Source organism: Adlercreutzia wanghongyangiae, assembly GCF_035989245.1.
Taxonomy (GTDB): domain Bacteria; phylum Actinomycetota; class Coriobacteriia; order Coriobacteriales; family Eggerthellaceae; genus Adlercreutzia; species Adlercreutzia wanghongyangiae.
This window is the reverse complement of record NZ_JAYMFF010000007.1, coordinates 1-55,803: the sequence shown is the minus strand read 5'-3', so window position 1 is coordinate 55,803 and position 55,803 is coordinate 1. Positions and strand designations below refer to the sequence as shown.

61 protein-coding genes and 1 riboswitch (1 of these 62 only partly in view) are annotated in these 55,803 nt (G+C 62.7%); of the genes, 49 read left to right on the top strand and 12 right to left on the bottom strand.

Going from position 1 to position 55,803, the window contains the following annotated elements; genetic code table 11:
* From secD to VIN30_RS04235, 34 genes are all read left to right on the top strand, one after another.
* Positions 1-357, top strand: partial view of a protein translocase subunit SecD gene (gene secD / locus VIN30_RS04400; protein ID WP_338209586.1) — the 3' portion only. It extends 2,331 nt beyond the left edge of the window; 357 of the gene's 2,688 nt are visible here — the last part of the coding sequence; its start codon lies beyond the left edge, outside the window; it ends in the stop codon at positions 355-357.
* On the top strand, positions 357-680 hold the full coding sequence (locus VIN30_RS04395; protein ID WP_326425969.1) for a DUF1292 domain-containing protein: 324 nt from the start codon (positions 357-359) through the stop codon (positions 678-680). The genes secD and VIN30_RS04395 overlap by 1 nt, the downstream gene beginning before the upstream one ends.
* A 24-nt stretch (positions 681-704) precedes the next feature.
* Complete coding sequence (locus tag VIN30_RS04390) at positions 705-929, top strand: response regulator transcription factor (protein ID WP_326425971.1); 225 nt, start codon at positions 705-707, stop codon at positions 927-929.
* 189 nt (positions 930-1,118) lie between these two features.
* Positions 1,119-1,952: a hypothetical protein gene (locus VIN30_RS04385; protein ID WP_338209582.1), complete on the top strand. Its 834-nt coding sequence runs from the start codon at positions 1,119-1,121 to the stop codon at positions 1,950-1,952.
* A gap of 4 nt (positions 1,953-1,956) precedes the next feature.
* Positions 1,957-3,015: a glutamyl-tRNA reductase gene (locus VIN30_RS04380; RefSeq protein WP_338209580.1), complete on the top strand. Its 1,059-nt coding sequence runs from the start codon at positions 1,957-1,959 to the stop codon at positions 3,013-3,015.
* 105 nt (positions 3,016-3,120) lie between these two features.
* A complete protein-coding gene (nirJ2, locus tag VIN30_RS04375; protein WP_338209577.1) occupies positions 3,121-4,134 on the top strand; it encodes a putative heme d1 biosynthesis radical SAM protein NirJ2 in 1,014 nt (337 codons plus the stop codon).
* Positions 4,135-4,302: 168 nt separating this feature from the next.
* Positions 4,303-5,319 carry an ABC transporter substrate-binding protein gene (locus tag VIN30_RS04370; protein WP_338209576.1) on the top strand — a complete coding sequence of 339 codons (1,017 nt, stop codon included), beginning with the start codon at positions 4,303-4,305 and terminating at the stop codon, positions 5,317-5,319.
* 19 nt (positions 5,320-5,338) lie between these two features.
* Positions 5,339-6,337: a FecCD family ABC transporter permease gene (locus VIN30_RS04365; protein ID WP_338209574.1), complete on the top strand. Its 999-nt coding sequence runs from the start codon at positions 5,339-5,341 to the stop codon at positions 6,335-6,337.
* Complete coding sequence (locus tag VIN30_RS04360; RefSeq protein WP_338209572.1) at positions 6,330-7,217, top strand: ABC transporter ATP-binding protein; 888 nt, start codon at positions 6,330-6,332, stop codon at positions 7,215-7,217. The genes VIN30_RS04365 and VIN30_RS04360 overlap by 8 nt, the downstream gene beginning before the upstream one ends.
* Positions 7,218-7,360: 143 nt before the next feature.
* Positions 7,361-7,510: riboswitch (FMN riboswitch) on the top strand.
* Between the two features lie 158 nt (positions 7,511-7,668).
* Positions 7,669-8,310: an ECF transporter S component gene (locus tag VIN30_RS04355; protein WP_326425986.1), complete on the top strand. Its 642-nt coding sequence runs from the start codon at positions 7,669-7,671 to the stop codon at positions 8,308-8,310.
* Positions 8,310-9,371, top strand: a complete 1,062-nt coding sequence (locus tag VIN30_RS04350) for an energy-coupling factor transporter ATPase (RefSeq protein WP_338209570.1) — start codon at positions 8,310-8,312, stop codon at positions 9,369-9,371. The genes VIN30_RS04355 and VIN30_RS04350 overlap by 1 nt, the downstream gene beginning before the upstream one ends.
* The gene (locus tag VIN30_RS04345) at positions 9,347-10,282 is read left to right on the top strand and encodes an energy-coupling factor transporter ATPase (RefSeq protein ID WP_326425989.1); all 936 of its coding nucleotides are present in this window, start codon (positions 9,347-9,349) and stop codon (positions 10,280-10,282) included. The genes VIN30_RS04350 and VIN30_RS04345 overlap by 25 nt, the downstream gene beginning before the upstream one ends.
* The gene (locus tag VIN30_RS04340; RefSeq protein ID WP_338209567.1) at positions 10,275-11,087 is read left to right on the top strand and encodes an energy-coupling factor transporter transmembrane component T family protein; all 813 of its coding nucleotides are present in this window, start codon (positions 10,275-10,277) and stop codon (positions 11,085-11,087) included. Before VIN30_RS04345 ends, VIN30_RS04340 begins: the two co-directional genes overlap by 8 nt.
* A gap of 238 nt (positions 11,088-11,325) precedes the next feature.
* A complete protein-coding gene (locus VIN30_RS04335; RefSeq protein ID WP_338209565.1) occupies positions 11,326-11,754 on the top strand; it encodes a pyridoxamine 5'-phosphate oxidase family protein in 429 nt (142 codons plus the stop codon).
* 189 nt (positions 11,755-11,943) lie between these two features.
* Complete coding sequence (locus VIN30_RS04330; RefSeq protein ID WP_338209562.1) at positions 11,944-13,374, top strand: alanine/glycine:cation symporter family protein; 1,431 nt, start codon at positions 11,944-11,946, stop codon at positions 13,372-13,374.
* Positions 13,375-13,623: 249 nt separating this feature from the next.
* Positions 13,624-15,054 (top strand): alanine/glycine:cation symporter family protein, encoded by a 1,431-nt coding sequence (locus tag VIN30_RS04325; RefSeq protein WP_338209559.1) that lies wholly within the window; start codon positions 13,624-13,626, stop codon positions 15,052-15,054.
* 361 nt (positions 15,055-15,415) lie between these two features.
* The gene (locus VIN30_RS04320; RefSeq protein WP_338209558.1) at positions 15,416-16,840 is read left to right on the top strand and encodes an NAD(P)/FAD-dependent oxidoreductase; all 1,425 of its coding nucleotides are present in this window, start codon (positions 15,416-15,418) and stop codon (positions 16,838-16,840) included.
* A gap of 195 nt (positions 16,841-17,035) precedes the next feature.
* Complete coding sequence (locus tag VIN30_RS04315) at positions 17,036-18,697, top strand: NAD(P)/FAD-dependent oxidoreductase (protein ID WP_338209556.1); 1,662 nt, start codon at positions 17,036-17,038, stop codon at positions 18,695-18,697.
* Positions 18,694-19,332: an L-threonylcarbamoyladenylate synthase gene (locus tag VIN30_RS04310; protein WP_338209553.1), complete on the top strand. Its 639-nt coding sequence runs from the start codon at positions 18,694-18,696 to the stop codon at positions 19,330-19,332. Before VIN30_RS04315 ends, VIN30_RS04310 begins: the two co-directional genes overlap by 4 nt.
* Positions 19,329-20,345, top strand: a complete 1,017-nt coding sequence (locus VIN30_RS04305) for an alpha/beta fold hydrolase (protein ID WP_338209552.1) — start codon at positions 19,329-19,331, stop codon at positions 20,343-20,345. The genes VIN30_RS04310 and VIN30_RS04305 overlap by 4 nt, the downstream gene beginning before the upstream one ends.
* Before the next feature lie 236 nt (positions 20,346-20,581).
* Positions 20,582-22,072, top strand: a complete 1,491-nt coding sequence (glpK, locus tag VIN30_RS04300) for a glycerol kinase GlpK (protein ID WP_338209551.1) — start codon at positions 20,582-20,584, stop codon at positions 22,070-22,072.
* 430 nt (positions 22,073-22,502) lie between these two features.
* Positions 22,503-22,937 (top strand): ribose 5-phosphate isomerase B, encoded by a 435-nt coding sequence (gene rpiB / locus VIN30_RS04295; RefSeq protein WP_338209549.1) that lies wholly within the window; start codon positions 22,503-22,505, stop codon positions 22,935-22,937.
* A 208-nt stretch (positions 22,938-23,145) separates the two neighbouring features.
* Positions 23,146-24,402 carry a serine hydroxymethyltransferase gene (glyA, locus tag VIN30_RS04290; protein ID WP_338209547.1) on the top strand — a complete coding sequence of 419 codons (1,257 nt, stop codon included), beginning with the start codon at positions 23,146-23,148 and terminating at the stop codon, positions 24,400-24,402.
* Positions 24,403-24,565: 163 nt separating this feature from the next.
* Positions 24,566-25,207 (top strand): uracil phosphoribosyltransferase, encoded by a 642-nt coding sequence (gene upp / locus VIN30_RS04285; RefSeq protein ID WP_338209545.1) that lies wholly within the window; start codon positions 24,566-24,568, stop codon positions 25,205-25,207.
* A gap of 2 nt (positions 25,208-25,209) precedes the next feature.
* Positions 25,210-25,683, top strand: a complete 474-nt coding sequence (locus tag VIN30_RS04280) for a deoxycytidylate deaminase (protein WP_326426008.1) — start codon at positions 25,210-25,212, stop codon at positions 25,681-25,683.
* A gap of 206 nt (positions 25,684-25,889) precedes the next feature.
* Positions 25,890-26,180 (top strand): hypothetical protein, encoded by a 291-nt coding sequence (locus tag VIN30_RS04275; RefSeq protein WP_338209543.1) that lies wholly within the window; start codon positions 25,890-25,892, stop codon positions 26,178-26,180.
* Between the two features lie 32 nt (positions 26,181-26,212).
* Positions 26,213-27,007, top strand: coding sequence for a F0F1 ATP synthase subunit A (gene atpB / locus VIN30_RS04270; RefSeq protein ID WP_338209541.1), 795 nt, complete (start codon positions 26,213-26,215; stop codon positions 27,005-27,007).
* Positions 27,008-27,152: 145 nt separating this feature from the next.
* Positions 27,153-27,371 carry an ATP synthase F0 subunit C gene (gene atpE, locus VIN30_RS04265; RefSeq protein ID WP_028027236.1) on the top strand — a complete coding sequence of 73 codons (219 nt, stop codon included), beginning with the start codon at positions 27,153-27,155 and terminating at the stop codon, positions 27,369-27,371.
* 92 nt (positions 27,372-27,463) lie between these two features.
* Positions 27,464-28,027 carry a F0F1 ATP synthase subunit B gene (atpF, locus tag VIN30_RS04260; RefSeq protein ID WP_326426068.1) on the top strand — a complete coding sequence of 188 codons (564 nt, stop codon included), beginning with the start codon at positions 27,464-27,466 and terminating at the stop codon, positions 28,025-28,027.
* Positions 28,017-28,595 carry an ATP synthase F1 subunit delta gene (gene atpH / locus VIN30_RS04255; protein WP_326426015.1) on the top strand — a complete coding sequence of 193 codons (579 nt, stop codon included), beginning with the start codon at positions 28,017-28,019 and terminating at the stop codon, positions 28,593-28,595. The genes atpF and atpH overlap by 11 nt, the downstream gene beginning before the upstream one ends.
* Positions 28,589-30,160, top strand: coding sequence for a F0F1 ATP synthase subunit alpha (atpA, locus tag VIN30_RS04250; protein ID WP_338209539.1), 1,572 nt, complete (start codon positions 28,589-28,591; stop codon positions 30,158-30,160). The genes atpH and atpA overlap by 7 nt, the downstream gene beginning before the upstream one ends.
* 12 nt (positions 30,161-30,172) lie before the next feature.
* The gene (gene atpG / locus VIN30_RS04245) at positions 30,173-31,102 is read left to right on the top strand and encodes an ATP synthase F1 subunit gamma (RefSeq protein ID WP_326426019.1); all 930 of its coding nucleotides are present in this window, start codon (positions 30,173-30,175) and stop codon (positions 31,100-31,102) included.
* Positions 31,103-32,548 carry a F0F1 ATP synthase subunit beta gene (gene atpD, locus VIN30_RS04240; protein ID WP_326426021.1) on the top strand — a complete coding sequence of 482 codons (1,446 nt, stop codon included), beginning with the start codon at positions 31,103-31,105 and terminating at the stop codon, positions 32,546-32,548.
* Positions 32,548-32,979, top strand: a complete 432-nt coding sequence (locus VIN30_RS04235; RefSeq protein WP_326426023.1) for a F0F1 ATP synthase subunit delta/epsilon — start codon at positions 32,548-32,550, stop codon at positions 32,977-32,979. The genes atpD and VIN30_RS04235 overlap by 1 nt, the downstream gene beginning before the upstream one ends.
* 105 nt (positions 32,980-33,084) lie before the next feature.
* Here the strand turns inward: VIN30_RS04235 and VIN30_RS04230 are convergent, their stop codons facing one another.
* Positions 33,085-33,414 (bottom strand): type II toxin-antitoxin system HicB family antitoxin, encoded by a 330-nt coding sequence (locus VIN30_RS04230; RefSeq protein ID WP_338209536.1) that lies wholly within the window; start codon positions 33,412-33,414, stop codon positions 33,085-33,087.
* Positions 33,411-33,668, bottom strand: a complete 258-nt coding sequence (locus tag VIN30_RS04225; protein WP_338209534.1) for a type II toxin-antitoxin system HicA family toxin — start codon at positions 33,666-33,668, stop codon at positions 33,411-33,413. Before VIN30_RS04225 ends, VIN30_RS04230 begins: the two co-directional genes overlap by 4 nt.
* Before the next feature lie 149 nt (positions 33,669-33,817).
* Here VIN30_RS04225 and VIN30_RS04220 point away from each other — a divergent pair, with 149 nt between their 5' ends.
* Together VIN30_RS04220 and VIN30_RS04215 are read left to right on the top strand one after the other, a co-directional pair.
* A complete protein-coding gene (locus VIN30_RS04220; protein ID WP_338209532.1) occupies positions 33,818-34,114 on the top strand; it encodes a RelB/DinJ family addiction module antitoxin in 297 nt (98 codons plus the stop codon).
* Position 34,115: 1 nt separating this feature from the next.
* Positions 34,116-34,577: a type II toxin-antitoxin system VapC family toxin gene (locus tag VIN30_RS04215; RefSeq protein WP_338209531.1), complete on the top strand. Its 462-nt coding sequence runs from the start codon at positions 34,116-34,118 to the stop codon at positions 34,575-34,577.
* Positions 34,578-34,694: 117 nt separating this feature from the next.
* Here the strand turns inward: VIN30_RS04215 and VIN30_RS04210 are convergent, their stop codons facing one another.
* From VIN30_RS04210 to VIN30_RS04180, 7 genes are all read right to left on the bottom strand, one after another.
* Positions 34,695-34,904, bottom strand: coding sequence for a DUF3791 domain-containing protein (locus VIN30_RS04210; protein ID WP_326426034.1), 210 nt, complete (start codon positions 34,902-34,904; stop codon positions 34,695-34,697).
* Positions 34,897-35,151 (bottom strand): hypothetical protein, encoded by a 255-nt coding sequence (locus tag VIN30_RS04205; protein WP_217952873.1) that lies wholly within the window; start codon positions 35,149-35,151, stop codon positions 34,897-34,899. Before VIN30_RS04205 ends, VIN30_RS04210 begins: the two co-directional genes overlap by 8 nt.
* A complete protein-coding gene (locus VIN30_RS04200) occupies positions 35,144-35,626 on the bottom strand; it encodes a DUF3990 domain-containing protein (protein WP_326426038.1) in 483 nt (160 codons plus the stop codon). Before VIN30_RS04200 ends, VIN30_RS04205 begins: the two co-directional genes overlap by 8 nt.
* 282 nt (positions 35,627-35,908) lie before the next feature.
* The gene (locus VIN30_RS04195; RefSeq protein WP_338209530.1) at positions 35,909-37,171 is read right to left on the bottom strand and encodes a hypothetical protein; all 1,263 of its coding nucleotides are present in this window, start codon (positions 37,169-37,171) and stop codon (positions 35,909-35,911) included.
* 90 nt (positions 37,172-37,261) lie between these two features.
* Entirely contained in the window at positions 37,262-37,753 is a 492-nt protein-coding gene (locus VIN30_RS04190; protein WP_338209529.1) for a PDDEXK-like family protein, read from the bottom strand.
* Positions 37,754-37,766: 13 nt separating this feature from the next.
* Positions 37,767-38,237, bottom strand: coding sequence for a hypothetical protein (locus VIN30_RS04185; RefSeq protein WP_338209527.1), 471 nt, complete (start codon positions 38,235-38,237; stop codon positions 37,767-37,769).
* A gap of 65 nt (positions 38,238-38,302) precedes the next feature.
* On the bottom strand, positions 38,303-39,322 hold the full coding sequence (locus tag VIN30_RS04180) for a hypothetical protein (protein WP_338209525.1): 1,020 nt from the start codon (positions 39,320-39,322) through the stop codon (positions 38,303-38,305).
* 466 nt (positions 39,323-39,788) lie between these two features.
* On the opposite strand from VIN30_RS04180, the gene VIN30_RS04175 reads away from it, so the two are divergent.
* A complete protein-coding gene (locus VIN30_RS04175; protein ID WP_338209523.1) occupies positions 39,789-39,995 on the top strand; it encodes a hypothetical protein in 207 nt (68 codons plus the stop codon).
* On the top strand, positions 39,992-40,747 hold the full coding sequence (locus VIN30_RS04170; protein WP_338209521.1) for a Fic family protein: 756 nt from the start codon (positions 39,992-39,994) through the stop codon (positions 40,745-40,747). The genes VIN30_RS04175 and VIN30_RS04170 overlap by 4 nt, the downstream gene beginning before the upstream one ends.
* A 104-nt stretch (positions 40,748-40,851) precedes the next feature.
* Here VIN30_RS04170 and VIN30_RS04165 read toward each other — a convergent pair whose 3' ends face one another.
* The 3 genes from VIN30_RS04165 to VIN30_RS04155 form a co-directional block, all read right to left on the bottom strand.
* Positions 40,852-41,112 carry a hypothetical protein gene (locus VIN30_RS04165; protein ID WP_338209519.1) on the bottom strand — a complete coding sequence of 87 codons (261 nt, stop codon included), beginning with the start codon at positions 41,110-41,112 and terminating at the stop codon, positions 40,852-40,854.
* 92 nt (positions 41,113-41,204) lie between these two features.
* On the bottom strand, positions 41,205-41,504 hold the full coding sequence (locus tag VIN30_RS04160) for a DUF2442 domain-containing protein (RefSeq protein WP_326426051.1): 300 nt from the start codon (positions 41,502-41,504) through the stop codon (positions 41,205-41,207).
* A gap of 8 nt (positions 41,505-41,512) precedes the next feature.
* On the bottom strand, positions 41,513-41,770 hold the full coding sequence (locus tag VIN30_RS04155) for a DUF4160 domain-containing protein (protein ID WP_326426053.1): 258 nt from the start codon (positions 41,768-41,770) through the stop codon (positions 41,513-41,515).
* Positions 41,771-42,140: 370 nt separating this feature from the next.
* Here VIN30_RS04155 and dnaE point away from each other — a divergent pair, with 370 nt between their 5' ends.
* The 11 genes from dnaE (at position 42,141) to VIN30_RS04100 (ending at position 55,759) form a co-directional block, all read left to right on the top strand.
* Positions 42,141-45,647 (top strand): DNA polymerase III subunit alpha, encoded by a 3,507-nt coding sequence (dnaE, locus tag VIN30_RS04150; RefSeq protein WP_338209515.1) that lies wholly within the window; start codon positions 42,141-42,143, stop codon positions 45,645-45,647.
* A 449-nt stretch (positions 45,648-46,096) separates the two neighbouring features.
* Complete coding sequence (locus VIN30_RS04145) at positions 46,097-46,681, top strand: zinc ribbon domain-containing protein (RefSeq protein ID WP_338209513.1); 585 nt, start codon at positions 46,097-46,099, stop codon at positions 46,679-46,681.
* A 43-nt stretch (positions 46,682-46,724) separates the two neighbouring features.
* Positions 46,725-47,957, top strand: a complete 1,233-nt coding sequence (locus VIN30_RS04140) for a zinc ribbon domain-containing protein (protein WP_338209511.1) — start codon at positions 46,725-46,727, stop codon at positions 47,955-47,957.
* 29 nt (positions 47,958-47,986) lie between these two features.
* Complete coding sequence (locus VIN30_RS04135) at positions 47,987-48,997, top strand: YARHG domain-containing protein (protein ID WP_420915315.1); 1,011 nt, start codon at positions 47,987-47,989, stop codon at positions 48,995-48,997.
* 80 nt (positions 48,998-49,077) lie between these two features.
* Positions 49,078-49,494 (top strand): zinc ribbon domain-containing protein, encoded by a 417-nt coding sequence (locus tag VIN30_RS04130; protein ID WP_338209507.1) that lies wholly within the window; start codon positions 49,078-49,080, stop codon positions 49,492-49,494.
* 231 nt (positions 49,495-49,725) lie between these two features.
* Complete coding sequence (locus VIN30_RS04125) at positions 49,726-50,457, top strand: N-acetylmuramoyl-L-alanine amidase (protein WP_338209505.1); 732 nt, start codon at positions 49,726-49,728, stop codon at positions 50,455-50,457.
* A gap of 35 nt (positions 50,458-50,492) precedes the next feature.
* Positions 50,493-52,436: a hypothetical protein gene (locus VIN30_RS04120; RefSeq protein ID WP_338209503.1), complete on the top strand. Its 1,944-nt coding sequence runs from the start codon at positions 50,493-50,495 to the stop codon at positions 52,434-52,436.
* 90 nt (positions 52,437-52,526) lie between these two features.
* A complete protein-coding gene (gene truA / locus VIN30_RS04115; RefSeq protein ID WP_338209501.1) occupies positions 52,527-53,348 on the top strand; it encodes a tRNA pseudouridine(38-40) synthase TruA in 822 nt (273 codons plus the stop codon).
* Positions 53,349-53,439: 91 nt separating this feature from the next.
* Entirely contained in the window at positions 53,440-53,949 is a 510-nt protein-coding gene (locus tag VIN30_RS04110; protein ID WP_326426059.1) for a DUF3990 domain-containing protein, read from the top strand.
* The gene (locus tag VIN30_RS04105; RefSeq protein ID WP_326426061.1) at positions 53,949-54,416 is read left to right on the top strand and encodes a hypothetical protein; all 468 of its coding nucleotides are present in this window, start codon (positions 53,949-53,951) and stop codon (positions 54,414-54,416) included. Before VIN30_RS04110 ends, VIN30_RS04105 begins: the two co-directional genes overlap by 1 nt.
* Before the next feature lie 218 nt (positions 54,417-54,634).
* Complete coding sequence (locus VIN30_RS04100) at positions 54,635-55,759, top strand: aldo/keto reductase (protein WP_338209499.1); 1,125 nt, start codon at positions 54,635-54,637, stop codon at positions 55,757-55,759.
* Positions 55,760-55,803 lie beyond the last annotated feature (44 nt).

The following is a 55,803-nucleotide window of genomic DNA, read 5'->3' as shown; positions in this document are numbered from 1 at the left end:
TTCGGCGGCGAGACGCTGAAGGACTTCGCCTTCGCCATGGCCATCGGCCTTATCGCCGGCTCTTACTCGTCCATCGCCATCGCCTGCCCGCTCTACTGCATGTGGAAGACGCGCGAGCCGAAGTTCGCGAAGCTGCAGAAGAAGTACGGCACCGAGATCGGCCGCTTCGAGTTCGATCACTCCGCCTCCACGGGCATCGCCCAGGTGCCGCTCGCGCGCCTGGAGGCTCAGCGGGCCGAGGTTGAGGCCACGGCGGTTGTCGATGGCGGCGAGACGCTGCCTGCGGGCAAGCATGCGGCCAAGCCCAAGAAGGCCGACAACAAGAAGAAAAAGCACAAGCACGGAAGGGCCCAGTAATGGTACGCGAAGGTTCTGCTCCGAATTTCTGTCCGCCCACCGAGGAGGGCATCACCATCACGCTCGTCGACGAGAAGGGCGACGAGGTAGAGCTGGAGTTTCTCGGCCTGGTGCTGAAGGGGGAAAGCTCGTTCGGGTTCTTCTTCCCTGTGGATGACGATCATCCGGCTACCTCTTCCGGCGAAGTGGTGGTGCTGGAAGTGACCGAGGTGGACGAGGAGGGTCAGCCGGCCTCCTTCGAGCTGGTGGACGACGAGGTGATCGCCGCCGAGGCCTATGCCGACTTCCAAGAGGCCGCGAAGGACCTGTACGACTTCGCCTAGGCGGGGTTGCACGGAGGCGTCGCGATGATCCTCGTCACCGATCCCGACCATGCTCTCACGCTGCGCGAGCAGCAGATCCTCTACTACATTGCCGGCGGTCTCTCGAATAAGGAGATCGCCGGTCGTCTTACGCTGTCCGAGCAGACCGTGAAGGCGCACCTCTCCCATATGACGGCGAAATCGGGTCGTGCCAACCGGGCGGCGCTCGTGGCCTATGGCTTCGAGACAGGCGTGCTGCGCCGCTGCTAGGCGGGGGGGTGCTCGCGGTGTGGCTCCGCACCGCTGGTGCGCGCTGAGGTCACTTCGGTGGTGCGGGGCGCAGGTTGCGTCGCCGAATGGGGCGCAGGCGCCTACGGATACGTAGCCCGTTCGGGCGATGACGGCGTGGGGGCGCCTCTACTATGATGGGGTCAGACGGAGAGGACGGCTGGCAGTTCCATGGTCATATTCTATGCGGAAATACTTTGCGCTCTGCTCTACGGCATTGCGAGCGCCCTGGCGGCTCACGGCATCCTGCGCGATCGTGCGGCGAGCGCCCGGTTGGCTCAGATCGTGTTCCTTGTGGCGGCAGGACTGCACTCGGTGGTAATCGGCATGGAGTCTGTTTCCACCGATGGCACACTGCTCTCGGGTCCGAACATCATCATGCTGGCATCCTGGGTGCTTGCGGTGGTCACTTCCGTGGGACTGGTGGTCACCAAGCGGGGCCTCGGGTTCGCCTTGGCTGTGGGACCGGTGGTGGCTCTGCTCATCGTGGTGTCCCAGTGGTTGAAAATCCTGGACCCGACGGCGGCTGACAACATGGCCTTCTACCAGTGGCCCCTGCTCGTGCCCCACATTGTGCTCGTATTCATTGCCTGCGCCTGCTTCGCGGTGAGCGCGGCGGCATCGGGTATGCTGTTGTACCAGCGGCGCCTCATGGCACGGCGCTCGGCGAAGCTGTTCTCGCTTGCCACCCCGGCCTTCGACACGCTGACCACTATCGCCCGTTGGTCTGCCCTGGTGGGGCTGATAGTGTTCTCGGGTGCCATGCTCATCGGCTTCACGCACATGGTTGCCCTTTCGGCCGCCATGGCCCAGTCCCATTGCGTGGGAGGCATCGGGTATCTTTGGCCGCGCATCGCCCTGTCCCTTCTTGTGGCGGCGGCGTGGGGCGCCTATGCCGTTCTTTCCTTTCTCGCGCCTTGCGCGGTGGGCACTCGTGCCCGAGCCCTGCTCTCCATCGGCGGTTTCGCAACCACCATCGCGCTGATCGCCTTGTCGGCCGGGTGACGCCATGACTCTGGTAATGGTCGGCGTGAATCCCCGTAGAGCGCCATTTTCCTTGCTCGTTCGCTCGCTGGAGGCTGCCGAGGCGCGCGGGGCCGTCCTTTGCCGACTTGCCGGCCACCGCAGCGTGGAGGAGGTTTTGCTGCTGACGTCGGAAGAGCGCATGGAGGCCTATGCCGTGGTAGAGGACGGCACTGACGCCTATGATGTGATTCTCTCGCAGATGGTTGCCGCGGGGGTGCTTTCGGCGGACGGAATGGCCCATGGCTATTTCGCGGAAGGTGTCGACGCGGCCGCTCATCTGTTTGCAGCCGTCGGCAGTGTTGACGAGTTTGCGCAGTCCGGAGAAGAGACGGCCGATAGTTTTGCGATGGCTGCCTCGGCCTCGCGGGCCCAGGGCGCGCTGGGGCCGTGGCTCGAGGGGCTCGTCGCCGCTGTTCGTGCGCTTGCAGGGCGTCTGGAGGCTTTGGACGCGGGGGAATCGACCGGTGCCTTGGGCGCGACGGTGGCTGAGTTGACGCATCGCGTGTTCGACCATCTTGGTCGTCGCCGTGCGCTTGTGGTGGGCTCGGGCGCGCTGCCTGTGGCGACCGCCTCTGCTTTGGTTGATGCTGGCGTGGGTCATCTTACGTGGGTGGGTATGCGGGATGGCTTGGAGACGTCGGGTGCTGGTTCTTCGCCGCTGGACGCCGGAGACGTGCTGCTCCCGTCCGGCGCGTCTGCGTCGACCGCTTTTGCCGCGGCTTCGCCCGAGGCGTTGCCCGTGATGCTCGGAAACGCCGATATCGTGGTAGTGGCTCCGGGTGTTGTGCCCGTGCTGGACAAGCGCCTGGTAAAGACCGCTATGCGCACGCGGCGCGGTCGGCCAATGCTGCTTGTGGACGTGTCCGAGGGCACGCCCGCCATCGATGATCGGGTAGCCTCCGTTGACGACGCCTTCCTCTACAGCCGCGCCGATTTGGTGCGACTCACCGGTGATGCTCCCTGGGCCCGCGCGAACAGCGGCAGGCTTCGCGATGCCGCCGTCGCCGAGGCCGTTCGCAGCTTCTCATATCAGTTAGTGTAGGCATACTTTTTATGGTCCGCACCTAGACCGTTCGGGTGATGTGGGCCTGCCCGGCCGAAGGCTATCCTCTTTACACGCTGGAGACGAATGAGAAGAGGAGAGGCCATGATCGTATCGTGGATGACCACGAACCAGTGCAATCTGAAATGCGTCCACTGCTATCAGGACGCCGAGGACGCTACCGATAAGGAGCTTTCCACCGACGAGGCAAAGAAGATGATCGACGAGATCGCGCAGGCGGGTTTCAAGATCATGATCTTCTCCGGCGGCGAGCCGCTTATGCGCCCCGACATCTACGAGTTGGTGACCCACGCCGCTTCCCGCGGCTTGCGCCCCGTGTTCGGCAGCAACGGCACGCTCATCACCGACGAGGTGGCTGCCCGCCTGAAGGAGGCTGGGGCTTGTGCCATGGGCATTTCCGTGGACAGCCTGGATGCTGCCAAGCACGACAAGTTCCGCGGTCTTCCAAACGCCCACGCGCTTACCATGGCTGGCATCGAGGCTTGCAAGCGTGCGGGACTGCCCTTCCAGCTGCACACCACGGTGGTCGATTGGAATCGTGACGAGGTGTGCGCCATTACCGACTTCGCCGAGGAAATCGGGGCTGTGGCCCACTACATCTTCTTCCTGATTCCCGTAGGCCGCGGCGAGTACATCCAGGAGACGAGCCTGGAGGTGCTGGAGAATGAGGCGCTGCTGCGTGACATCATGCGGAAGTCAGCTGAGGTGTCCATCGACGTGAAGCCCACCTGCGCCCCGCAGTTCACCCGCGTGGCCAAGCAGCTCGGCATCGACACGCGTTTCACCCGCGGCTGCCTGGCCGGGCTCACCTACTGCGTCGTGGGCAGCGAGGGCATCGTGCGCCCGTGCGCCTACATGACCGAGGAAGCGGGCGACGTGCGTGAGCAACCATTCGACGAGATCTGGAAGACGAGCCCCGTTTTCGAGCGCCTGCGTACCCAAGCCTATTCCGGCGCGTGCGGCAGTTGCGACTACAAGGACGGCTGCGGCGGCTGCCGCGCCCGTGCCGCCTACTACCACGACGGCGACATCTTGGCCCAAGACGACTACTGCGCCCACGGCCAACAACTTGACGTTCCTTCGGCTGCTGCCGAATGAACGTCCCGACGCTGCGACTCCGACAGGCACCTGGCCTTGCCCCTTGTTTTGGGCGCGGCGCGTAGCGAAGTACGCTTGGCCCAAAGGCGGGGCAATTCCAGGCACCTGCCGAACCCTCGCTGACTTCCTTAGGCGAACCAATGAGTTTTGTATAGAAAGGATTTTGTTTTGAAGAAATTCGTACTGTGCGCTGCCGCTGCGGCGCTTGCGCTGGCGTTGGTTGGCTGCGGCCAGCAGGAAACGGCCTCGTCGGCAGGTGACGCCGCTCCAGCTCAGGAGCAGCAGACCGAGGCTCCCGATAGCGCTGGCGCCAAAGCTCCCGGCCCCATCACATTTACCGACGACATGGGCAACGAGGTGACCGTCGATAATCCCCAGCGCGTGGTGGCCTGCATGGGCAGCTTTGCGAATGCCTGGGAACTCGCCGGTGGCACGCTCGTGGGCGTCTCCGACGACGCGCTGACCGCCGCGGGCTGGACCATTGCAAGTCCCGATGTGGCCACTGTGGGCGACTTCACCGCCGTGAACCTGGAGGCCATCATCGCTCTTAACCCCGACTTCGTCATCATGACGAGCGGCACCGGCGGCCGCGGCGGCGACTCCAGCCAGGCCGACCTGCGCGACGCGCTGGTAAGCTCCGGCATTCCCGTGGCCTACTTCCAGGTGACCACCTTCGACGACTACAAGCGCCTTATGCGCACCTTCACTGACATCACCGGGCGCGAGGACCTCTACGAGCAGAACGCTGCGGGGGTGGCCGAGGCCATCGACGGCATTGTGGGGGCGGTGCCGGCGGAAAATCCCCCGACGGCTTTGGTGCTTACCACGTTCTCCGGGGGAACCCGCGTGCAGGCTTCGACCACCCAGACTGGTGCCATGTTGGCCGATCTGGGGGTGAACAACCTGGCCGATGAGAACAAGAGCCTGCTTAAGGATTTCAGTCTGGAGGCCGTTATCGAGATGAACCCCGACTTCATCTTCGTCATTCCCATGGGCGACGACGCTGAGGCGGCCATGCGCAACCTCGAGGAGGCCACGGCGGCGAATCCCGCGTGGAGCGCGCTGTCTGCCGTGCAGAACGGCCGTTACATCACGTTGGATCCGACGCTGTACCTCGCCAAGCCCAACGCGCAGTGGGCCGAGGCCTACCAGGGCCTCTACGACAGCCTCTACGGGCAGAACTAAGGTCCAGCGGGCACGTTCTATGAGCGGAACTCCGAGGAACATTGTCGTCCTGGCTGTGACCGCCACCGTTTTGGTGGCGGCCACGGCTGCGGGACTCGTGCTCGGCGCTTCGGCGGTGAGCCTACCGGAGCTTGTGGCGTGGGCGGCAGGGGGCGAGGTCGCTGATACGGCCCGCAGCATTCTGGAGAACGTACGCGTTCCGCGCGTGTTGGCAGCCCTGCTGGCGGGCGCGGCGCTTGCCACCTCCGGTGCGCTCATCCAGGCGTCGCTCGACAATCCGCTCGCGAGCCCCAACGTTATCGGTGTGAACTCCGGCGCGGGGCTGTTCGTTCTGCTGGCGGCCTCGCTGGCCCCCGGTGCCTTGTGGCTGACGCCCCTGGCGGCCTTCGCCGGGGCGCTGGTGACCGCGCTTATCATTTTTGCGCTGTCGCTCGGTACCGGTATCAGCCGGCTTACGGTGGTGCTTGCGGGCATTGCCATCACGACGGTGTTCGGCGCCGGCATGAACACCATCCTCATTGCGGACCCCGATGCCTACATCGGCTCGTCTACCTTCCTTGTGGGCGGCTTGTCCGGCGTGCTCATGCGCGATCTGGATTGGCCGGCCCTCTACATTGCCGCGGGCGTCTTGCTGGCGCTTGTGGCAGCGCCGAAGCTGAACATTCTCGCCCTTGGCGACGAGGCGGCCCACAGTTTGGGGCTCAACGTGCGCCGGACGCGCCTTGCCGTGCTGGCCGTGGCCGCCGTGCTCGCTGGCGCCGCCGTGAGCTTTGCGGGGCTGCTCGGTTTCGTGGGGCTTGTGGTGCCGCATCTCGTGCGCTTTTTCGTGGGCCACGATAACCGCTGGGTGGTGCCGGTGGCGGCTTTGGCCGGTGCGGCCTTCGTGGTGGGCTGCGACCTTCTGGCGCGGGTGCTGTTCGCCCCCTACGAGCTGCCGGTGGGCATCCTCATGGCTTTCATCGGCGGCCCCTTCTTCATTTACCTTATCTTGAAGAACCGAGGAGGCGGCCTTGACTGAGCAAGCTGCGGGAATCTCGATTTCGTCCGCCCTTGCGCCCGATTACGCCGACGCACTGGGAGGGGAGGGGTGCGCTATCCGATACGACGAGGTGTCCTTCTCGTACCGCCCGAAGGCTCCCTTCATCGAGGGGCTTTCGGCTCGCATCGCCGTCGGCGCGGTGACGAGTATCGTAGGCCCCAACGGCTGCGGGAAATCGACCCTCGTAAAGCTGGCAGCGGGCCTTCTGTGCCCGTCGGCGGGTCGGGTACAGGTGACCGGCCGCGACACCGCGGCGCTCGCGCCCCGCGAGCGCGCCCGCATGCTGGCGGTGCTCGCGCAGTCTTCGCGCACGCCTCCCATGACTGTGGCCGCGCTCGTGGCCTGCGGGCGGCATCCGCATATGGGCTTGGGCGGCCGCCTCGGCTCCCACGACCGCGAGCTGGTGGAGGCTGCCATGGAGCGCGCCGGTGTGGCTCGCTTTCGCGACCACGATCTGCGCCATCTTTCCGGCGGCGAGCGCCAGCGCGCCTACCTGGCCATGACGCTCGCCCAAGACACCGACCTCATCGTGCTGGACGAGCCCACCACCTACCTCGACATCAACGCCTGCCACGACCTTATGGCGCTCGTGCGCGACTTGAACCGTCGCGAGGGCAAAACGGTGGCCCTGGTCATTCACGACCTGGACCTGGCCCTGCGCTACTCCGACAACCTCATCGTCATGGAGCGGGGGAGGGTTGCCGCAGAAGGCTCGGTGGCCGACGTGCTGGCATCGGGCGCTATCGGCGACGTCTTCCAGATGGACATCTGCATTCACGACCGCCTGGGCGGCTCATCTCAGTCAGTCGACTTCGCTGCTGCCGATCGCGGCTATGTGCTGTACCCGCGCCAGCGGTAGCGCCGGGCCCGGTCGCGCTTGCGGCCCTAGCCGACGCGAGCATTCGGCGGCCGTCCATCGATGCGGCCTATGGCGTCCCGCGCGGCACCGATGGGGCGTGGGGTTGCGCAAGCGGGGCGCTTCTTCTACAATGCAACTCGTGAATTCTGTTTCAGGGCGAGGTGGAAATCCTCACTGGCGGTAAGCACGGCGCCTTTATGGTGGCCTTGCGAGCCCGCGACCCTGCGCTCGCGCAGGCTGACCCGGTGCAATTCCGGGGCCAACGGTTACAGTCCGGATGGAAGAGGCAGACGTTCGCTCACTCGCGCATCGGCGCGGGTTCCGATCGATCGCATCGGTGCGAACCAACGAGGCCTGTATGAAAAGGAATTCATACGGGCTCGTTTTCTTTCTGGCGAGGGGAAGGCGAATCCGCGAAGAGAAGGAGCCTCGCCGAAAGAAGGTGGAAGCTATGGCTGATAAGCCCACGATGCATCCCGCAACCGCATCCAGTCCCGTTCGTCCCGCCAAGGCCCCCACGGCCCAGAAATCCATTGCGAACACCAACGTGTGGTCCACCCGCGTGCTGGTGACCATCGCGCTCTTGTGCGCTATCTCGGTGCTGCTCACGTTCGTGGAGTTCCCTCTTCTGCCCGGCGTGGCGTGGCTGTCCTACGACGCCTCGTTCATGCCCGCCATGGTATGCGGCTTCGCCTACGGTCCGGCGGCCGGCCTCGCCTGCGGCGTCATCTCGGTGGTGGCCCACGGCATCCTGTTCGCCGACTTTACCGGCGCGCTCATGAACTTCCTCGTGGTGATCGGCTACGTGCTGCCGGCTGCCCTGGTGTACAAGCGCATCCACAACTTCAAGGGCGCCGTCATCGGCCTGGCGCTGGGCGTTGTGGTGGCCGTGGCCATGGCGGTGCTGGGCAACCTGCTGGTCACGCCGGCGTGGCTCGGTGTGCCGCTGGACGCCGTAGTGGCCATGATCGTGCCCATTCTCATTCCGTTCAACCTGTTGAAGGGTATTCTGAATTCGGTGCTCACGCTTGTTGTGTACAAGGCCATCTCGAACCTCATCACGCCGAAGAAAGACCAGGTTAAGGGTCTCTAATGCGCACTAAAACGTCAACAGCGGAACACGATTCTCCCCGGGGCGGCGATCCTCGTAGGGGCGGCCTTCAGGCCGCCCACTCAACCGGTGATACCCCGGCGAATGGGACGGCTGAAGCCGTCCCCTACGAGGGCGGCCCGTCATCGGGCACCGATTCCCGTAGGGGAGGGCTTCAGCCCGCCCTGGCCGATGCCGCCTCCTGCGAGGTGGCGCCTGCGGATGCGCAGGGCGACGAAGTGTTTGTCGCATTTCGCGATGCGGGTTTCACCTACGACGGCGAGCAGTTCGTCTTCCGGAATCTGAATCTTACGGTGCCCCAGGGGCAGTTCCTCTGCCTTCTGGGGGGCAACGGCTCGGGCAAGTCGACCTTGGCCAAGCACATCAACGCGCTGCTCGTGCCCGACGAGGGCGAGACGCTCGTGTTCGGCTGCGACACCCGCGACCCCGAGGCCACGTACTTCATCCGGTCGAACGCGGGGCTGGTGTTCCAGAACCCCGACGACCAGATCGTGGCGAGCCTCATCGAGAACGACGTGGCTTTCGGACCCGAGAACCTGGGTATCCCCAATCCCGAGCTGCGCGAGCGGGTAACCCGAGCGCTTGCCGAAGTGGGACTGCAAGGTTTCGAGGAGCATGAGACCAACGCTCTTTCGGGCGGTCAGAAGCAGCGCGTGGCCATCGCCGGCGTGCTGGCCATGGACCCGGCCATCCTCATTCTGGACGAGGCCACGGCCATGCTCGACCCCCGCGGGCGTGCCGGGTTGATGCGCGTGGTGCGCGATCTGCACGCCGCCGGTATGACGGTGGTGATGATCACCCACTACATGGAGGAGGCGGCCGCCGCCGAGCGCGTGGTGGTACTCGATGGCGGTGAGGTGCGGCTGGACGGCACGCCGCAGGAGGTGCTGACCCGCGCCTCCGAGCTGCGCGAACTTTCCCTGGAGGTTCCCTTCGCGTGCCGCCTTTCGTTGGAGCTGCAGGCTCGCGGTGTGCCGGTGGGCACCTGCGTGACCGACGAGGCCCTGAAGGAGGAGCTATGCGCCTTGCGTTCGAAGCAGTAAGCTACAGCTACGCCGGCGGCGAGGACCGCAAGCGCAGCCGCAAGGCGAAGCGCGAGCGCGAGGCCGCCTGGGGCAATGCCCCCGATGCGGTATGGGCCCTGCGCGATGTGACGTTGGCAGTGGAGCCGGGGGAGTTCCTCGGCGTGGCCGGCCACACCGGCAGCGGAAAATCCACCCTCATCCAGCATATGAACGGGCTCGTGCATCCCACCTGCGGTCGTGTGCTGGCCGACGGAGCCGATCTGGCCGACAAGAAAGTGGCCGCCCAGGTGCGCCAGTCGGTAGGGCTGGTGTTCCAGTATCCCGAGAACCAGCTGTTCGCCAACACCGTCTACGACGACGTGGCCTTCGGGCCCCGCAACATGAAGTTGTCCGAAGTTGAGGTGGAGCGTCGGGTGCGCGAGGCCATGGAGCTGGTGGGCTTGGACATGGACGCGCTGGGCGAGCGCAGCCCCTTCGACCTGTCGGGCGGCCAGCAGCGCCGTGTTGCCTTTGCCGGTGTGTTGGCCATGGAGCCAGAGGTGCTGGTGTTGGACGAGCCGGTGGCGGGGCTGGACCCGCTGTCGCGCGCCGATTTCCTGGCGTTGATCGCCCGCTTCCATGCCCGGGGCATGACTGTGGTCATGGTGTCTCATTCCATGGAGGACCTGGCACTGTTGTCCGACCGCATCTTGGTGCTGTCGGAGGGGCGTGTGTTCGCCTTGGGCACGCCGGCCGAGGTGTTCGCCGACGCGACGGCCCTGAAGGCAGTGGGCCTGGCGGCGCCGGCCCCCCAAGCCTTTGCGAGCAGCTTGCGCGAAGCCGGCTTCCACCTGCCCCGCGATCTGTACGACGAGGCTACGTTGGCGACCGACATCGCCGCCCAGCTGGCCGGCGCGACGGCGGCGAAGGAGGGCGGCGCCGATGTCTGATCGTGCGATTATCGGCCAGTACTGGCCCGAGGACTCGGTGGTGCACGCCATGGACCCGCGGGCGAAGTTCCTCTTGTCGCTGGTGCTGATGGTGGCGGTGTTCTGCGCAGCCACGCCCTTGGCGCTGGCGGTGGCGGCCCTGTTCATCGTGGCGTTCTACCTGGCATCCCGCATCCCGCTGTTGCAGGCGCTGCGGGCCCTTGCGCCCCTGCTGGTGCTGGTGCTGCTGACGGCGCTGCTAAACGTGCTGTTCGTGCAGGGCGGCCAGGTGTATTTCCAGTGGGGCATCATCTGCATCAGCGAGAAGGGCCTGCAGTCGGCCGTGTTCATCGGCTGCCGCCTGTTCCTGCTGCTGATGGGTATGAGCCTGCTCACCTTGACCACCACCACCCTCGATATCACAGCGGCCTTCGAGCGATTGATGGCTCCTCTGGCGCGCATCGGCGTGCCGGCTCACGAGCTGGGTATGATTCTCGGTATAGCTCTGCGCTTCCTACCCCAGTTCATGACCGAGCTGGGGGTTATCTATCGAGCCCAGGTTAGTCGCGGGGCTCACTTCAACGTGAACCCCTTCAAAGGGGGTGTGCAGACCTTGACGGCGTTGATGATCCCTCTGTTCACCAGCGCCTTCCGCCATGCCGAGACCTTGTCGGCCGCTATGGAGGCCCGCTGCTACCACGGCGGCAACGGCCAAACCCGCCTCAGCCCCCTTCAGTTCACCTGGAGAGATGCTGCAGGTGCTGCGGCCGTGGCGTTGATGCTGGTGGCTGTCATTGCGACCAATGTGGCGGGCGGTTTGATGTAATGCGTTCAGTTATGACACAAATAGCTCGGTTTTGTGGTCACGGAATCGACTTTTGTGCACGTTCCTCGCCCATGGGGCTCCCTCTTGTAATCTTGCCTGCATCAATAGGATAGATTTTTAATGAATTTCATATAATAGATGATTACCTTACTAGGAAGATAGGAATCAGGCTGCACAAAAGTCGAATCTGTGACCATATTCGGCAGAGTTGTTTGCAGCGGAGAGAAAGGAAACGGCTGTGTCCCAAGGAAAAGCGATTATCGTAGACTACCTTACCAGCATCCCCGCGTGGTATCTGGCCACGGTGGAGAACACGCCTGAGGGTGGAAGACCCCACGTGCGCCCCTTCAGCTTCGCCATGCTGCAGGACGGCGAGATCCAGTACTGCACCGCTACCACAAAGGACGTGTACCGCGAGATGCAGCAGAATCCCTTCGTGGAATTGACGGCGTGGAAGCCCGGCAGCGGCTGGGTCATCCTGCGAGGTAGAGCCAATCTGGAGGATCGGGCCAATGCGCAGACGCGCAAGGAGGGCTTCGACCACATGGTGGGCCTGGGGGAGGACTGGCTTGACCCCAACGACGAGCGCCTCACCTTCTTCACCATCGACGACGCCGAGGCGTGGATCTGCGACATCGACGGCAGCTGGAATCCGGTGGAGCTGTAACCTTCCGTCGCTGTAACCGACTCGTTCCTTATGGGTTGTCGGTGAAGGGCCCGAAGGCCTTGTGCGCCGATTCCGCAGTCCCGGAGATGTTGGTGTAGAATCTTCACATCAACATCTCCGAAAGCGGGGACCTGACCGCGTGCGAGGCCTTCGGGCCCACCACTGACGGGCGGGCTCCATAAGGATCCTATGACTGACATTCTCACCACCATCGACTCCTTCGTGTGGGGTCCCGCGATGATTGCGCTTCTGCTGGGCACTCACATTTACCTTACCTTCCGTACCGGTTTCATCCAGCGTAAGCTGCCTCAGGCCATTCGCATGTCGGTGAAGCGCGACGGCGGCGGCAAGGGCGATATCTCCAGCTTCGGGGCTTTGGCCACGGCGCTGGCGGCCACCATCGGCACGGGCTCCATTGTGGGCGTGGCCACGGCCCTTCTGGCCGGTGGTCCGGGCGCTATTTTTTGGATGTGGCTCGCGGGCCTGTTCGGCATCGCCACCAAGTACGTGGAAACCTACGCCGCGGTGAAGTACCGTGTGCGCGATAAGTCGGGCGCCATGCTGGGCGGCGCCATGTTCGTGTGGAAGCGCGCTTTCGCTCGCAAGGACGGTAGCGTGCCGTGGTGGGCCACGCTGGGGGCGGTGTCCTTTGCCGGATTCGCCATCATCGCCACCATCGGCACGGGGTCGGCGGTGCAGGCGGCGGCTATTTCGGGCATCATCACGTCGTCTATCCCTGCGGTGCCCGCCGTGGCGGTGGGCGTGGTCATCGTGGCCGCGGTGGCGGCTGTCATCTTCGGCGGAGTGAACTCCATCGCCCGGGTGTGCGAGTGGTTGGTGCCCATCATGGCCGGTGCCTATGCGCTGGGCTGCCTTGTCATCATGGGCATGAACTTCTCGGTGCTGGGCGACGCGGTGGTGCTTATCGTGGAATGCGCCTTCACGGCCAAGGCGGCCTTCGGCGGCGCGGTGGGCAGCGGCATTATCATGGCGCTGCAGTTCGGCTGCGCCCGCGGCCTGTTCTCGAATGAGTCGGGTTTGGGCACGGCGCCCATCGTGGCAGCGGCGGCCAAGACCAAGAACCCTGCCGACCAGGCGCTCATCGCCATGACCGGCGCGTTTTGGTCCACCGGCGTCATCTGCCTGCTCACGGGCCTGGTGCTGGTGTCCACGATGATCGCGCATCCCGATATCGCCCAAAGCGTGTTGGCGAACCCCTCGCTGGCTACCGGAGCCGCCCTGGCGAGCGCCGCTTTCGCCGAGATTCCGGTGTTCGGCACGCCGGTGTTGGTGCTGGGCATGTGCTCGTTCGCCTACTCCACCATTCTGGGTTGGAGTTACTACGGCAATCGCTGCGTGGCGTATTTGTTCGGCCCCAAGGGCATCAAGCCCTACCAGGTGGTGTACGTGGCCGTGGCGTTCTTCGGCGCCATCGGCGTGGGGGATGTGGTGTGGACCATCTCCGACATCGGCAACGCGCTCATGGCCATTCCCAACATCATCGTCATCCTGCTGTTGTCGGGTATGATTGCCCGTGAGACCAGGCATTTCGTCTACGAAGATCACTTGGACGAAGCGGCCGACGAGCCGGTGCCCATGACGAAGGGCCCGCAGTTCTAGGGGACGTTCGCGCTGTGGTTCGCATCCCGGGTCGCGCTCCGATGCCTCCGTGCTTTGCCGTGTTGCGCTGGCTGCCGTTCGCTGGTAATTCTCCTATTGTTAACAAAGCCGCTCATCTTTCCTGCCTATAATGCGGGTACTTTAGTGCGTTAAAGCGTCCCTGCGACCGCCGCTGCATCGATGGATGCCGGGGCGACCGCACTGTGAGGACGCGTCCGCGACCGCGCACGGGAGAGGAGAGAACGACTCATGGACATGATTGTCGACATCATCAACAGCATCGACGGCTTCGTGTGGGGGCCGCCCATGCTCATTCTGCTGCTGGGATCGCATCTGTATCTCACGTTTCGCACCGGCTTCATCCAGCGTAAGCTGCCCACTGCCATCAAGCTGTCGGTGACGAAGGACCCCGACGCCCCCGGCGACATCAGCCAGTTCGGCGCCTTGTGCACGGCCCTTTCGGCCACCATCGGCACGGGCAACATCGTGGGCGTGGGCACCGCCATCATCGCCGGTGGCCCGGGCGCGGTGTTCTGGATGTGGATCACCGGCGTGTTCGGTATCGCCACGAAGTACTCCGAGACTTTCGCCGCGGTGAAGTACCGCGTGAAGGACCATAACGGCAACATGCTCGGCGGCGCCATGTACGCCTGGAAGCGCGCCTTCACCGACAAGGCCGGCATCACCCCCTGGTGGGCGCTGCTCGGCGCCGGCGCCTTCGCCCTGTTCGCGGCCGTGGCCTCCTTCGGCATCGGCAGCGCCGTGCAGTCGTCGGCCATGACCGAGGTCATCGCCACCAATCTGCCCGGTGTGCCCGCCTGGGGCATCGGCCTGGCCATCGTCATCATGGTGTCGGTGGTCATTTTCGGCGGTGTGAAGGTCATCTCCAGCGTGTGCGAGAAGCTGGTGCCCTTCATGGCGCTGGCCTACATCTGGGGATGCGTGGTCATCCTCGGCATGAACTGGGAGTTCGTGTGGCCGGCCTTCTGCCTCATCGTGGAGAGCGCGTTCACGGCCAAGGCGGCATTCGGCGGCGCTCTGGGCAGCGGCCTTATGTTGGCCCTGCAGTTCGGTTGCGCTCGCGGCCTGTTCTCCAACGAGTCGGGCCTGGGCTCGGCGCCCATCGTGGCCTCGGCGGCCGCCACGCGCAACCCGGCTCGCCAGGCGCTCGTGTCCATGACCGGCACTTTCTGGGATACCGTGGTCATCTGCCTGCTCACGGGCCTGGTGCTGGTGTCCACCATGATCGGCAACGCCGATCTGCAGGCTGAGGTGATGGCCGGCAACATTACGGCTGGCGCCGCGCTCTCCAGCGCCGCCTTCGCCGAGATTCCCTATATCGGCACGCCCATTCTCATCTTCGGCATGATCCTGTTCGCCTACTCCACCATCCTGGGTTGGAGCTACTACGGCAACCGTTGCGTCACCTATCTGTTCGGCAAGCGCGCCATCCGCCCTTACCAGGTGCTCTACGTGCTCGTGGCGTTCCTCGGCGCCATCGGCGTGGGCGAGGTGGTGTGGACGGTGTCCGACATCACCAACGCGCTCATGGCCATCCCGAACATCATCATGGTGCTGCTGCTCTCGGGCCTCATTGCGCGGGAGACCAAGCACTACGTGTACGAGCACAATCTGGACGAGCGCGACGAGGCACCCATCCCGCAGCTCGACAACAAGTAGGTTCAAGTAAAATATTGTGCAAGAAGCGAGCGCCCTGCATTGCGGGGTGCTCGTGCTAGAATGGCCAGATGGCCGACGGGCCGTAAGTTCTGAGCGCCAGGCGGTGCCTTCTTTTGCGAAAGGAGGTGAATCGCTTGGACGCCTTCGTTTTCGTCGTGCGCTTGGTGACTGCGGTCATCGGGTTGCTGAGGGAGGCGGTTGCGTTCTCCGAGACGCTCAGGAGGGGCCGACATAGGAAGGACCGCTAGTTCGCGCTAGCGGTCCCAACTAAACGACGGTGCCGCCTGTCAATCACCTCAGGCTGGTCCGTTGGTCGCATTCTAGCATAGATCACAGCGGGAAGCGAATGGGCGGAAGCGGCGTGAACGAAACGAAGACGATTGCGATCATAGGCGGTGGGGCCTCAGGGCTGGCGGCGGCCGTGGCGGCTGGGGAGGCGTTGCGGAATGTGGAAGCGTCGCGAGGTGCCGAGGGCTCAGGTGGTAGAGGCGTGGAAGGTGCCGCGAGCGCGGCGCGGGTCGTCGTGTACGAGGCGTCCGACCGGGTGGGTCGCTCCATTCTTGCCACGGGCAACGGGCGCTGCAACTTCTCGAACGCGCGGCCCGGCGACGGCGACTATCGCAACGGGCCCTTCGTGGAAGCGGCCCTGGCGGCTTTGGAAGAGGTGCTCGGGCGTCAGCCGGTTGGATGTGGCGGCGTTCTCGCAGCCGAGGGCGCATCCAACGCGGTGCTCGGGTTTTTCGCCGATCACGGGCTCATGTGGCGCGAGGAAGGGGAGGGGCGACTGTACCCGCTCGCGAACAAGGCAACGTCTGTGCTCGACTGTCTGCGCGCAACCTGCGCTGCGGCCGGGGTTGAGGAGCGCGCGGAATGCGAGGTCGCGGCGGTGCAGCCGCCGCGCGAGGCAGGCGGCCGGTTCACGCTGCGCCTGGCCGGCGGGCGTTTCGAGCGGGCCGATGCGGTGATCGTGGCCGTGGGCGGTTCGGTCGCGCGCGGGCTTCTGCCTGAGGGCGTTCCCTTCCGCGAGCTGGAGCCGACGCTGGGGCCGCTGGCCACCGAGCCTCGCTGGCCGCGCCGCCTCGACAACATCCGCGTGCGCGGGGCGCTGGAGTTGTGGCGCCCCGGCGAGGAGACGTCGCCCGAGGAGCGCAATTGCTACGGCCTGCCGCTGGGCACCCACGAGGGCGAGCGTCTTGTGTCCCGCGAGGTGGGCGAGGTGATGTTCCGCAAGTACGGCGTCTCGGGCATCGCCGCCTTCAATTTGAGCCGTCTGGCCGAATCAGGCGACGTCCTCGCCGTGGACTTCGTGCCCTGGATTCGCCTCTGCGACATGGAGGCGTTTCTCAACCGTCGTCGCAAGCTGCTGCGCGCCTCCCTTGGGCGCGAGGCGACGTGGGACGACATGCTGTGCGGCATGGTGCTCGCACCGGTGGCCGATGTGCTGCTGGAGGCGGCGGCCCTGAACGGCGCGCGGCCCGTGGCCAAGGGAGAGACGGCGCGCATGGCGACGTTCCTGAAGGGGCTGCGCCTCCCCGCGACCGGCCACGGCGACCCCCGGCAGTGCCAGGTGCATCGCGGGGGCGTGGAAGTTGGCGCAGTGGACGAGCGCACCTGCGAGCTGCGCGAGGTTCCCGGGCTCTACGTCGTCGGCGAGGCGCTGGACGTGGACGCGGCGTGTGGCGGCTACAACTTGCACTGGGCTTGGGCCTCGGGCCTGCTCGCCGGTTGGTCGACGGCGGAAAGGCTTGCGGGTTCCTCCGGCTCGGCGCGGGGCGAGGAAAGATAATGGTGCGTGCGATGAGTCGGCTTTGTCCAGCGGCCCCCGCCGGGGAGGGGCGCCGTGCTCAGACAGTCCTCGCTCGGCGGAACAGTCCACCGGACTGTTCCGTTCGCTGCGGAACTCCGCGCGGGCCCCTCCCCGGCGGGGGCCGCTTGCTCTCCCGTGACAGCACGGTCTTTTTCCAACGAAAGCGGGGCGAGTATGATTCGAGCCTCTAATATTCCTGTGTCCCTCGATGCGCTTCTTCCCGAGAACGAGGAGCTTTTCAAGCGGGAGGTCGCGCGGGCGCTCGGGGTTCGATCGAGCGACATTGCCGAGGTGAAGCTGCTGAAGCGCTCTGTCGACGCGCGGAAGAAGGCGAATGTGCACGGGGTGGTTACCGTGGCTGCACGGTTGGACGACGGTGCGGTGGCCCATCCGGCGAAGGGCGTGGCCGTCGGCCCGTACGAGCCGCCCGCGCCACTTGCGATTCCGCGGGTTTCCGTCTGCGCCGATGCGCCGCGGCCGCTCGTGGTGGGAACGGGACCGGCGGGGCTGTTCTGTGCCCTGTATTTGGCGCGTGCCGGGTTGAAGCCGCTCGTGGTAGAGCGCGGGGCGTCGGTGGACGAGCGCGTGGCCATCGTGGAAGACTTCAATGCCGGCGCGTCCCTCGACGGGTGCACGAACATCCAGTTCGGCGAAGGCGGTGCCGGCACGTTTTCCGACGGCAAGTTGAACACGGGCACCAAAAGCCCGCATATCCGCCATGTGCTGGAAACCTTCGTGGAGGCGGGCGCGCCCGAGGACATCCTCGTGGACGCCAAGCCCCATATCGGCACCGACCTTCTGGTGGACGTGGTGCGCAACTTGCGCCGCGCCATTCAAGAGGCCGGGGGAGAGGTGCGCTTTCTCGCGCGTCTCGACGGCCTTGTGCTTGAGGATGGGCGCGTGGCGGGCGTGCGTCTCGTGGACGAGCGGACGGGCGCGACGGAGGTTGTCTCGACCGATTGCGTGGTGATGGCCTGCGGGCACTCGGCCCGCGACACCTTCGCCATGGTGCGGGAGGCGGGTGCCGTCATGGAGCGCAAGCCCTTCGCCGTGGGTGTGCGCATCGAGCATCCCCAGGCGCTGGTGAACGGGTCCCAGTACGGCCCTGCGGCCGGCCATGCGGCCCTGGGCGCGGCCGACTACAAGCTGGCCGTGCACACGGCGGACGGCCGTGGCGTGTACACGTTCTGCATGTGTCCGGGAGGGGAAGTGGTGGCCGCGGCCAGCGAGGAGGGTGGCCTGTGCGTGAACGGCATGAGCCGCCATGCCCGTGCTGGCGCGAACGCGAACGCTGCCCTGCTCGTGGAGGTGCGCCCCGACGACCTGCCCGGCGACGACCCTCTGGAAGGGGTGGCTTTCCAGCGCGAGATAGAGCGGGCCGCTTACGAGCTGGGGCGCGCGGATGGCAGCGCACCCTATACGGCCCCGGCCCAGACCGTGGGCGATTTCCTGGCGGGCGGTTCGGGGGCGGACGTGGGCACTGTCGAGGCAACCCCTCTCGCAGATCCCACCTACCCGCGCGGCGTGGCTTGGCGCGACTTGCGGGACTGCCTGCCCGCTTTCGTGACCGAGGCCATGGACGAGGCGCTGCCGCTGCTCGACCGCAAGCTGCGCGGCTTTGCGCATCCGGGGGCGGTCATGACCGCCGTGGAGGCCCGCAGCTCCAGCCCCGTGCGCATCGTGCGCGACGATCGCTTCCAATCGAACATCGCCGGCCTGCACCCTTGCGGCGAGGGCGCCGGTTATGCCGGCGGTATCACCAGCGCCGCTGTGGACGGCCTGCGCGTGGCCGAGGGCATCGTTGCCGAGCGCGTGGCCGAGGGAGGTGCCCGATGAAGACGCTGACGCTCGAGGAAGCCTGCGCGGCCCTGGCCGCGGGCGAGGCGGTGGTGCTGCCCACCGACACCGTGTTCGGCGTGGGCGTTTCGGTGGCGGCCGCCCGGGTGCCCGACGGACTGTACCGGTTGAAGCACCGCGACGGCGGCAAACCGGTGGCATGGCTCGTGGACGGCCCGGCCAGCTTGGATAGGTACGGCGCGGCGGTGCCCGCTTACGCGCGCCGGCTGGCCCGCGCTTTCTGGCCGGGGGCGCTCACCTTGGTGGTGCGCGCCGCCGACGCGGTGCCCAGGGCCTTCCAATCGGAGGCGGGAACCATCGGCCTGCGCATGCCCGACAGCGCCGATGCCCTGGCGCTGATCCGCGCTGCGGAATGCCCCTTGGCTGTCACCTCGGCCAACTTCTCCGGCGCGCCCGCCACCGACGACGCCTCCGCTTTGGACCCGGCGCTGGTGGCGGCTACGGCCGGTCTCTACCTGTCGCCCGATGCCGGGGGCACCTCGGCGGCGTCCCACGCTTCGCCAACGGATGGGCCCGCGCTGCCCTCCACGGTGCTAGACTGCACGGAAGAGCACCCGCGCGTGCTGCGCGAAGGGGCCTTGTCCTGGGATGTGCTGAAAGGAGCGCTGTCATGAGCCAGCCGAGAGAGACCGCCGTGCCGAAGGACGGCGCGGTGGGCCGCACCGAGTTCACCTTCGATTCCGCTGACGGCAAAAGCGCGGTGCATGCCGCGCTGTGGGTGCCGACCACCATGGAGCGTGCCGTCGGCGGCGCTGCCGATGTGCCGGGTTGCTTCCGCCCGCGTGGGGTAGTGCAGCTCATCCACGGCATGGCCGAGCACATCGACCGCTACGACGACTTCGCACGCTTTCTGGCTGGTGAGGGTTACCTGGTAGCGGGCCACGACCACATCGGCCACGGCGATACGGCGCCCACGGCGGCCCATCGCGGCCGCATGCACCCGACCGACGGGGCCGGTGCCCTCGTGGACGACGTGCAGACGCTGCGCGTGCTCGTAACGCGGCAGGTGGCGCCCGATGTGCCCTACTTCATGTTCGGGCATTCCATGGGCTCGCTGGTGCTGCGCAACTACCTGCCCCGCTTCGGCGAGGGGCTCGCGGGCGCCGTCGTCTGCGGCACGGCGAACCAGCCCGAGGCCGTGGCCGCGGCGGGCAATGTGCTGGCCCGCGCCATCGCGAAGGTACGCGGCGCCGACTACAAGAGCAAGCTTCTGCACAGCCTGGCCGACGGCGCCTACAGCCGCGCGGTGAAGGACGCCCGCACGCCCTTCGATTGGCTCTCGCGCGACGCCGACGTGGTGGACGCGTTTATCGCCGACGAGCGCGCAGGCTTCATGTTCTCGGCTGGCGCCTACGCCACTCTGACCGCGCTGGCGGCCCGCGCCAACAGTCCGGCCGCCTACCGCGCCACGCCCCACGATCTGCCGCTGCTCTTCGTGGCCGGCGACGCCGACCCGGTGGGGGATTGCGGCCGCGGCGTGGCGAAAGCCGCCGAGTCCATGGAGCGCGCCGGCGCCGAGGACGTCACCCTGCGCCTCTTCCCGGGCATGCGCCACGAGATCCTAAACGAAATCGGCAAGGAAGAAGTCTGCGCGTTCGTCCTGGAATGGATCGAGGAACGCAGCTGAGGCGGAGCGAAGCGGGAACGCGGGGTGCCTTGACCGAGCGAGTTCCGCAGATGGTGTCGAGTGATTCGACCAAGGCAGAGCGTAGAGGGACATGGGGTGGTGCTCACCAAGCGAGTTCCGCAGCAACTCGAACAGTCCAGTGGACTGTTCGACAAAGCGAGGACTGTCTGAGCGACTGAGCATTACCCCATGGCCCGACCGGCGGTGAGCCGCAGACAGCAACAAGAGGAGCACTAGTGAAGAAGTACATCATCGCGCTGGACCAGGGCACTACCTCTTCCCGCGCCATGCTCATCGATCGCGTCGGCCGCGCCGCTGGGGCGGTCCAGCGGCCCTTTCCGCAGCTGTACCCCCAGCCGGGCTGGGTGGAGCACGACCCGCACGACATCCTGTCGTCCCAGCTGGGGGCCTTGACCGAGCTTCTGCTCACCTACAGCGTGAGCCCCGAGGACGTGGCCGCCATCGGCATCACCAACCAGCGCGAGACCACTGTGGTGTGGAACCGCGCCACCGGCGAGCCCATCGCGAACGCCATCGTGTGGCAGTGCCGCCGCACCGCGCCCATGATGGAGGCCCTGGCGAGCGACCCCGAGGTGGTCGCGCAGGTCACCGCCCGCACGGGGCTCGTGCCCGACGCGTACTTCTCGGCCAGCAAGATCGCCTGGATTCTGGGGGAGGTGCCCGGGGCGCGGGCCGCCGCCGAGCGCGGCGAGCTGGCCTTCGGCACCGTGGACAGCTGGCTTCTGTGGAAGCTCACCTACGGGGCCGTGCACGCCACCGACGTGACGAACGCCAGCCGCACCATGCTCTACAACATCCACGAGGGCTGCTGGGACCCCTACCTGCTGGAGCTGTTCGGCATCCCCGCGTCCATGATGCCCGAGGTGCGCCCGTCAGCCAGCTTCTTCGGCGAGACGGCGAACCCGGGGCTCGTGCAGGGCATTCCCATCGCGGGTGTGGCAGGCGACCAGCAGGCGGCGCTCTTCGGCCAGTGTTGCTTTGAGGCCGGCCAGGCGAAAAACACCTACGGTACCGGCTGCTTTCTGCTCATGCACACGGGTCACGAGGCTTGTACGAGCAGCAACGGGCTCATCACCACGGTGGCCGCCTCGGCGCCTGGTGCCGCGGGCACCGAGTACGCGCTCGAGGGCAGCGTCTTTGTGGCCGGCGCGCTCATCCAATGGCTGCGCGACGAGCTCGGCATCATCGGGAACGTGGCCGATACCGATGCCATAGCCCGCAGCGTGTCTAGCACTGAGGGCGTCGTGGTGGTGCCCGCGTTCACCGGCCTGGGCGCGCCGTGGTGGGATGCCGAGGCCCGCGGGGCCATCCTGGGGCTCACCCGCGGCACGGGGCGCGCCCACATCGTGCGGGCGGCCCTGGAGGCGCTGGCCTACCAGGTGTGCGACCTGGTGCAGGCCATGACCGAGGACGCCGGGGTGCCGCTGGCGGTGCTGAACGTGGACGGGGGAGCGGCGGCCAACGACTTCCTCATGCAGTTCCAGGCCGACATGCTGGGGGTGTCGCTGCGCCGGCCCGCCAATGCCGAGACCACGGCGCTCGGTGCCGCCTACCTGGCGGGCCTCACCACGGGCTTCTGGCCCGACACGGCGGCGCTTCTGGCGCTGCGCGAGGGGGAGGAGCGCTTCCTGCCCACCTTCGACGAGTCGGCCCGCACCGAGCGCCTGGCCCGCTGGCGCGCCGCCGTGGCCCGCGTTCGTGGTTGACTTCCGCAACCGATTACCCTTAGCTGATTGCTCGCAGTTGATCGTCCGCGCGCGATTTCGGTCGGCGAAGGTGCCCGATATTGCATCAGATCGCGAGTTATAAGCGTCTGCGGTGTCTGAAGCGGTTCCAAAGAGGGAAAATATAACGATTATCGTCTATCATATCTCTCCCCTCACGCTCATAACTCAAGATTTGCTGCAATTTTCGCCCCTTGAGCTGACCGAGCGGTCCATTCCTCCAGAATTTGGCTTTTTGTAGTGCCTATTCCTCCGGAATCTGACTTACTGGCGCGCCGCCGGAGTCTGCGTCCGCGGCGGAGGACGCCCCGTTCCTCCTGATTTGGTGCGGAAACCGTGAGCCTCGCCGCGCGACGCCCTGTCAGCGCCTACAATACGACCCGAAGCGCAAGCGACGGAAAGGACATGGCCCATGCGCGTGAGCATCGGTGCCGACCACGCCGGCTTCGAGCAGAAGCAGGCTTTGGCGGCGTATTTGGAATCGAGGGGCTTCGAGGTGTGCGACCGCGGTCCCGCAAACGACGACCGTGTGGACTATCCCGACTATGCGGCGCTCGTGGCGGCCGACGTGGCCGAGGGCGCAGCCGATTTCGGCGTGCTCGTGTGCGGAACGGGCATCGGCATGGCCATGGCCGCCGACAAGGTGCCCGGCGTGCGCGCCGCCAACATCATCAACACCGAGTTCGCCGCGCTCTGCCGCGAGCACAACGACGCCAACGTCATCACCCTGTCCGGCCGCTTCGTCCCCCTGGAGGAGAACGAGCGAATCCTCGACACCTTCTTCGCCACCGAATTCGGCGGAGGAAGGCACGCCAGTCGCGTCGAGAAGATCATGCAGCTCGATTAACCAATCATCTTTGGAAGAGCAGCGGGCGGAGCCCGAAACCCCCGGAGGGCACCGTCTGAACACCAAAAGGAAAGCGACCGAAGGTCGCAAGTAAAAGCATGAAGCAGCGTAGCGCCTGAGCGAAGCGAAGTAGCGGAGCGGCGCGTGCCCGGAGCGGGGTTTCGGACTCCGCCCGCGGACAGGCAAGGCAAAAGAAAGGGAGACATACATGGCTCTGGAGTTTTTGAACACGCAAGATCCGCAGGTAGCCGAGTGCCTGCGCGAGGAGCTTGCCCGCCAGCGCGGCAGCGTTGAGCTCATCGCATCGGAGAACTTCACGTCGCGCGCGGTCATGGAGGCCGTGGGCAGCGTGCTCACTAACAAGTACGCCGAGGGCTACCCGGGCAAGCGCTACTACGGCGGTTGCGAGAAGGTGGATATGGTGGAGGACTTGGCCCGCGACCGCGCTTGCGAGCTGTACGGCGCGAAGTACGCCAACGTGCAGCCCCACTCCGGCGCCAGCGCGAACTTCGGCGCCTACCTGTCCATCATCGAGCCGGGCGACACGGTGCTCGGTATGAGCCTCGACCACGGCGGGCATCTCACCCACGGCAGCCCGGTGAACTTCTCGGGGCTTCTGTACAACATCGTCTCCTATGGCGTGAACCCGGAAACCGAGGTCATCGACTACGACGAGGTTGAGCGCATCGCTAAGGAATGCCGCCCCAAGGTGGTTGTGGCGGGCGCGTCGGCCTACCCGCGCTTTATCGACTTCGAGCGCATGGCCGCCATCGCGCATGAGGTGGGCGCCTACCTCATGGTGGACATGGCCCATATCGCGGGCCTCGTGGCCGCGGGGCTGCACCCGAGCCCGATGCCCCACGCCGACATCGTCACCTCCACGAGTCACAAGACCCTGCGCGGCCCGCGTGGCGGCTTCATCCTCACCAACAGCGACGAGCTGGGCGCGAAGATCAACAAGGCCATCTTCCCGGGCGCCCAGGGCGGTCCGCTCATGCACGTCATCGCCGGCAAGGCCGTGGCCTTCGGTGAGGCGCTGCGCCCCGACTACCGCACCTATATGCAGCACGTGGTGGAAAACGCCCGTCGTTTGGGCGAGGGCATGGCCGACGGGGGGCTGCGCCTCGTGTCCGGCGGCACCGACAACCACTTGTGCCTGGTGGACCTCACGGCCTCCGACATCACCGGCAAGGATGCCGAGAAGCTGCTCGAGAGCGTGGGGCTCACCGTGAACAAGAACTCCATCCCCAACGAGCAGCGCTCGCCCTTCGTGACGAGCGGCATCCGCGTGGGGTCTGCCGCGGCCACCACCCGCGGCTTTACCGCCGAGGACTTCTACGAGGTGGGCCAGCTCATCGCCACCACGGTGTTCAATGCCGCCGACGAGGCGAAGCTCGCCGACGTGCGCGCCAAGGTCGACGCCATGCTGGAGGCCCATCCCCTGTACCCCGGGTTGGAGTACTAAAGAAGTATCAAACGGGGCTGCGCAGGCTGCGAGGCGGGCGGGGGCGCCTGCGCGCAGGCTGCGCAGCGTTCGGAACAATCCAGTGGACTGTTCCGCCGAGCGAGCCATTGCTTGAGCACGGGCGCCCCCGCCCGCCTCGCAGCCGGACGAAAGGAACGAACTTATGGAATGGAATGACCGCGTCGTCGTCCTCGACCACCCCATCGTGCAGCACAAGTTGTCCATTCTGCGCGACAAGCACACCCCCTCCAGCGAGTTCCGCGAGATCGTGAGCGAGCTGGCCCTGTTCGAGACCTACGAGGCCACGCGCGACCTGCCGTTGACCAACGTGTTCATCCACACCCCGGTAGCGCCCTTCGACGCCAAGCAGATCGCCGGGCGCAAGGTGGCCTTCGTGCCCATTTTGCGCGCGGGTCTTGGTATGGTGGACGGCGCGCTCGCGGTGGTTCCCACGGCGCGGGTGGGCCATCTGGGCATGGCCCGCAACGAGGAGACCCACCAGCCGGAGTCTTACTACGACAAGCTGCCCCGCGACATCGCGAGCCGCCGCGTTTACGTGCTCGACCCCATGCTCGCCACGGGCGGCTCGGGTGCGGCGGCCGTGAAGTACCTGCGCGACGCGGGTGTGGCGGGCACCATCCGCTTCCTGTGCATCGTGGCGGCTCCCGAGGGCATCGAGCGATTGCTCGCCGAGGATGACGATCTTGTCATCTACGCCTGCGCGGTGGACGAGGGCCTGAACGACGACGCCTACATCGTGCCCGGCCTGGGCGACGCCGGCGACCGCATCTTCGGAACGGAGTAAACATGGCGGAAGATCATCGCCCCAGCTGGGACGAGTACTTCATGGACCTGGCCAACCAGGTGGCCGAGCGCACCACGTGCCTGCGCCGCGGGGTGGGTGCGGTCATTGTGAAGGACCGCCGCATCCTGGCCACGGGCTACAACGGCGTGCCCACGGGGCTCGCCCACTGCTCGGAGACGGGGTGCCTCCGCCAGCAGCTCGGCGTGCCCAGCGGCCAACGCCACGAGATTTGCCGCGGCCTGCATGCCGAGCAGAACGCCATCATCCAGGCGGCCCGCTTCGGCACCGACATCGATGGCGCCACCATTTACGTGAACACCCAGCCCTGCGTGGTGTGCGCGAAGATGCTCATCAATGCCGGCATCAAGGAGATCGTCTACCAGAACCCGTATCCCGACGAGCTCTCCCAGCAGATGCTCGCCGAATCGGGCATCCTGGTGCGCGAGTTTACGGGGAAGGCCTCCGAGCGCTCCTAGGCTTGCCGCCTGGCTTAGGCCGCACCGCCGCCCTCGCAGCGCCGCTCCCATCTGGGGCGGCGCTCTTGTTTTCCAACCGTTGACCACTCACGGAAAAACCCCGCACATCTTCAGGGGGCCGCAGAGCGCTCCTGCTATTGCTTGTTACAATCACTTCGCTTCTATGCGTGTTGCTGGCTGGCCATGGTGAAAGGAGTAGGTGAACCATGCTGATTGCTCTCGGAGCCCTCGTGGGATTCCTGGGGTTTTCGCCTCTGTTCCTTGCCTTTCATTTTGCTCGCAAGCATCCGTCTACAAGCACATTGTCGTTGGGGCTCTACGGCCTCGGCGGCGTTTCCGTCTCGTTGGTCGTCCTGGTGGTCGGCCTTATTTTGTGCGCGGTGTGCGCCCGGGACGGCCTCGTAGGGTTCGCTATCGCTGAGGCGGTGGTGTTCCTGGGCGCGACCATTGCGTTCGTCGTGCGCCGGAACGGCATCCTCAAGCGTGGAGACAAGTAAGTAAGCACTCGGATTAACGAGGGGAGAGCAAAGTGGAAGAAGCTCTGAACGAGTTCGTGCATGAGGCTCAGGGCCTCGCGGCGCACTTCGAGCCGCAAACGGTGTTCAGCATCGGTGGCTGGGATGTGACCCAGTACATCATCTGGCTGTTCATCGCCTTTATCGTGGTGCTGCTGGTGGTGCTGGGCGCGGCGAAGAAGCTGCAGGTCGTGCCGACCAACAAGTTCTGCAACATGGTTGAGTACGGCTATGAGTTCGTCAGCCGCAATGTGGCCGAGGACGTTATCGGCCATGGGTTCAAGAAGCACGTGCCCTTTCTGGCCACCATCTTCTTCTTCATCCTCATCTGCAACATTCTGGGTCTGGTGCCCGGCTTCAAGACGTCCACGGGTTCCATTTCCTGCACCTGGGCGCTGGCGGCCATCTCGTTTGTGTACTTCAACGTGTACGGCCTGAAGACCTTCGGCTTCTTCGGCTACATGAAGACGCTGTGCCCCTCCGGTGTGCCGGCTCCCATGGTGCCGGTCATCTGGTTCCTCGAGTTCTTCTCGATGATCATCCGCGTGCTCACGCTGGCCGTCCGACTCTACGGCAACATGCTGGCGGGTCACATGGTGCTCGCGGTGTTCGGCATCGCCACCACCTGCTTTTTGCAGCAGGCCCTCTTCAGCGGCACCATGGATCTGGTGGCGGGCATTCCGTCCATCGCGTGGTTCCTGCTGCTGGTGCTGATGTACGCCCTGGAGTGCCTGGTGGCCTTCATCCAGGCCTTCGTGTTCGCCATCCTGTCGGCTTCCTACATCCAGATGGCTACCCACGCCCACTAGGAGCCGGCGCGAAAGCGCATTGCCGCCCCGCGGTCGCCCGTCGCAGCGTATGCGACTTGAAATTGGTGTCACAGCTGTTCCACACGGCTGAGCATATTTGGTAAATACCCCTTGACAGGCGAGGGGTTGGACAAAGGAGGAAGTTGTGGAAATCACTCTTGCACTTGCCGCTCTGAAGGTTGTGGGCTACGGCCTCGCTGCCATCGGCCCTGGCATCGGCATCGGTATCGCGACCTATGGTCTGTGCGTCTCCGCTGCTCGCCAGCCCGAGATGAAGGGTCAGCTCATGGGCTACTTCTTCATCGGCGCCGCTATGTCCGAGGCGTTGGCGCTGCTCGGCTTGGTTCTGTTCTTCATCGGCTAATCGCTTATCAACGGTATAAGAGATTACGAGCACAAGAACAGGAGGCAAGCGAGTTGAAATGCACGAATAAGGCATCGAAGGCGTTCGGCGTCGTGGCTGCGACGGCCGCAATCGCCCTGACTTGTCCTGCGTATGCATTCGCTTCTGAGGGCGGTATCGACGCGATCCTGCCCAAGATGAACGAGTTTATTCCCATGCTCGTCGCCTTCATCATCCTGTGGGTCGTTCTGGCGAAATTCGGCTGGCCGCTGTTCAACGGCATGCTGGAGAAGCGCGAGAACACCATTCGCGAGGCCTTGAAGAAATCCGAGGAAGCGCAGATCGAAAGCGAGCGCGTGCTTGCGGAGTACAAGCAGCAGTTGGCTGACGCGAAGTCGCAGTCGACGCAGATCATCGCGGATGCCCGCGCTATCGGCGAGGCCGTGAAGGCGGACATCACCGCCCAGGCGCAGTCCGAGGCGTCCGACATGATCGCCAAGGCCAAGCTGGCCATCGAGGCTGAGAAGAAGCAGGCGATTGCCGATCTTCAGGCCTCCATCGCCGATACGTCGGTGGATGTGGCCGCCCGTCTCATCGGGCAGGATCTCACCGAGGGCGAGCATCGGGCGATCATCGAGCGCTATGTAAAAGAGGCGGGTAGTTTCAATGGCAACTAATCGTCTTGTCGTCAAAGAGGAAGTCGCGGTATTCGCGTCGGTGCTGTTCGACGCGGCCAACGAGGCGGGCGGCCAGCAGGCCGTGCTGGATGTGCGCGAGCAGATGGGCGAGATCATTCGCCTGATGCGCGCCGATCTGGACCTCGCGGTGTCGCTGTCGAACGCCGACTACACGGCGGAGCAGCGCAAGGCCCTGGTGGAGGCGGTTTTCGCCGACTGCCACCCGGCCCTGCGCGAAGTGCTGGCCGTCATGGCCGAGCGCGGTCAGGCCGACCTGCTGCCGCGCGTGTACGCCGACTACTGCGAACTGGTGGGCGAGCGGCTCGGCCTGGTGGTGGTCGATGTGACGACCGCCGTTCCCCTGGACGATAAGCTGCGCCAACTCATTACGGAAAAAGCCGAGGCCGACTTGGGACGCAAAGCGGTGCTGCGCGAGCGCATCGACAAGTCCATCCTGGGCGGCATCATCATGAGTGTGAACGGCAACCACATTGACGCGAGCATGATCTCGCAGCTCAACCGCGCCCGCCACATTCTCAAAGACACAACAGATGGAGGTGAATGCTAGTGACTGAAATCACCGCACAGTCCATTGACGCCGCGCTGCGCAAGCAGCTCGAGGCGCTGAACGTCAGCGTTGAGTCTCGCGAGGTGGGTACGGTCATCCAGGTCGGCGACGGTATCGCACGCGTCGACGGCCTTCGCGATGCCATGGCCGGTGAGCTGCTCGAGTTTATCGGCGAGGGCGGCAAGACCGTGTACGGTCTGGCCCAGAACCTCGAAGAGGACGAGGTCGGCGCCGTGCTTCTCGGTGACGTCACCGCAATCAAGGAGAACGACCAGGTCCGCACGACCGGTCGTATCGTGGAGGTTCCCGCCGGCAAGGCCATGCTCGGCCGCGTGGTGAACCCCCTGGGCATGCCTATCGACGGCAAGGGCCCCATCAAGGCCGAGGGTAGCCGCCCCGTGGAGTTCAAGGCTCCCGGCGTTATCTCCCGCCAGCCCGTGGACGAGCCCATGCAGACCGGTATCCTGGCCATCGACTCGATGGTGCCGATCGGCCGCGGTCAGCGTGAGCTGATCATCGGCGACCGCCAGACCGGTAAGACCGCTATCGCCATCGACGCCATCATCAACCAAAAAGATACCGACATGATCTGCATCTATGTCGCTATCGGCCAGAAGGCCTCCACGGTTGCCGGTGTGGTGGAGACGCTTGAGCGCCACGGCGCCATGGCCAACACCATCATCGTGGCGGCTACGGCTTCCGACTCCGCGCCCCTGCAGTACATCGCCCCGATGGCCGGTGCCGCCATGGGCGAGTTCTTCGTGTACAACGGCGACGACGGCAAGCCCGCCTCCGCCGAGAACCGCGGCCGTGCCGTGCTCATCGTATACGACGACCTGTCCAAGCAGGCTGTGGCCTACCGTCAGATGTCGCTGACCCTGCGTCGTCCTCCGGGACGCGAGGCCTATCCCGGCGACGTGTTCTACCTGCATTCCCGCCTGCTGGAGCGCGCGGTGAAGATGTCGGACGAGAACGGCGGCGGCTCCATGACGGCTCTGCCGATCATCGAGACCCAGGCCGGCGACGTGTCCGCCTACATTCCCACCAACGTGATCTCCATCACCGACGGTCAGATCTTCCTGCAGACCGACCTGTTCTTCCAGGGCCAGCGCCCGGCTGTCGACGTGGGCATCTCGGTGTCCCGCGTGGGCGGTTCCGCGCAGATCAAGGCCATGAAGCAGGTGGCCGGCTCCCTGCGTCTGGATCTCGCGTCCTACCGCGAGCTGCAGGCCTTCACCCAGTTCGGTTCCGACCTGGACAAGGCCACGCAGGATCAGCTGACCCGCGGTTCGCACATGACCGAGCTTTTGAAGCAGGGTCGCTACAACCCGATGCCCGTGGCCGAGCAGGTCATCGCCATCTTCGCCGGCAACGAGGGCTTCCTCGACGATCTGCCGCTGAACGCCGTGGTGCGCTTCCGCACCGAGCTGCTTGCCAGCCTGCGCGCTTCCAAGCCCGAGATCATCGACGCCATCAACACCGAGAAGAAGCTGACCGACGAGATCGAGACCAACTTGAAGGCTGCTATCGCCGCGTTCAAGCAGTCTTTCGACGCCACGGCGTAAGGTAGGTAGACCATGCCCAACCTACATGACATCGAACGGCGAATCAAATCCGTCTCCTCGACGAAGCAGATCACGCGCACCATGGAAATGGTCGCCGCTGCCAAGATTCGCCGCGCCTCTGAGCGCGTGGAAAACGCGCTGCCTTGGGCGGTCGCCATCTCCGATATGTTGATCAGCACGGCGAAGTACGCTCCCATCGGGACGGAACCGCTCCTGCAGACCCACGACGAGGTGCGGCGCGTGCTCATCGTCGCCGTCACCTCCGACCGTGGCCTGGCCGGCGGTTTCAACACCAACGTGCTGCGCTATGTTGAGAAGCTCATGAAGCAGAAGCAGCGCGAGGGCGCGGAAGTGGAAGTGGCCGCCTGTGGCAAGAAGGCCATCGGCTACTTCACCTACCGCAACATCGCGCCGGTGTTCTCCTTTGCCGGTCATTCCGCCGATCCCGAGTTCGCTCAGGCGGCCGAGCTTGCCGGCTACGTGATGGAGGCCTATGCCAAGGGCGATCTGGACGAGGTGTTCATCGTGTACAACCACGCGAAGAACGCCGCCGAGCAGACGCTGGTCGAGCAGCAGGTGCTTCCCATCAAGGAGGAGTCCTACGCCGAGCTTCTGGGCCTGAAGGCCCAAGAGGAAGATATCTTCAAGAACTTCCGTGAAAAGGACGATACGGCTCTACCAGGCGATATCGATTTCGAGCCCAGCTCGGAGTCGGTCATGTCCTACATGTTGAACGCCTACCTGAACAATGCGTTCTTCTACGCAATGCTCGATTCGGCAGCGGGTGAGCAAGGTGCCCGCCGCAACGCAATGAAGTCGGCTACCGACAACGCGAACGAGATGGTCTCCACGTTGGAGCGCGTGTACAACACCGTGCGCCAGGGTGCTATCACCACGGAGATCACCGAGATCGTGGGCGGTGCCGCAGCTTTGGAGGATTAAATGGCTGAAACTACTGAAAAAGCAGCGGCCAAGCAGGGTGCCACGGGACGCATCGTCCGTATCGTCGGCGCCGTTGTGGATGTGGAGTTCCCGGCAGACGCCATGCCGGCCATCTACAACGCCTTGACCGTGAAGGCAGAAACCCCCTCGGGCGAGGTTTCCACCGTGCTTGAGGTGCAGACGCACCTGCCCGGTGACATCGTCCGTACCGTCGCTATGACGTCGACCGACGGCATGGTGCGCGGCATCGAGGCCGTCGATACCGGCGCCCCCATCATGATGCCCGTGGGCCAGGCCACCCTCGGCCGTATTTGGAATGTGCTGGGCGAGCCCGTGGACGGCAAGCCCATGCCCACCGATGTGGAGTGGCGTCCCATCCACCATCCCGCCCCGCCGTTCGATACCCTGGTGACCACCACCGAGACCTTCGAGACCGGCATCAAGGTCGTCGACCTGATCGAGCCCTACGTTAAGGGCGGTAAGACCGGTCTGTTCGGCGGCGCTGGCGTAGGCAAGACGGTGTGTATCCAGGAGCTCATCAACAACCTGGCCCAGGAGCACGGCGGCACGTCGGTGTTCACCGGCGTAGGCGAGCGTACCCGCGAGGGCACCGACCTGTATCTCGAGATGACCGACTCCGGCGTTATCGAGAAGACCTGCCTGGTGTACGGCCAGATGAACGAGCCTCCGGGAGCTCGTCTGCGCGTGGGTCTGGCGGGCCTGACCGAGGCGGAGTACTTCCGTGATCAGGGTCAGGACGTGCTGTTGTTCATCGACAACATCTTCCGCTTCACCCAGGCCGGCTCCGAGGTGTCCGCACTGCTCGGCCGTATGCCCTCTGCCGTGGGTTACCAGCCCACGCTGGCCACCGAGATGGGCGACCTGCAGGAGCGCATTTGCTCTACGCAGACCGGCTCCATCACCTCGGTGCAGGCTGTGTACGTGCCCGCCGACGACCTGACCGACCCGGCCCCGGCCACCACGTTCACCCACCTGGATGCGAAGACGGTTCTGTCCCGCGGCATTGCCGAGCTGGGCATCTACCCGGCCGTGGACCCGCTGGAGTCCACCTCCCGCGCGCTGGATCCCGAGATCGTGGGCCAGGAGCACTACGACGTGGCCATGGGCGTGCAGCAGATTCTGCAGCAGTACAAGGACCTGCAGGATATCATCGCCATTCTGGGCATGGACGAGCTGTCCGAAGACCAGAAGCTGACCGTGAACCGCGCCCGTAAGGTGCAGAAGTTCCTGGGCCAGCCGTTCCACGTGGCCGAGGTGTTCACCGGTCTGCCCGGCGTGTACGTGAAGGTTGAGGACACCGTGCGCTCCTTCAAGGAGATTCTCGATGGCAAGTGCGACCACATTCCCGAGCAGTGCTTCGTGAACAAGGGCGCCATCGAGCAGGTGTACGAGGCCTACGAGGCTATGCAGAAGGACGGCAACTAATGGCCGTGATGCGCTGCATGGTGGCCACGCCTAACCGCTCTCTGTTCGAGGGCGAGATCACCTACGCCGGCATTCCCGGCGCCGATGGTGCCTACGGTGTGCTTCCCGGCCATGAGCTGATGCTGTCCCTGAACCGTCAGGGCGGCGTGCTCACCCTCGACCTGGGCGAGAACGGCCAGGATCGTCGTGAGTTTCTGATCATGGGCGGCGCAACTCAGGTGTTCAACGACAAGGTGACCGTGCTTGCCCGTTACGGCATCGCGGTGGAGGATATCGACGAGGCCGCTGTGCGCGCCGAAGCCGATGCCTGCCGCCAAATCGTTGCAGACCTCGACCAGCGGCACGATCCGCAGGATCAGGCCACCCTCGAGACCAACCGCAAGATGCTGGATTGGTGCGAGGCGCAGCTGAACTTCGTGGCAGCTCGCTAACGAGCAGTCCAAAACCAAGCCTGTCAAGCAAGGGGCCCTCCGGGGCCCCTTCTTGCGTGTGGGATGAGCTGGGACGAGGCCTCGGATATGGCAGTCTCTCGTTGCTCAGAGCGCGGCGGCGATGGCGTCTGCCACAAACTGGTTGAGCGATTCTTTGTTGGCCGCTGCTGCCATGGCAGCAGCGCGGTGCAAATCGGGATTGATGCGTACGTTGAACGAGCCCTTGTAGGACTTCTCAGGGGTTTTGCCCTTCTCGTTGCAGAAAGCGAGATAGTCTTCGACGGCATTTTGAAAAGCGCGTTCTACCTCTGAGGCGCTTTCTGCTTCGAAATATACTCCATCGCTCATGCCGACAACCGACCCGCAGAGCAGGCAAGACTCGGCATCGAACTCAACGGTGGCGAAATAGCCCTTGTAAGTGAGAACGTTGCTCATGGCGTTTCCTCTCCGCCTAAGAATTTCACTGCGGCACGAATTGCTCCGCGGCTCATCTCATCCGATGGGTGAGGGGAGTGCAGAAGGAGCATTCGCCCGTCTTCCTCTCGGTAGAATCTGACCCGTGATCCCGAGGAGGTTCTTTTTTGGTCAAGCTCATAACCGAGGTGTTCCATGATGCGCACGAAATCGCGGAAGCGGTACGTGCTCGGCATTGACAGCAGCGTCCCAAGGAGCTTTTCGATCTGCGTCATGGCAACTTCTTTCTGCAACTGAATATTAGTTGCATATCCTGTGTATGTCAATAAGCTGCAAAGATGGTAGATGGAGTGATTGAGAAAGAACAGGCTTGACTTTCCAAGTTGTTGTACTCAATATGTTGTACATTAAGAAGGGGGTCGTTATGTCTGACTCAATGGTGACGGGGCGTATGCCCGAGCAGAAGAAGCAGCGGGGAATGCGCGCGCTGCAAAGAAGCGGACTCAATGCCTCGCAGGCGGTGAACCTCATGTTCGACCGGTTGATAGAGGAGGGGAACGCCGACTTCCTTCTTCAGGACGACCTGAAGCCCGCTGCGGAGCGGTGGGCATCGGCGGCGAGCTTCGTCGACGGCCTCTCGCACAAACGCGCCACGCGCTTCGATACCATGACGAAGGCGGAGATCAAGCTCGATCGCCTCGCTTCCAAGGGACTGGTGTGACATGGCCCAGGCCAAGCTGCTTCTCGACACCAATGTGGTTATCGACTATCTAAATGAGCGCGAGCCGTTCTATGAGAAGGCGCGGTTGCTGATGATCGGCGGCCGGGTGGGGGAGTTCGAGCTGTGGATATCCTCGTCGCAGGTGACTGATCTTATATACATCCTTTCTGACGGAGAACGAAGCGAGATGGACGCCGTCATGGGGCAACTGCGGGGTCTTCGCACCTTCGTTAACGTGTTGGCGGCGAGCGAGAGGGAAGTCGACCTGATGCTCGCCGCCTCGTGGTGCGATCCAGAGGACTACCTCCTCTACGAGATCGCCCTGGCGCTGAGGGCCGACGCCCTCATCACGCGAAACCAGCACGATTTCCCCCAGGGCCTTGTTCCCGTCATGGGCTGCGACGAGTTCTTCCAATGGATGCGGGATACGCGTGGCCTCGACTACGGCGAGGTCGAGCTTTGAGTTGTTGAGCGGGCCGGACGGTTCCCTTCCGATCTCTTTGATGGGAGTAGTGCAGAAGTGCGGGAGTTAATAGTGTCTCGTGTTAGAATCAGCTGGGTGGCTATCAGACGATAATGTTTACCATGCGGGTTCGCCGGTGACGATGAGACTGTCGATATCGCGAAAGGCGTTCTCAATGGTCTCGCTGTGGTACATCTCGTACATATCGTAGACGAACTCGGTACGACCCTGGGCATCGAGGGCCGCGAGCACATCTGCCGCTCTCGTATGGCGACTCTGCGCGTAGCTTTCCAGCAGATAGGCGAAGAACACGAACTCTTTAGGCAATCTCATCACCTCGCAGGTAAAGCGAGTTGCGCGGATCTCCGGTTGCTTGCTCGTTCTCCCACATATCGAAGACCGCCAGCGGGCTGAAGTGCCACATCTTCAGGTCGTCGTCGAGGAGCATCAGACGGGTTTCCGATGGGAGAAAGAGTCGGAGCGCCTCGAGGGCGTCAAGTCCTCGGCTCTCGGCGATGAGCCGCGATACCTCGGAATCGAAGTTCTGCATGATGGAGGGCTTCGTTTCAGTCAAGGAGCATCACTTCCTCGCAGGAAAGATGGCGAAGCGCCTTCTCGGTTCCGAACCGGTACTGATCGGACAGATTCTGCGGCTTCAGAAGAATAAGGGCCGTCTCGCGATCGATCTGATTATTCATGTAGTCATTGATAACGCTCATGGTGCGATCGTTGGCGACAGGTCCTGTGACGACATCGTAGAGTGTGCCCCGGTACAGGCCCTTTCGATTCTCCACGACGAAATCGAGCCAGGATGCATCTGCGCGTTCGAATCGAAGAAGCGAGAGCGACTCAATGGCGCTCTCGTCCATTTCGTAAATAGAGACTGCGGCCCTACCGCTTCCCCGACGCCGTGTTTGAAGCTGGGCCCATCGCTCCGCTTGGTTGAGGCTTGAGGTTGTGTAGAAACCGGCTCCGAAATCAAGTGAGCGGTTTGTGGTAAGGATGCGGGGGCGGCGCACTTCAACGTTGCTCCCATGGTAGAGAATCATAGTGCCGCCGCCTCCTTTCATCTTGCGCCGCGCGCTGTTGGCTTAGGCGCATCGGCATAGCATCATTATACCCGAGGACTCAAGTCTCCCCCTGGGCCCTTCTGAAAGTCGGGATCCGAGAACCTCCGGCTTGGGTCTTGTGCGCTTGTGGATGCGTGTCGACCGGCTTCGGCAATGAGCGAGTGGTTTGTAGCGCAAATGGCCGCAGGGAAGTGTTTAGCTCCTGGGCATACATTGCCATTGCCGCCGTCCTGATGTCAAGGTGTAGATGGAGCGCTTTCGCTATAGGGACACCTCGAGTGTGAAGATATGGGTTGGGTCGGTGTCGTCGGACGGATCATCCTTCTTTTCAAGCATCAGATCGAGAATGCGCGACAGTGCTTCAACGGCATCGCTCGCAGTGCTGCAGTGGGTTTCATCGCGATGGTATCTCACCACAAAGGGGAATTTGCTGCTTCCTGCCAGACCTGTGCTGAGGGCTATGTCGACTTCGAAGTCAACCATGGTCGAATTTCCGGAGAGCAAGTAGCAGTGTACGCGACTATCGCCATGGGTGCTGTGCTTGGTGCTCCACATTACTTTCTCTATTGTGCTGTATTCGCGATCTCCATATTCCTCCCTGACTTTGCTCGCAGGCTTGAACGTAGTGGGCAGCCAATAGCGTCTATCGACCGAGAACCCCTTGCTTGCTGCCATATCAGCCACGTGCTTCACAAAATCCTGGTAGCAGGCTGCTTGCTCTTCGCAGGGGAGGTCGTCGGGGATGAATGTGCCGTTCGTCTCCACTCGAACGCTGTCTGCGGCCAAGACCCCCGGGATTTTGCGCCATGGGCCGAAGCCGACTCCCTTCTCGTAGCCCTTCTCCAAACGCTCGTTCAGGCTCTCAAGATCGCTGGCAACACTGCGCTCGGTTGTCTTCCAGAGGCGGATATCGAGACTGCCTAGGAGTTCTGGGTTTTGCCCGAGCTCGTTGTGAATATGCAGCACATGTTCTTCGTCGGGATTGCTTTCGGCGAATCCTCGTATCTCGATGTTCGGATTGTATCCATCGAGGGGTGGTGTCGGTGCCGCATAGAGAACCTTGAGCGAATTCGGCTTTGAGTCGATTGCGACCGTCCAGTCTGTCCAGAGAAATTGCGGGAATCCGCCTTTCGGAATGCCCTCTCCGAGAAGGAAACGTTTCATTAGCCCAGGAATATGCCTCGCCTGATGGTAGCTTCCTCCCATGTAGCTGTAATCGGGCTGCTCGTATATTGTTCCATAGAACTTGCGATGTGCATTCATCGGTCCGTACTCGTCAAGCCAGTCCTGGATTTCCTTGAAGTACGAATCGAGGCCATGGACGCCGCCGTTGCCGTCGAATATGCTGTTCGGCGAGGTGGCGAGATCGCGCACCATTTCCCGCAAATAGGATCGTGCTTCCTGATAGGTGTCGAATTGAAGCGTGACATCCTCGGTCATCCAGGCAGGTTGCTCGACTTCTGAGATGGCCTTCCGAAGTTTGACGTCTCCTCGCTTGGTGACAATCCAGATTTCGTCTCCCATAGGAGATCCTTCCTCGGCATAGGGTCGCGACAGGCGTCCCTGTTGTTGGTGGTGAGGGCAGACAGGAAAGCAGTTGGCAGCTCAATCTGATCATCCGGCTTTTCCCGCTGACAGTTCCGCGAGTACGGTATCAGCTCGGTAGGGTTCAAGTAGAAGTGCGTTCTTCTGCGAGTAGTTGATGCCGTGCTCTAGTTCGCTGATTTCCCCTCGCTCTTCAGAGCGACGGGAAACGAAGACAGGACTTCTGCCGTTCCATGCGCTGAAGGGGACGATAAAGGTTTCAGGGACCGGTTTGGCGTCGAGACGTACGTAGGCGACGTAGGTCAAGGCGGCAGTTCGGCCGCCGTTGGTGGCGGCGTCGAACTGCCGTTGCGTGAAGAAGGTGTAGGAGCCTCTCGTGATTCCTTTAACCTGAATGCGATAGAACATCTCCAAATCGGGGGAGACGATCAGATCGATCCCCCGATCATCAACTTCCGGCTCGAACACCTCGAAATTCCAGGAGAGGAAAGTCGCGATGACGATGGTCTCGGCAAGTCGACCTTTCTGCTGTCGATTGAGCGATGCGAGCGGTGCGCCCATGGGCGTGCTGTGGTTATCGCCGGAACGATATACAGTCCAGAGGGTTATCTGGCGGAGTGTCGGCATCGTCATCGAACTGCATGTCGGCCCAAGGATCGTCTGGGTCGAAGCTGGTGATCGTGCCGACTTTCTCGAACTCGATGCCGCTAGCGGGGTTTTGGAGGCTGGCATCCACAGCATCGAGAGCGCTGGTTCGTTCCGGCTGGGAATCGGCCTGCGAGGCAGCTCCGCTCAGAGCTTCCTCGGCGATGGATGCGAGCTGTTGGAGTTGCCAGTCGCGTACGCGTCTTTTCATAACGGTGGTACCGCTGATGCCGAAGGCCCTGGAAACCTGAATCTCCTCAACGATATCGGGAAGATCGTTTTTCGCAGTGGTGAGAAAAGATTGTGCATGCTCGGTCATGGAGTTGGCGAACTCCTCGCTGGTCACGTGATCTTTCAGATTGTTGAGGGAAGAAGAAAGCTTGTCTTTGAACCCGACCATGAATAAGCCTTTCTGGTGTGGTTTTCTCGTTCCTGTGCTGCGATGGCGGATAGTGCGTCCGTCTATCAGCGCTTCTTGGCCTCTTTCTCCCTCTTTTTCTGCTGCTGGATGTCATAGGCATGCATGGCCGTGTTGGCTGCCGTCCGGTTGCGCGTTTCGCGCAGGACGTCGTTGCTGTCGGCCAAGATGTCCTGTGTTTGCTCGCTGAGGTAGTTGGAATACTGAGACTCCTGGAGTATCTGGGACAATATGGCGGCTTGCGCTTCCTGAATCCGGCCATTCTTTTTAGCGAGGAGGTGATCGATGTCCTTGTCGTAGCGCTCGATGGAGAACTTCAGGTCGTACTGGGAGGTGCCCATGAAGGCGGCAAGGAAGGTGACGGCGGCCAGGTTGCGGTATTTGCCGGGGAGGATATTGCGATCGTACACCTCCTGAAGGGCGGCCTCGGCTGCGTTGATGGCTTCCTGCAGAGCCGTTTGCTCGGCCTGGTATTCGGGGAGGATTTCCGCTTTGTAGAGCTCGGCGCGCTCCTTGAATTCGGGAAGCAGTTTCTGCTCGTATTCTTGGGTTGCTAGGGCAAACTGCTCACGAGCTTGTTCTTCGGCCTGCTTTTGGCGTAGTGCATTATGCTGGTCGATTTGCTGGCACTGAGCTTTATATTCTGATGAGTTTGCGCGGGCCTCGATGAGCCGATTGGTCTCCTTGGTTCGTATGTTGTTTCCAATGCAGTAGCAGACGATGGGTCCTGCAAATATTGCAACGAGTGCAATTAATGCGGGCACAAGCATCATGAAATTGCCACTACGAGAGCAAAGAAGGGCGACGGCGACGCTGGCAAGTGCAGAACCAATCGCAGCTATTTTCCAGGCGGAAGGGAGCGGTACATCAGGCGTCGGAATGCTTGGATAGTTCTCCTTTGGCACTTCGGGAATGCACAATGTGGGCTTTATCGGCGAAGAGGGTTTCATTGGCTTGTCGTCGTCGAGTTGCTGCTTGTCTTTTCTGAGCTCGACTAGCGTGCCTTCCAGGAAGAAGGCTGTCTTGATCACTTCCAGCTCTTGTGCTCGATTGTCTTTCTTACCCATGGCTTCTCAATACCTTTCTCTCCATTCGGCTCTAATCGTTCGCCCTGCATTCTTGGAAGCGAATTCTGTTGCGAAACTGAAAAAATTCTAGGGGGATAGCCTGTCAATGCTTTTCTTTGACTGGCGTGGATTTTTTGGCTGCGGCATTTAGAGGCAAATGCGAAGCGGTACGGCTTGTTTGTCACGGGCATCGCCAGCCAACTGCTCGCTGCTCGACGGGCTCACCCACATCAAGGACATGGTGCGGCGCGCCGGCGAGTTGGGCATGACGCAGTGGCCGTGACCGACCACGGCGGCATGTCGGGCATAGTGGGGCTCTCCGATGCGTGCGACGATGGAGAAAGAAACTGCCGACCCTCTTTCGCAACCTGATTGCGAGTAAGAGAATAGTGCAGAAGCGCGGGGCTGATAGTGTCTCGTGTTAGAATCAGCCGTGCATAGAAGAGCAAAGGCAGGAAGGCGGGCGGTGCTTGTGCGGTTTTGGGAGGATAGCGAGAAGCGTCTCTATACCGATGAGCAACTGCTGCGCCATATTGCCCGTTACGGCTCGCTGGATGCGGCGCTCAAGCACGGTGACATTCGCCTCGCGAGCGATTCCCCGCAGTTTTCCCGAGGTCGCTCCGGCCAGCATCGTTGTCTCGCCGATTACCTCAAGGAGGAGCAGCGCTCATGAGCGATGACGTTCTGAAATCGGCCTACGACGGTCTTGCGAACGTCTGGCGCGCGCTGAGCGCCGAGCGGCGTGCGCAATTGCTCGATCAGTTTAAGATCTTCTACTCCTTCAACTCTGGCAACATCGAGAACCCCGAGATCACCTATCACGACACGGCGGAAATATTCGGCGAGAACGGCGTATCGAACTTCACGGGGGATGTGCGGACTATTTATGAGATCAACAACCTCAAGAACGCCTGGACATGGCTTGAGGATGCTCTTGCGAGCGATGCGGCTTTCGACGAGGAGCTCATCCTTTCGGCGCATCTCGTCCTGACCCGAGGTGCCTACGATGATGCCCGTTGGGCCAAAGGCGAACGGCCGGGAACCTTTAAAAAAGGCAATTATCGCGTGGCCGATGATGCGGGGGCGGCGCCCGACGAGGTTCCCCGGCTGGTCGGTGCCCTGATGGCCGAGGTGCAGGGGGCCGTGCTTTCTGAAAGCGCTGGGAAGAACGCCTTGACCATCGCCGCGTATCTTCATGCGCAGCTGGTGGATATCCATCCCTTCGCCGACGGCAATGGTCGCACCGCGAGGCTGCTCATGAACTATGTTCTCCTAAAACTGGGAAGTCCTCCCTGTGCCATCAGCGCCGATGACCGCCTTGCCTATTTCGGTGCCTTGGATGCCTTCCATCAAGAAGGCGAGCTCGTCCCCTTTATCGACTTCTGCCGCATTCAGACCCTGAAGACCTGGGAGCGCTTGCTGTAGAGTTCTGCTCCCGATAGAGCCTCGAGTGCCCTCTATCAAGTCGACAGAGGGCACGAATTTCGTCGCTGCGACTTGGGTGCTGGTGGTTCGTTAACGTTGCAGCCTTACTCGGCCACTTCGCGTAGTTTCTCCCAAATGCGGACCATAGCGAGGGTGTCGAGCTCGCAGTAGCGCAGGAGCTGTTCCCGGATGAGGGTCTGCTCGGTCGGCGTATGCTCGGCCAGATACTGGAAGGCGTTGGAGGCCTCCCCGCCGTTGTGGATGCCCTCGAGACGATGGTAGTCCAACTCGGGCATGTGCCGCTGCATCCAGCAGATCTTCGGGCGCTGGACGCCGCTCGTGTATTTCGATTTCGAGAAGTGCATGGCCGCGGCCCCCCCCCTATTGATGCGTGCGCTTTGCCTGATAGCTTTCGAAGTAACCGGCGAATTCGGGCGAGCTCGGCGCTTCTATGCACTTAGGCGGCATCCTCGAGTGGATCGGAGACTCTTTTGGCCTCGTAGACGACAAAGGGGTCTATGTCGATGCAGGTTGCGGGATCGTAGTGTCCGCTTACATCCCACGCGACAGTGTCGTTGAGGACGGTAAGCGCCGTCTCGAAGAACGAATTGTCTGCCAAACGCTCAAAAACTCCGCCGGCAGCGATGCTCTCTTTCATGTCGAGCTGTGTGATGCGGCCGTCGGAAAAATATGCGTACACCGTCTTGTCCGGCCCCGCAACGGCCTGCACAACGGTGGGGAAGTATCCAGATTGCATAGAGCCTCCTAGAGCGGTGTAATTTGGTTGAGTTCGCGGTTCTCCTTCGCGAGCTCCCAGTTCTGCATGAGCTCATCGCGATGCAGCTCGTTCCAAGCGAGTATGAGCTTCAGTTGTCTTGCGGGAAGGGAGCCGTTGAGAACGCAGCCTGACACGATGTCCACGAGGCACTTATACCCGCCGTATTCCGCATGGAAGTGCGGAGGATTGTGGTCGCTGTAGTACATGGTTACGCGGATGCCTCTGAAGAGGGAGATTTCGGGCATAGTGCACCTCGTTTCTTACTGTGCTCTGTTGGCATGATACCACGGGAGTTGGTAGTTTTCGCCAATGTGGGAGAGGGGCCTATCTCGTCTACGAGGTCGGCTTTGTCCTGTTGTCGGCTTTCTCGTTCATGGAAGAGTGCGTCAACGGACGAGGCGAGCGGTCGACCTATCGTCACTGCGGCTAGGCCCCGCGGCAGTTTCCATACGGCAGGCAATCCATGCAAAACCCACTGTTTGTTCGCACACTGCGGGACGGTGGGCTGGTATCATGGCAGCCGAGAAACTGACGGAACAGCATTTCAGACACGCGCGCATATCACACCACAACCGAACCCGTGCGCCGATACCCGACTGAAGGGGCGGACACCCTATGGCATTCGTTCATCTGCATAACCACACCGAGTACTCGCTGCTCGACGGCCTCACCCATATCAAGGACATGGTGCGCCGCGCCGCAGAGCTGGACATGCCGGCGGTGGCCGTGACCGACCACGGCGTCATGTCCGGCATGGTGGAGCTTTCCGACGCGTGCGATGCGGTGGAGAAGGAGACGGGCAAGCGCGTGAAACCCATCTTCGGCTGCGAGGTGTACTTCACCGCCGACGAGAGCCTGCGCAAGGACGTGAAGCCGAAGCTGTACCACCTGCTGCTCCTGGCGAAGACCAACGAGGGCTACCACAACCTGCTGAAGCTGGTGAGCGAGTCCCACGTGGACAACTTCTACTACAAGCCGCGCACCACCTTTTCTATGCTGCAGAAGTACGGCCACGGCATCATCGGCTCGTCGGCCTGCATCGCCGGCATCATCCCGAAGCTTTTGGACGACCGCCGCTTCGACGACGCGGTGGAGTGGGCGAAGAAGTTCGCCAGCTGCTTTGACCCGGGCGACTTCTATATCGAGCTGCAGAACCAGGGCATCCGCACCGACGCCGGCTTCACCCAGACCGAGCTGAATCACCAGCTGACCGCCGTGGCCAAGGCCGCGGGCTTGAAGACCATCGCCACCAACGACTTCCACTACCTGCTGCAGGAGGACGCGCGTGCCCAGGACATCATGCTGTGCATCGGCACCGGCGCCATGGTGAACGATGAGAAGCGCATGAAGTTCGAGAACGACCAGTTCTACATGAAGACCGAGGAGGAGATGCGCGAGGCGCTGAAAGACTTCCCCGAGGCCTGCGACAACACCGTGGAAGTAGCCGAGAAGTGCCACGTGGTGCTGGAGCGCGACTCCATTCTGCCGCGATTCCCCCTGCCCGAGGGCGAGACCGAGGAATCGTGGTTCCGCAAGCGCGTGCAAGAGGGCCTGGTCAAGCGCTACGGCGACCCGGTGCCCACCGAGGCCCAGGAGCGCGCCGACTACGAGATGGGAATTATCATTCAGCAGGGCTTTCCCGCTTACTTCCTCATCGTGCAGGAATATATCGAATGGGCCCGTTCCCAGGGCATCGGTGTGGGGCCGGGCCGTGGCTCGGCGGCTGGCGCCATCGTGGCCTACGCCATGGGCATCACCGATTTGGACCCGCTGCCCAACGGCCTGCTGTTCGAGCGCTTCCTGTCGCCCGAGCGCGTGGAGATGCCCGATATCGACGTCGACTTCGAGCAGGGCCGCCGCGAAGAGGTTATCCAGCATATTAAGGACGTGTACGGCGAGGACCACGTGTCTCAGGTGATCACCTTCGGCACGCTGCAGGCCAAAAACGCCGTGCGCGATACGGCTCGCGTGCTTTCGGGCACGCTGAAGATGGGCCAGGGGCTTTCCTCCGACGACGCTCGCAAGGCCGCCTACGGCTTGGGCGACCGCATCTGCAAGATGATCGGCGACGAGCTGGGCATCACCATCGACAAGGCCCTGGAGACTAACCCTGACTTGAAGAAGGCCTACGACACCGAAGAGGACGTCAAGACCATCATCGACGCCGCGCGCTCCATCGAGGGGCACGTGCGCGGCGAGGGCGTGCACGCCTGCGCCACCATTATCTGCCGCGACCCCATGAGCGATCATGTGCCCATGAAGCGCGACACCAAGGGCGGCGGCATCATCACCCAGTACGACGGTCACTACACGCCCGATCTGGGCCTGCTGAAGATGGACTTCTTGGGCCTGCGCACCCTGGACGTGCTGTCCATTGCCTGCCGCAACATCGAGGAGCGCACGGGCGAGAAGATCGTTCCCGAGGAAATTCCCACCGACGACGAGCTGGCCTTCAAGCTGATGCAGTCGGGCAACATGGACGGCCTGTTCCAGGTGGAGGGATCGCTGTACGTGAGCCTGTTCAAGCGCCTGCCTCCGTCGCGATTCTCCGATGTCGTGGCCTCCATCGCCCTGAACCGCCCGGGTCCTCTGGAGTCGGGCATGGTGGAAGACTACATTCAGGTGGCTTCCGGCAAGACCCCGGCTCACTACTACGACGACCGCTTGCGCCCCATTCTGGAAGAGACCTTCGGCACCATGGTCTACCAAGAGCAGATCATGCAGGTGTCCATGGCCATGTCGGGCTTTTCCGCCGGCAAGGCCGACAAGCTGCGCAAGGCCATGGGCAAGAAGAAGATCGACGTCATGCGCCAGCTGCAGGCCGACTGGAACTCCGGCGCGGTGGAGAACGGCTACGCCTTGGAGATCGCCGAGAAGATCTGGGATGACGCCGAGAAGTTCGCGAAGTACGCCTTCAACAAGTCGCACTCGGCCGCCTACGCCATCTTGGTGATGCGCACGGCCTACCTGAAGGCGCACTACCCGAACGACTTCATGGCTGCTGTGCTCACCAGTTATATGGGCAACACCGATCGCCTCATCCGCTACATCGCCAGCTGCAACCACAACGGCACACCGGTGCTGCCGCCGGACATTAACTCGTCGCGTGCGGAGTTCACGCCCGTCGATGAGGGCATCCGTTTCGGCCTGGTGGGCGTGCGCGGCGTGGGCAAGAACGTGGCCGACGTTATCATCGAGGAGCGCGAGGCGAACGGCCCCTTCTCGTCGCTGCACGACTTCGTGAACCGTGTGGATGCCAAGGCCTACAACCGCAAGACGCTGGAGGCTCTCATCAAGGGCGGGGCCTTCGACTCCACCGGCTACACGCGCAAGCAGATGATGCACTTCGTGGAGGAGACGCCGCTTTTGGAAGGCGCCGCCAAGCGCCAGAAGGACCGCGACCGCGGTCAGGTGTCCATGTTCGACATGTTCGCCGACGACGCCGACTCGGGCTTCCAGGAGGAGGTGCCTGCGCCCGACGGTGTGGAGTGGGACAAGCGCACCAAGCTGAAGTACGAGAAGGACATCATGGGCATCTACGTGTCCGAGCATCCGCTGGCGCCCTACGAGGGGCTGCTGGCGCGCCTGACCAAGTTCCGCCTGGGAGACCTGTCCGAGCGCACCAAGGAGATCAAGTCGGCGGTGTTTGTGGGCATGGTGTCCAACGTGGTGGTGAAGCTGACTAAGCGCCAGACCAAGATGGCCACGTTCACTTTGGAGGACACGACGGGTCACGTGGAGTGCATCTGCTTCAAGTACGACGACAACGCCGAGGCCATCCAGGAAGACGCCATTGTGAAGGTGAAGGGCAAGTTCGAGGTGAACGACCGCGGCAGCCAGGTGATGGCCTTCGAGCTGGAGGCCATCGAGCTGCGCGAGGAGGACGCCCTGCCGAGCCATCTGGAGGTGCAGGTGCCCTCGCGCGCCTTCGACCAGACCCGTTCGGCGCACCTCAACCGCATTTTGCGCTCGTATCCCGGCCGCGATGGCGTGGTGCTGATGGTGCAGCAGTCCGACGGCCGCAAGTTCCGCGCCGAGCTTCCCGTGTCGGTGGACGCCCGCTCGGTGGTGATGAAGGCCGAGATCCGCGACCTGTTCGGCCCCGAGGCCATGATCGCGTAAACGGGGGCTCCTGCATATAACCGGATGTGGAATCTCTTGTTCGGGGCGCGGCTTCATTGGAGGCCGCGCCCTGGTTTTTCGACTCCACCGATATTGGGGGCCACGCGCATTGTTTGCTGTGATATACTAGGCGCCATGTTTTGCGCAATGAGACATATCGTAACTGTTTTGGCTGATCAAAGCCCGATTATTTCCTCCCTGGGGGGGGGTCTTTCCCTGTAATCGTGCTCGGCATGTCTCGTTAGTCGCGTCTTCTCCGTCGTGGGCGATCGTTCACGGCCGTCGTTTCTTCTTACAACTAAAGAGTCGTTCTTCGGGCGCTGCGGGTTTTCTCGCGGCGCCTTGTTGTGCTCCGTTCTGGCATGTTCGCAGGGGATGCGGGTAAGCGCGGGCTCGGAGCCAATGGTTGTGGGGACGAAAAGGCTGTTGCATGAAAGGAGAAGGAGCGCATGAGCATTTTCGACAACGTGACATCGACGATCAATCGAAGCACCGCGGCTGCGGGTCGTGCCGCGGAAACGGTGAAGATCAAAGCGCACATCAGTGAGGTGAACAAACGTCGTCAGCAGTTGGCGGCGCAGCTGGGTGCGTCGCTGTATGAGGAGACGCGAGGCAACGAGGCTTTGCGTGCGGGTCGCGAGGCGCTTTACGACGGCATCGCCGCTTGCGATGCGGAGCGTGCGGAATACCAGAAGCAGCTGGCTGAAATTGAAGCCCAGGCGGCTTTGCAGGCTGAGGCGGCGCGCACCTACGTATGTCCCACCTGCGGTTCGGCGGTGGGCGCTTCCGACATGTTCTGCAGCGGTTGCGGAACCTCGCGCGAGGTCATTCTCGCCCAAGCTCCTGCAGCCCCCATCGCGCAGCCCACGGTGTTTTGCCCTTCATGCGGCGCGCCAGTGGGGGAGGGCGATGCGTTCTGCATGGCATGCGGGGCGAAGCGCGAGCCAGCTGGCGGGGCCAGTGCTGCTGCGCAGGCGGACGAAGCAGCGGCGGCCACTGACTCGGCGGTGACCTCCGATCAGCCGAGCGCCTAGGCGCAGAGAAAGAAAGTACACGGAGAGAAAGAAGGAGAGAACCATGTTTTGCCCTCAATGCGGGAATCAGTTGGAGGACGGCGCTTCGTTTTGCGGTAAGTGCGGGGCGCAGCTGGGCGGCGGTGCGGCACCGCAGGGTACGAAAGCGCCAGCAGCTGCTCCGTCCTCCACTCCGGTATCGCCGGCGGCCGTGGCTGCCGGAGCGGGAAGCGTGGCGGCCGGTGTGATGAAGACCCACGGCAAGCTCGTCATCGGTGGTGTGGTGGCGCTGGTGGTGGTTGTGGCGGTGATCGCCGGCGTCGTGTCGATGCTTACTGGCGGCACCACCCTCGGCCAGACGACCGATACCATCCGTCGGGCGTTTGAGGCACAGCAGCCCTATCTTGTCGAGGTTCCCTCGAGCGACTACACCAACGATACTCCCTACAGCATCGCCTCCTTCGAGGTGACCGACATGAAGGTGCAGAACGACGACTGGCTGACGGCCCAGGTGAAGACCGCCGTGGAGAACGAAAGTTTCCGCGTCGACCTGACCTACAGCCTGGATTACTATCCCTACCCCGATACGGCCTACCGCTCGCCCGACCAGACTGGCGAGTACGTGTTCAACCTGATGTCTCGTACGGTGACGCCGAAGAAGGGCATCGAGAAGGATGACGTCAACGGCGTAGGAGGCGAGGGCCTCGAGCTGAACGAGGAAACGGGTACCTGCCAGACGACCGTGGACAAGACTTACCAGTTCTGGTTCGCCGATGCGGTGTCGACGAAGACTATCACCTATGCGGTGGGCGAATATGGCTGGTATGTCGAGGACGAGAACACGACGCGCAAGGTGACGTACAAGGACCTCGATGGCGAGTACCGCGCCAAAACCGGCGACTTGACCAAGCTCGCCCAGTTCACCATCAGCGGTTTGAATGCTGAGACGGGCACGTTCACCATCACCTATAAGATCAACGGTTGGACCGAGGAAGGCGGTTGGGGCAATCCCGACTCGTACAGCGAGGCTTCGGGTACCTTGACGGCGGCTATCGAGCCCGCCACCTCTGATTACGAGGGACAGTCGGACGGCTACTCCTATTACTTCGAAGCTCAGGGCGACAGCGACCATGGCAGCCGTCAGGCGAGTTTGAGCGGCTATCTGATCCAGAGCGATGACGGCTCGAAGTCCATCGAGATCGACTCCATGAGCATCGGACAAGACGAGACGGACGGCTGGAACGGCGAGGTGTCCTCTACCGTCTTCGATGGCACGGGAGTCGTCTACAAGCAGTAGAGCGATCTTGCCCGACGATATGCAGGAGGATGATTATGTTCTGCACGCGCTGCGGAAAAGACATTAAAGAGGGAAATAGTTTTTGCGAGGGATGCGGTGCGCCGGCTCCGCGAGCGGAGGCTGCCGGGGAATCGATGGCCGACACCGTGCCTCTCGCGCCGGTGGCCGCCGTTTCCCCCGCGGCGCCTATGCCTGCGGTGGCTGATGCTGCGGACACAGGTAAGACGGTTGCGATGACTCAAGATCGGGCCGGCGCCGGCGCCTCCGCGTTCTGCACTGGTTGCGGAGCGCCGCTTAAGGGCGATACGGCATTCTGCACTCGTTGCGGAAAGCCCGTCGGGTTCGCCACGGCGGGCTCGCATCAGCGGGTGGTCGCCGCCGTGCCGGCCGCCGCACATCCGAAGCAAGCGGGACAGCCCCGGCAAGGTGGGCAAGAGAAGTCGAACAAAGGGCTTATTATCGGCCTGATTGCAGCTGGGGTAGTGCTGCTGGCTGCAGCCGGTGTGGTGCTGTTCCTGCTGCTAGGGCCAAGTGCGGGGTCGAACGAGCGGGTTGTAGAGGAAGTTCCGGCAACGGCGGAGGATGCTTCTCGGGACGAGTCGTCTGCCGACGAGGAAAATGCCGTCGATCCCGCCGAGCCCGAGGCCGGCGATGCGGAGGCTGCAGCGTCGGAGAGCGCCGATGCGGAGGCTGCGAGCAGCGAGACTCCGGCACCGGAGCCCGGGCCGGCACCGGCCGCGGAACCGGCGGCATCGGAATACATTCTGCCCGATAGCGATACCCATGCCTACACGACCTCGGAGCTGAGCGCCCTGTCGGACTGGGAGCTTTTCGTGGCTCGCAACGAGATATTCGCACGACACGGCCGCGGGTTCCTGAATCAGGAGCTGGCCCAGTACTTTGGGGGGAAGAGCTGGTACACCCAGCGTTATTCGCCCGAGGAATTCGATGCAATGCCCTCGCCGCTCTCGGCGGTCGAGAAGCAGAACACCGAGACGATGCTCGCACTCGAGCAAAGCCGTGGGTCGCAGTACTTGTAAGGGTTTGGCAGTGATCGCGAGCGGGGAGAGCGCTCGCTGGTTGCGAAGGCGTTATAAGTGTTATTGAAAGGAGAAGGAAGATGTTTTGTCCGAAATGCGGGACGGAGAACCCCGATGGAGCCCAGTTCTGCGCCTCGTGCGGAAATAGCGCAGGTGCGGCAATTATCGAGCGGGATGCGGTTCCGGCTGCGGCTGCGGCGGCTCCCGGTACGACCCAGGTGGTCAACGTTCAGATGCAGGGCATGGTTCAGAAGAACGGTCTCGGCACGGCGGGTTTCGTGCTTGCTCTGATCGGTGTGTTCACCTCTTGGGTGCCTGTGCTGGGATGGGTTGTGTGGCTGCTGGGCGCCGTTCTCTCTGTCATCGGCGTTTTCAGGGTGCCCCGGGGCCTGGCCATTGCGGGCACGGTGCTGTCCTTCATCGATCTGATTTTACTTTTGGCCGTGGTCTCCGCCTGCTCGGCAGTGGGCGTTGGTGCCGCGAGCCTTATGGGTTAGCAATTCCTTGGCATGTTCGCATGTTCGGGAGGAATGGGGCGCGCTGCTCCATTCCTCCCTTGTTTGCCGAGAGGTCCTTGCGCGGGGCGTTGACTGATGAAGAGGATGGTGACGAGCGTGGAAGATCGAAACTGGTCGCGAGTGATGGGTCCCGTTGTCTGGGCGGCGGTTTTGACCCTGCTGGCAGCGTGCGTTGCATCGGGCTGTGCGCGTGAAACCGAGGAATTGCCGATGATTCCCATTGAGGTGGAAGAGCCCCGTGATGTGCAGATTTTCGATCGGCCGCAAGAAGATGTTGAGCCCGCAGATGACGCTTCCGATGCTGCTGGAGCTGAGGAGGCGGAGTCGTCGGAAGAAGCCCCGGCGCCTGAGCCTGCGGCTCCCGATGCCGACCAATTGCGTGCCCAGCTTTCCCTCAGTGAGGATTTCCGCTCTGACTTCGTGCACGGCGAGAAGGGTCCCGAGCATCAGAAGTACATCGTGTTGCACGATACCGAGGGCGATTCGAATGCCAGCTCGGTTATCGACTGGTGGGATTCCAACGGCAATTACGTGGCAGCTCATTTCGTGGTGAACAAGGATGGCACTATCGTGCAGTGCGCTCCGCTGGACACTATCGTGCATCATGCGGGCTATGGTGACACAGGGCACAACGAGCTCTATGGCGTGGAGGACGAGTCGCGTGACGATATGCGCGGCACCCAGCCCATAGGCGATTGGGCTGCCGACTACGGGATGAATTCCTATTCCATCGGCATCGAGATGGTGCATGTGGGCGGTTCCGGAGATTATCCCCAGGCCCAGCTTGAGGCTCTGGATGGGCTGATTGCCTACATTGATGCCTACTACGGCTTTGAAAGCGAGATCATCGATCACAAGGCCTGGCGTACGGGCAATTCCGACACCTCGCCGGAATTCACCGACTATTTGGCAAGCTACCAGCAGAGCCGTGTTCACGGCTAGCGATTCCCGCCCCTTCGTTTCCCAAGGAGATGTCCATGGCGCAATCCGCGCATCCCGCTCCTCAGACGAGGCGGCGGTTGATTATCGCCCTGCTCGTTGTCACCATATTGGCCGCTTTGCTGATGGTGGCGGCCGCCGTTCTTATCTGGAAGAACGGTGCAGACGACGGCGTTGTTCTGAAGGACAACGTCGTCATTTATGAGGAGGGGTCGTCGCCCTTCACCATTTTGGCTAGCGACGCCGATTCCGTGACCGTTTCGTCCCTCGATGGCATCGTTGAAGGAGATGTGCTTGCGGCTGGTATAACTAGCGCGACCCCTAATGGCTTGCTTTGCTGGATGGGCAAGCCCGAGGTTGTGGGGGAGGGGTGGCGCATTCCTATTCGGCAGGCGTCGTTGGTCGATGCTATCGAAAAATGTGATGTGAAGGTGCGGGTTGCCGTCGACGAGGCTGGAAATTATCGTATTAATCAGCTGAAAGACCGATCGGGAAATCCTCTAATTGAGCAGGCGTTCGCTGATGATGGCTGGTTTTCATTCGAAGGGGAGCTAGGCTGTCCGCTGTTTGAAAAGAAGGCGGGTTCGTTATCGGCTGAGGCATGGCAGTATCTCGAGATTGCGGTTTCCGTTAATTGGGATCAATTGACCTTTCGGCTTACGGATACGATCAGCTTGGAGATATCGATTGACGGCGTTGAGCTCGACAGCACGGAGCTCTTCAATAGGGTGCTGAGGCCGTTTGAATTCAACATAGGACCACTTCCGGTAGTCGTTGCGCCGAGTATTTCGGCTGAGGCATCGTTGAGTGGGAACGCCCACGGCTTAGGATGCTCAGTGGAAACAGGCTGGGGAAGTGAAGTGTCCACGTCATCGTCGGAAAAGGGTGAGCTTCAGCTGGCGGGTAAGATTGAAAAATGCGTCGGTTTCGAGTACACGACGGGAGGCGGTCCTCGGGCCATCAACGAGGATAGGTCGCTGTTCCCGCGCCCGATCTTCAATCTTGCTGATGAGAGCTTTGGCGCGGATGTGGAAGGAGAGGTATCGGTTTCGTTCAAAGCGTTGCTGTATGGTGTGAGCGGTGTAGAGTTATCGACAGGTCTTGCGGTGCAGATAAGTGCCGAGCTGACTGCTCTGCCGACTGTGCCATCCCCAGACGGTGCAGTGGAACTTCCCGGTATCTCCAAGAAATTTGCGGGTACGTTATCCCAGAAAGTCACCTTGCCTATTAGCGGAAGTCTCGTTATGGAAGATTTGAACGTGTTGGGCTGGGATCTCGTTGCAGGGTTTGATCTCGAGCTTTTTGATTCAGGCGATGCCATCACGCTTCTTGATGAAACGCAGAGCTTCGACATCCCGTCAGCTGTCGACGGTGAGGGTGAAAGTGGTTCACTTGAAAAGGATTCCGCCTCCTCTTCGCACAGGAATGTGGGATCTGGGCGAGTGGTCTGCACCACAAAGTTTCCCGGGGATGCACCGCAACTCTCCTTTGTTCACCCCGCTGATTGGAAGTGCTCATCTCTTATTGGATCTGAGACATCGCCGTGGGGTCCTCAGAGTGCGGTAATTGATGTCAGTTCGCCTGAGGAAGCCGGTGGAATCCCGCTAGCTGTTCAGCTTGAATACCTTGACTGGTATGGGGGAGATATGTGGATATGCGTTGATAGGGAGCGGACAGCGCGTTTGGTGAAAGTCGCGGATGCGGCGCTTGCACCTCCTGGAGAGAGCGCTGGTTCCTATGTGGTTGCCGAAGCGATTTATCCAAAGGATGCCAGCGATCCCGATAATCTGACTTCGGAGATGGTTCTTGTCCCCGTCTCGTATCTTCAGCAGTCCCCCCTGTCGACAATACAGGACACCAACTGTGTTGCGTTTGATTTTCTCGGCCGAGCCGTGTGCTTTAGCGCCGATATAGAAGGCTTGAGCAATGAGCAGCGACAGGAGCTGGCGAGCATCTTGGGGAGTCTTCAAGTGGCTGAATAGGGTTCTAACAGGTTTCGTTCGACATCATAATTCAGCATGTTCTGCTATGATCCGTCTTGGTAAGTGCCCGTGTAAGAAAGGAACGCCGACTTGAACGGTCTATGCATCGCTCGTCCGACATTGGAGCAGCGCGCAGCGGAGTGTGCTTACGAGCGCACGTTGTCGTGCACGGTGGCCTATGACGGGGCGCCGTTTGCGGGGTTTGCGAAGCAGCCCGGGCAGCGCACGGTGCAGGGCGAATTGGAAGACGCCCTGGCGCTGCTGTTCCGCCGGCCGGTAGATGTGGTGTGCGCCGGCCGCACCGATGCGGGGGTGCATGCGCGTGGCCAGGTGGTGTCCTTCGATGTGGACACGTCCGAGCTGCGCGACCGCACGCTTCACACCCTGCGTCGCTCGCTGAACGCGCTTACCGGCGAGGGCATTGTGGTGCGCGCTGTTGACGAGCGCCCGCGCGGCTTCTCGGCTCGCTTCGACGCCGTGGAGCGTGAATACCGGTACTTTCTGGCTGTGGGCGATACGCCGCCGGTGTTCACTGACCGTACCGCCTGGTTCGTGGGGCCGAACTTGGACGTGGCTGCCATGGAGTGCGGGGCGGCGCATCTTATCGGCGAGCACGACTTTAAAAGCTTTTGCATGGCCGCCTCGGCCGTGGGCAAACCCACTTGCCGCCATGTGAGCGAGGTGTCTTTCGCTCCCGAGACTATCATGGGCGAGCCGCACCAGGTCATCACCGTGCGCGGCAACGCCTTTCTCCATTCCATGGTGCGCACCATCGTGGGCACGCTGGTCATGGTGGGCCGCGGCCAGCGCGACGCCGACTGGGTCGCTGAGGTGCTCGCGGCGCGCGACCGCCAGGCCGCCGGCGAGAACGCGCCGGCCCGCGGCCTCGTCTTCTGGTCGGTAGCGTACTGAGCGCTGCTTTCTTTCTGCATGCGTATGGTGCGGGCTGCGCGATGTGTTTGATCCATGGCATAATGATTGTTCGCGAGAAATGAGGTGCTTCATGAGCGATGACACAATGATGCTTTTCCACGGTAGCTTTTTGCCAGTGGAGGCGCCTCGTGTGATTGAAGGTACTTACGCCAAGGATTTTGGCAACGGGTTTTACCTCACTCTTCTGCAGGAGCAGGCTGAGAAGTGGGCCATGAGAAAGTATCGCAACATGCTTCGTTCGGATAGTGATGCTAGGCCTGTTGTGAGCGTCTATAGGTTTGAGCGAGGGCGCGCTTTGGAGACTTGCTCGTCGTTGCTGTTTCCCGCGATGAGCGATGAATGGCTCGACTTTATTGCAGCCTGTCGAGCCGGTGAGATGCACGATTACACCTATGTTGAAGGTCCCATGGCGGATGACAAGGTCTACAATTATGTCGAGTCCTTTCTTGCCGGCTCCATAGACCGTGGTGAATTCTGGCGGCTTGCGCGATTTAGCTATCCAACGCATCAAGTTATGCTTGCGGAGCCTGCGCTGTCTTTCCTGCATTTTGTAGAATCCTATGATGTTGAGGAGCGATAATGGTTGCCTATCCCGTGCTCACGCGATCTTCCGTGATTAAGGAGCACGAATTTGATGATGTGCGGTATACGATGGCGCTTCTGCTTGCCATGGGCAAGTGCAAGGGCGTAGCGCTGAGAGAGCTAACAGGTCTGCTCGAAATGAATCAGCGCGATATGGACGGTCTCATTGACGATGCGGTGTGCAATCACTCCCTTCCCTTCCCGAATGCGGTCTCCGATATGCTTGCCCGCTTTGGGTCTCAAGTGGACGAGATCCCCGTCCCTTCCTATGAGCTCATGGAGTCGGAAGCGGAAATACCTTCGCTTTTGGTCGGGCTCGTCTCTTTTAACAGCGAACGGAGTGAATCAACTGCTCTATACGATCTTGTTGAGGATGGCACCCTCGATTGGCTTGAGAGTGATGACTTCAAAAGTCTTCCCGTGCCCTTAAACCAGGTGGCAGGAGAGTGGCTCGCCTCCCGCTAATTGGTCGCTATCTTCGACTGCTGGGCCGCCGGCGAGAACGCACCGGCCCGCGGCCTCGTATTCTGGAGCGTGGCGTACTAAGTGCGGCCCCATGTCATCCTGAGCGAAGGCGCGAAGCGCCGGAGTCGAAGGATCCTACAGCGGCTGCTTTTCGGGGCGGTTCTCCATGCTATGATGGTCTCACTGGTAATTTGCGCGTTTGCACAAGAACGGGGGTCATGATGGAGAAAACAGGGAAGTTGGCGCCGCTGGGGTTCGGGTTCATGCGGCTGCCGCTGACGGACGCGGACGATCCGGCGGCTATCGACATCGACAAATGCTGCGAGCTGGTGGATGTTTTTATGGACGCGGGGTTCACCTATTTCGATTCGGCCCGTGGCTACCATAACGGCAAGTCGGAGTGGGCGCTGAAGAAGGCGCTGGTGGAGCGTTATCCGCGCGACTCGTTCCAGTTGGCCACCAAGCTGCCGGCGTGGCTTGCGAGCAATGCCGATCACGCCCGCGCCATGTTCGACAAGTCGCTGCGCGAGTGCGGGGTGGACTACTTCGACTATTACCTGCTGCACAACCTGGGCGAGTCGCTCACGCCGCCCTTCGAGGAGTACGGCCTGTGGGAGTTCTGCGCCCAGAAGAAAGCTGAGGGCAAGATTCGGAACTTCGGCTTCTCCATCCACGATAACGCGGAGGAGTTGGAGAAGGTGCTGGATGCGCATCCCGACGTGGATTTCGTGCAGCTGCAGATCAACTACGTTGACTGGGAGAGCGACATCATCCAGTCGCGCCGCTGCTTCGAGGTGTGCCAGGAACGCGGCCTTCCCGTGGTCATCATGGAGCCGGTGAAGGGCGGCACGCTCGTGCGCCTGCCCGATGCCGTGGCCGACATCCTGCGTGCGGCCGAGCCCGGTGCCCCCATCGCCTCGTGGGCCTTGCGCTTCGCGGGGTCGCTTCCAAATGTGATTGCGGTGCTGTCGGGCATGAACACGCCCGAGATGGTGGCCGAGAACGCCGCCATCATGCGCGACGGCGTGCCGCTGACGGAAGGGGAGTACGCGGTGATCGATGCGGCCCGTGCAGCGCTGGCCGCCCTGCCCGGCGTGCCCTGCACCGACTGTCGCTACTGCATGAAGGGCTGCCCCGAGGGCGTGCACATCAACACCATCATGCAGTCGCTGAACATCTACGACCAGATGGGCGATGCCTATCGCGCCCAGGAAAACTACAACTGGAACACCGGCGACGGCAAGGCGAGCAGGTGCATCCAGTGCGGTGCCTGTGAGAGCGTATGCCCCCAGCACATCGCCATCGTGAGCGAGCTGGAACGCGCTGCCGAGCTGTTCGAGTAACGGATTGCGGGCGGCCTTCAGGCCGACCGCAATCCGGGTGCAAA

Coding starts and splice junctions, on each gene's coding strand:
- VIN30_RS04395 (WP_326425969.1), top strand. CDS start 357: ATGGTACGCGAAGGTTCTGCTCCGAATTTCTGTCCGCCCACCGAGGAG.
- VIN30_RS04390 (WP_326425971.1), top strand. CDS start 705: ATGATCCTCGTCACCGATCCCGACCATGCTCTCACGCTGCGCGAGCAG.
- VIN30_RS04385 (WP_338209582.1), top strand. CDS start 1,119: ATGGTCATATTCTATGCGGAAATACTTTGCGCTCTGCTCTACGGCATT.
- VIN30_RS04380 (WP_338209580.1), top strand. CDS start 1,957: ATGACTCTGGTAATGGTCGGCGTGAATCCCCGTAGAGCGCCATTTTCC.
- nirJ2 (WP_338209577.1), top strand. CDS start 3,121: ATGATCGTATCGTGGATGACCACGAACCAGTGCAATCTGAAATGCGTC.
- VIN30_RS04365 (WP_338209574.1), top strand. CDS start 5,339: ATGAGCGGAACTCCGAGGAACATTGTCGTCCTGGCTGTGACCGCCACC.
- VIN30_RS04355 (WP_326425986.1), top strand. CDS start 7,669: ATGGCTGATAAGCCCACGATGCATCCCGCAACCGCATCCAGTCCCGTT.
- VIN30_RS04350 (WP_338209570.1), top strand. CDS start 8,310: ATGCGCACTAAAACGTCAACAGCGGAACACGATTCTCCCCGGGGCGGC.
- VIN30_RS04345 (WP_326425989.1), top strand. CDS start 9,347: ATGCGCCTTGCGTTCGAAGCAGTAAGCTACAGCTACGCCGGCGGCGAG.
- VIN30_RS04340 (WP_338209567.1), top strand. CDS start 10,275: ATGTCTGATCGTGCGATTATCGGCCAGTACTGGCCCGAGGACTCGGTG.
- VIN30_RS04330 (WP_338209562.1), top strand. CDS start 11,944: ATGACTGACATTCTCACCACCATCGACTCCTTCGTGTGGGGTCCCGCG.
- VIN30_RS04325 (WP_338209559.1), top strand. CDS start 13,624: ATGGACATGATTGTCGACATCATCAACAGCATCGACGGCTTCGTGTGG.
- VIN30_RS04315 (WP_338209556.1), top strand. CDS start 17,036: ATGATTCGAGCCTCTAATATTCCTGTGTCCCTCGATGCGCTTCTTCCC.
- VIN30_RS04310 (WP_338209553.1), top strand. CDS start 18,694: ATGAAGACGCTGACGCTCGAGGAAGCCTGCGCGGCCCTGGCCGCGGGC.
- VIN30_RS04305 (WP_338209552.1), top strand. CDS start 19,329: ATGAGCCAGCCGAGAGAGACCGCCGTGCCGAAGGACGGCGCGGTGGGC.
- rpiB (WP_338209549.1), top strand. CDS start 22,503: ATGCGCGTGAGCATCGGTGCCGACCACGCCGGCTTCGAGCAGAAGCAG.
- glyA (WP_338209547.1), top strand. CDS start 23,146: ATGGCTCTGGAGTTTTTGAACACGCAAGATCCGCAGGTAGCCGAGTGC.
- upp (WP_338209545.1), top strand. CDS start 24,566: ATGGAATGGAATGACCGCGTCGTCGTCCTCGACCACCCCATCGTGCAG.
- VIN30_RS04280 (WP_326426008.1), top strand. CDS start 25,210: ATGGCGGAAGATCATCGCCCCAGCTGGGACGAGTACTTCATGGACCTG.
- VIN30_RS04275 (WP_338209543.1), top strand. CDS start 25,890: ATGCTGATTGCTCTCGGAGCCCTCGTGGGATTCCTGGGGTTTTCGCCT.
- atpH (WP_326426015.1), top strand. CDS start 28,017: ATGGCAACTAATCGTCTTGTCGTCAAAGAGGAAGTCGCGGTATTCGCG.
- atpA (WP_338209539.1), top strand. CDS start 28,589: ATGCTAGTGACTGAAATCACCGCACAGTCCATTGACGCCGCGCTGCGC.
- atpG (WP_326426019.1), top strand. CDS start 30,173: ATGCCCAACCTACATGACATCGAACGGCGAATCAAATCCGTCTCCTCG.
- atpD (WP_326426021.1), top strand. CDS start 31,103: ATGGCTGAAACTACTGAAAAAGCAGCGGCCAAGCAGGGTGCCACGGGA.
- VIN30_RS04235 (WP_326426023.1), top strand. CDS start 32,548: ATGGCCGTGATGCGCTGCATGGTGGCCACGCCTAACCGCTCTCTGTTC.
- VIN30_RS04230 (WP_338209536.1), bottom strand. CDS start 33,414: ATGAGCAACGTTCTCACTTACAAGGGCTATTTCGCCACCGTTGAGTTC.
- VIN30_RS04225 (WP_338209534.1), bottom strand. CDS start 33,668: ATGACGCAGATCGAAAAGCTCCTTGGGACGCTGCTGTCAATGCCGAGC.
- VIN30_RS04220 (WP_338209532.1), top strand. CDS start 33,818: ATGTCTGACTCAATGGTGACGGGGCGTATGCCCGAGCAGAAGAAGCAG.
- VIN30_RS04215 (WP_338209531.1), top strand. CDS start 34,116: ATGGCCCAGGCCAAGCTGCTTCTCGACACCAATGTGGTTATCGACTAT.
- VIN30_RS04200 (WP_326426038.1), bottom strand. CDS start 35,626: ATGATTCTCTACCATGGGAGCAACGTTGAAGTGCGCCGCCCCCGCATC.
- VIN30_RS04195 (WP_338209530.1), bottom strand. CDS start 37,171: ATGGGAGACGAAATCTGGATTGTCACCAAGCGAGGAGACGTCAAACTT.
- VIN30_RS04190 (WP_338209529.1), bottom strand. CDS start 37,753: ATGGGCGCACCGCTCGCATCGCTCAATCGACAGCAGAAAGGTCGACTT.
- VIN30_RS04185 (WP_338209527.1), bottom strand. CDS start 38,237: ATGGTCGGGTTCAAAGACAAGCTTTCTTCTTCCCTCAACAATCTGAAA.
- VIN30_RS04180 (WP_338209525.1), bottom strand. CDS start 39,322: ATGGGTAAGAAAGACAATCGAGCACAAGAGCTGGAAGTGATCAAGACA.
- VIN30_RS04170 (WP_338209521.1), top strand. CDS start 39,992: ATGAGCGATGACGTTCTGAAATCGGCCTACGACGGTCTTGCGAACGTC.
- VIN30_RS04165 (WP_338209519.1), bottom strand. CDS start 41,112: ATGCACTTCTCGAAATCGAAATACACGAGCGGCGTCCAGCGCCCGAAG.
- VIN30_RS04160 (WP_326426051.1), bottom strand. CDS start 41,504: ATGCAATCTGGATACTTCCCCACCGTTGTGCAGGCCGTTGCGGGGCCG.
- VIN30_RS04155 (WP_326426053.1), bottom strand. CDS start 41,770: ATGCCCGAAATCTCCCTCTTCAGAGGCATCCGCGTAACCATGTACTAC.
- dnaE (WP_338209515.1), top strand. CDS start 42,141: ATGGCATTCGTTCATCTGCATAACCACACCGAGTACTCGCTGCTCGAC.
- VIN30_RS04145 (WP_338209513.1), top strand. CDS start 46,097: ATGAGCATTTTCGACAACGTGACATCGACGATCAATCGAAGCACCGCG.
- VIN30_RS04140 (WP_338209511.1), top strand. CDS start 46,725: ATGTTTTGCCCTCAATGCGGGAATCAGTTGGAGGACGGCGCTTCGTTT.
- VIN30_RS04135 (WP_420915315.1), top strand. CDS start 47,987: ATGATTATGTTCTGCACGCGCTGCGGAAAAGACATTAAAGAGGGAAAT.
- VIN30_RS04130 (WP_338209507.1), top strand. CDS start 49,078: ATGTTTTGTCCGAAATGCGGGACGGAGAACCCCGATGGAGCCCAGTTC.
- VIN30_RS04125 (WP_338209505.1), top strand. CDS start 49,726: ATGATTCCCATTGAGGTGGAAGAGCCCCGTGATGTGCAGATTTTCGAT.
- VIN30_RS04120 (WP_338209503.1), top strand. CDS start 50,493: ATGGCGCAATCCGCGCATCCCGCTCCTCAGACGAGGCGGCGGTTGATT.
- VIN30_RS04110 (WP_326426059.1), top strand. CDS start 53,440: ATGAGCGATGACACAATGATGCTTTTCCACGGTAGCTTTTTGCCAGTG.
- VIN30_RS04105 (WP_326426061.1), top strand. CDS start 53,949: ATGGTTGCCTATCCCGTGCTCACGCGATCTTCCGTGATTAAGGAGCAC.
- VIN30_RS04100 (WP_338209499.1), top strand. CDS start 54,635: ATGATGGAGAAAACAGGGAAGTTGGCGCCGCTGGGGTTCGGGTTCATG.